General features: G+C 68.3%; 31 protein-coding genes. 10 read left to right on the top strand and 21 right to left on the bottom strand.

The window, feature by feature from the left end:
• Positions 1-301 precede the first annotated feature (301 nt).
• Complete coding sequence (locus ACFV15_RS10650) at positions 302-1,483, top strand: MFS transporter (RefSeq protein WP_378349969.1); 1,182 nt, start codon at positions 302-304, stop codon at positions 1,481-1,483.
• A gap of 240 nt (positions 1,484-1,723) precedes the next feature.
• Positions 1,724-3,034, top strand: a complete 1,311-nt coding sequence (locus ACFV15_RS10645) for a diguanylate cyclase (RefSeq protein ID WP_378349968.1) — start codon at positions 1,724-1,726, stop codon at positions 3,032-3,034.
• An 11-nt stretch (positions 3,035-3,045) separates the two neighbouring features.
• Here ACFV15_RS10645 and ACFV15_RS10640 read toward each other — a convergent pair whose 3' ends face one another.
• The 4 genes from ACFV15_RS10640 to ACFV15_RS10625 all read right to left on the bottom strand — a co-directional run bounded on the left by ACFV15_RS10640 (position 3,046) and on the right by ACFV15_RS10625 (position 7,676).
• Positions 3,046-3,906 carry a hypothetical protein gene (locus ACFV15_RS10640; RefSeq protein WP_378349967.1) on the bottom strand — a complete coding sequence of 287 codons (861 nt, stop codon included), beginning with the start codon at positions 3,904-3,906 and terminating at the stop codon, positions 3,046-3,048.
• Positions 3,907-3,985: 79 nt separating this feature from the next.
• Positions 3,986-5,257 (bottom strand): ThuA domain-containing protein, encoded by a 1,272-nt coding sequence (locus ACFV15_RS10635; RefSeq protein ID WP_378349966.1) that lies wholly within the window; start codon positions 5,255-5,257, stop codon positions 3,986-3,988.
• 17 nt (positions 5,258-5,274) lie between these two features.
• The gene (locus ACFV15_RS10630) at positions 5,275-7,098 is read right to left on the bottom strand and encodes a glycoside hydrolase family 3 protein (RefSeq protein ID WP_378349965.1); all 1,824 of its coding nucleotides are present in this window, start codon (positions 7,096-7,098) and stop codon (positions 5,275-5,277) included.
• A gap of 134 nt (positions 7,099-7,232) precedes the next feature.
• Complete coding sequence (locus ACFV15_RS10625) at positions 7,233-7,676, bottom strand: DUF2599 domain-containing protein (protein ID WP_378349964.1); 444 nt, start codon at positions 7,674-7,676, stop codon at positions 7,233-7,235.
• A 162-nt stretch (positions 7,677-7,838) separates the two neighbouring features.
• On the opposite strand from ACFV15_RS10625, the gene ACFV15_RS10620 reads away from it, so the two are divergent.
• Positions 7,839-9,896 carry a type IIA DNA topoisomerase subunit B gene (locus tag ACFV15_RS10620; RefSeq protein ID WP_378349963.1) on the top strand — a complete coding sequence of 686 codons (2,058 nt, stop codon included), beginning with the start codon at positions 7,839-7,841 and terminating at the stop codon, positions 9,894-9,896.
• 29 nt (positions 9,897-9,925) lie between these two features.
• On the top strand, positions 9,926-12,412 hold the full coding sequence (locus tag ACFV15_RS10615; RefSeq protein ID WP_378349962.1) for a DNA topoisomerase (ATP-hydrolyzing) subunit A: 2,487 nt from the start codon (positions 9,926-9,928) through the stop codon (positions 12,410-12,412).
• 65 nt (positions 12,413-12,477) lie between these two features.
• On the opposite strand, the gene ACFV15_RS10610 is transcribed toward ACFV15_RS10615, so the two are convergent.
• Complete coding sequence (locus ACFV15_RS10610) at positions 12,478-13,647, bottom strand: YncE family protein (RefSeq protein ID WP_378349961.1); 1,170 nt, start codon at positions 13,645-13,647, stop codon at positions 12,478-12,480.
• A gap of 119 nt (positions 13,648-13,766) precedes the next feature.
• Here ACFV15_RS10610 and ACFV15_RS10605 point away from each other — a divergent pair, with 119 nt between their 5' ends.
• Positions 13,767-16,553: a BTAD domain-containing putative transcriptional regulator gene (locus ACFV15_RS10605; protein ID WP_378349960.1), complete on the top strand. Its 2,787-nt coding sequence runs from the start codon at positions 13,767-13,769 to the stop codon at positions 16,551-16,553.
• On the opposite strand, the gene ACFV15_RS10600 is transcribed toward ACFV15_RS10605, so the two are convergent.
• From ACFV15_RS10600 to ACFV15_RS10575, 6 genes are all read right to left on the bottom strand, one after another.
• Positions 16,531-17,679, bottom strand: a complete 1,149-nt coding sequence (locus tag ACFV15_RS10600; protein ID WP_378349959.1) for an FAD-dependent monooxygenase — start codon at positions 17,677-17,679, stop codon at positions 16,531-16,533. The genes ACFV15_RS10605 and ACFV15_RS10600 overlap by 23 nt on opposite strands.
• Positions 17,680-17,761: 82 nt before the next feature.
• Positions 17,762-18,142, bottom strand: coding sequence for a nuclear transport factor 2 family protein (locus tag ACFV15_RS10595; protein WP_378349958.1), 381 nt, complete (start codon positions 18,140-18,142; stop codon positions 17,762-17,764).
• Positions 18,139-19,710, bottom strand: coding sequence for a beta-ketoacyl synthase N-terminal-like domain-containing protein (locus ACFV15_RS10590; protein WP_378349957.1), 1,572 nt, complete (start codon positions 19,708-19,710; stop codon positions 18,139-18,141). Before ACFV15_RS10590 ends, ACFV15_RS10595 begins: the two co-directional genes overlap by 4 nt.
• Entirely contained in the window at positions 19,707-20,732 is a 1,026-nt protein-coding gene (locus ACFV15_RS10585; protein WP_378349956.1) for an AMP-binding protein, read from the bottom strand. The genes ACFV15_RS10590 and ACFV15_RS10585 overlap by 4 nt, the downstream gene beginning before the upstream one ends.
• On the bottom strand, positions 20,729-20,983 hold the full coding sequence (locus ACFV15_RS10580) for a hypothetical protein (protein ID WP_378349955.1): 255 nt from the start codon (positions 20,981-20,983) through the stop codon (positions 20,729-20,731). The genes ACFV15_RS10585 and ACFV15_RS10580 overlap by 4 nt, the downstream gene beginning before the upstream one ends.
• Positions 20,976-22,547 (bottom strand): aromatic amino acid lyase, encoded by a 1,572-nt coding sequence (locus ACFV15_RS10575; RefSeq protein ID WP_378349954.1) that lies wholly within the window; start codon positions 22,545-22,547, stop codon positions 20,976-20,978. Before ACFV15_RS10575 ends, ACFV15_RS10580 begins: the two co-directional genes overlap by 8 nt.
• Before the next feature lie 230 nt (positions 22,548-22,777).
• On the opposite strand from ACFV15_RS10575, the gene ACFV15_RS10570 reads away from it, so the two are divergent.
• Positions 22,778-22,942, top strand: coding sequence for a hypothetical protein (locus ACFV15_RS10570; RefSeq protein ID WP_378349953.1), 165 nt, complete (start codon positions 22,778-22,780; stop codon positions 22,940-22,942).
• A gap of 27 nt (positions 22,943-22,969) precedes the next feature.
• Here ACFV15_RS10570 and ACFV15_RS10565 read toward each other — a convergent pair whose 3' ends face one another.
• From ACFV15_RS10565 to ACFV15_RS10540, 6 genes are all read right to left on the bottom strand, one after another.
• Positions 22,970-24,124, bottom strand: a complete 1,155-nt coding sequence (locus tag ACFV15_RS10565; RefSeq protein ID WP_378349952.1) for an MAB_1171c family putative transporter — start codon at positions 24,122-24,124, stop codon at positions 22,970-22,972.
• The gene (locus ACFV15_RS10560) at positions 24,121-24,630 is read right to left on the bottom strand and encodes a hypothetical protein (protein WP_378349951.1); all 510 of its coding nucleotides are present in this window, start codon (positions 24,628-24,630) and stop codon (positions 24,121-24,123) included. Before ACFV15_RS10560 ends, ACFV15_RS10565 begins: the two co-directional genes overlap by 4 nt.
• On the bottom strand, positions 24,627-25,067 hold the full coding sequence (locus ACFV15_RS10555; protein WP_378349950.1) for a hypothetical protein: 441 nt from the start codon (positions 25,065-25,067) through the stop codon (positions 24,627-24,629). The genes ACFV15_RS10560 and ACFV15_RS10555 overlap by 4 nt, the downstream gene beginning before the upstream one ends.
• Positions 25,068-25,206: 139 nt before the next feature.
• Positions 25,207-25,965 carry a S1 family peptidase gene (locus ACFV15_RS10550; protein ID WP_378349949.1) on the bottom strand — a complete coding sequence of 253 codons (759 nt, stop codon included), beginning with the start codon at positions 25,963-25,965 and terminating at the stop codon, positions 25,207-25,209.
• 155 nt (positions 25,966-26,120) lie between these two features.
• On the bottom strand, positions 26,121-26,885 hold the full coding sequence (locus ACFV15_RS10545) for a CHAP domain-containing protein (protein WP_378349948.1): 765 nt from the start codon (positions 26,883-26,885) through the stop codon (positions 26,121-26,123).
• 4 nt (positions 26,886-26,889) lie between these two features.
• Positions 26,890-27,672, bottom strand: coding sequence for a hypothetical protein (locus tag ACFV15_RS10540; protein WP_378349947.1), 783 nt, complete (start codon positions 27,670-27,672; stop codon positions 26,890-26,892).
• 47 nt (positions 27,673-27,719) lie between these two features.
• On the opposite strand from ACFV15_RS10540, the gene ACFV15_RS10535 reads away from it, so the two are divergent.
• The 4 genes from ACFV15_RS10535 to ACFV15_RS10520 all read left to right on the top strand — a co-directional run bounded on the left by ACFV15_RS10535 (position 27,720) and on the right by ACFV15_RS10520 (position 36,145).
• Positions 27,720-30,488 (top strand): BTAD domain-containing putative transcriptional regulator, encoded by a 2,769-nt coding sequence (locus ACFV15_RS10535; RefSeq protein WP_378349946.1) that lies wholly within the window; start codon positions 27,720-27,722, stop codon positions 30,486-30,488.
• Between the two features lie 148 nt (positions 30,489-30,636).
• Positions 30,637-33,915: a S8 family serine peptidase gene (locus tag ACFV15_RS10530; RefSeq protein WP_378349945.1), complete on the top strand. Its 3,279-nt coding sequence runs from the start codon at positions 30,637-30,639 to the stop codon at positions 33,913-33,915.
• Positions 33,916-33,967: 52 nt separating this feature from the next.
• Positions 33,968-35,368, top strand: a complete 1,401-nt coding sequence (locus ACFV15_RS10525; protein ID WP_378349944.1) for a M20/M25/M40 family metallo-hydrolase — start codon at positions 33,968-33,970, stop codon at positions 35,366-35,368.
• 24 nt (positions 35,369-35,392) lie between these two features.
• Positions 35,393-36,145 carry a maleylpyruvate isomerase family mycothiol-dependent enzyme gene (locus ACFV15_RS10520; RefSeq protein ID WP_378349943.1) on the top strand — a complete coding sequence of 251 codons (753 nt, stop codon included), beginning with the start codon at positions 35,393-35,395 and terminating at the stop codon, positions 36,143-36,145.
• On the opposite strand, the gene ACFV15_RS10515 is transcribed toward ACFV15_RS10520, so the two are convergent.
• From ACFV15_RS10515 to ACFV15_RS10500, 4 genes are all read right to left on the bottom strand, one after another.
• The gene (locus ACFV15_RS10515; RefSeq protein ID WP_378349942.1) at positions 36,142-36,966 is read right to left on the bottom strand and encodes an alpha/beta fold hydrolase; all 825 of its coding nucleotides are present in this window, start codon (positions 36,964-36,966) and stop codon (positions 36,142-36,144) included. The genes ACFV15_RS10520 and ACFV15_RS10515 overlap by 4 nt on opposite strands.
• A 19-nt stretch (positions 36,967-36,985) precedes the next feature.
• Positions 36,986-39,250, bottom strand: coding sequence for a glycoside hydrolase family 95-like protein (locus ACFV15_RS10510; protein ID WP_378349941.1), 2,265 nt, complete (start codon positions 39,248-39,250; stop codon positions 36,986-36,988).
• Entirely contained in the window at positions 39,240-41,291 is a 2,052-nt protein-coding gene (locus ACFV15_RS10505) for a glycoside hydrolase family 3 C-terminal domain-containing protein (protein ID WP_378349940.1), read from the bottom strand. Before ACFV15_RS10505 ends, ACFV15_RS10510 begins: the two co-directional genes overlap by 11 nt.
• Positions 41,292-41,362: 71 nt before the next feature.
• On the bottom strand, positions 41,363-42,541 hold the full coding sequence (locus ACFV15_RS10500; protein WP_378349939.1) for an MFS transporter: 1,179 nt from the start codon (positions 42,539-42,541) through the stop codon (positions 41,363-41,365).
• Positions 42,542-42,697: the final 156 nt, after the last annotated feature.

Here is a 42,697-nt window from a genome sequence, read left to right as displayed (position 1 = left end):
GCAGCAAGCTCGTCATACGACGGACGCTCACTCCCGGTCACGCGGTGATCATCGCAGAACGACGACCACCACGCGACAGAGACCTGACTAGTTACACGGCCGGTTCTAACCGGTCTAAACACTCACGACCCCGAAAGGCTCGGCTCGGACTCCCGCGCGTCCGGCGGCGGGAACACGAGTGGCCCAGTCGTGGTGTCAGCACGTGACGGGGATCGGGGCGTGCGCACCCTGGATGGCTGATTGCGGGCGGGGATTTCCCTTGTGTTACTGGTGGAAAGCCCCTCGACGGTCCGGAGCGGCGATGGTTCCCGATGGCGGCGCGCGGTTCCGGGAGGTGTTCGCCGTCGCCGAATTCCGTGCGTTGTTCGCCGCGCAGCTCGTTTCCGTCGCGGGTGACCAGCTGGCGCGGGTGGCGCTTTCGGTGCTCGTGTTCGACCGGACCGCGTCGGCGGGCTGGGCGGCTGCCGCATATGCGATCACGTTGCTGCCCGACCTGCTCGGCGGGCCGCTGCTGTCCGGGCTGGCCGATCGCTATCCGCGCCGATCGGTGATGGTGACCGCGGATCTGCTGCGGATGACACTCGTCGCGTTCATGGCCGTGCCGGGCACGCCACTGCCGCTCGTCGGCGCGCTGCTGCTGGTCGTGCAGCTGGCTAACACGCCGTGGGCCGCGGCGCGCGCGGCGGTGCTGCCTCAGGTGTTGCCGGGTGCGCGGTTCGTCGCCGGTACCGCGGTCTTTTCGATGACCACCCAGGCCGCGCAGGTGCTCGGCTTCGCGACCGGCGGTGTGCTGGTCGCGTGGCTCGGCCCCGGCGGCGCGCTGGTGGTCGACGCGGGCACGTTCGCCGCGTCGGCGGTGCTGATCGGCGGGGGACTGCGGCATCGGCCGGCGTCGTCGGGGCTGCGGTGGCGTGGACGGATCGTCGGCGGCCTGGCGCTGGTGTGGCGTGATCGCCGGCTGCGTGCGCTGGTCGCGCTGGCGTGCGTTTCGGGTTTCTACATCGCGGGTGAGGCCGTCGCGGCGCCGTACGCGGCCGAACTCGGCGGCGGGGCGGTCGCGGTCGGGCTGCTGCTGGCGTCCTACGCGGTCGGGAATGTGGTGGGGATGGCGCTGCTGGCCCGGCTGCCCGAGGTGGTGCGGGTGCGATGGATGGTGCCGATGGCGATCGCGTCGTGCGCGCCGCTGCTGGGGTGCGCCTTCGACCCGGGGCTCGGCGCCGTGCTCGTGCTGTGGTGCTGTTCCGGCGCCGCGAGCGCGTACAACCTGACCGCGTCGACGTTGTTCGTCACCGCGGTGCCGGATCACGTGCGCGGTCAGGCCTTCGGGCTCGCCGTGACCGCGTTGAGAGTCGCTCAGGGAATGGGTGTCGTGCTGGCGGGCGTCGCCGCCGACGGTTACGCACCGCATCAGGTGGTCGCCGCGGCGGGGTTGCTGGGAGTAGCCGCCGCCGCGGGTGCCGGGCTGGCATGGAAAGGCTCGTGAATGACCTATCGGGTGGAATCACTCACGAGCCTTCCAAACCACTCAGAAGCGCGACCAATCCGTGGGGCGAGCCCAGTCGGTCGGACGGCCGGTGCGAGGCGAAGACGAGGACTTGATCATGGCTGCCTCCACGGCATAGAAACGTAGGCGGCCGAGAGAGGCCGCCCACCTGGACTAATGACACTGCGCTTACACGCGATTACCATTGCGGGTTCCCCCGGGGGAGAAAGGGGTGCCCGCATGGGATTTTCCCGTGCTCGGGCCGCCTTGCCCAGCAAGGTCAGGCCGCCGAGTGGTCTCGATCCGCGCCGCTGGCCGTTGTGGTCGCTGACGCGGCCGGTGCTCTGCTACCTCTTCGTAGTCGAAATCGCCGCGGTGGCCACCCTCGGGGTAACGGCGACCCTGACGCCGATCACTCCCCGTGCACTCGCGTGGTGTGGTCTCCTGCTCGTCGCGGAACTCGCGCATCTGGAAGCCGCACGCGGCATCGAGCGCATCCGCGAACTCGGCGCGGACGGCAGCCCGCATATGCACCTGCAGTCCATCTGGATCTTCGCCGCGCTGTTGCTGCTGCCGCCGCCACTGGTCGCGGTCGTCATCGCGGTGAGCTACGCGCATTCGTGGGTGCGGGTGTACCGCCGCCGGTCCGTGCTGCACCGCAAGGTCTTCTCCGCCGCCACGGTGGTACTGGCGTGCGCCGCCGCGGGCGGCGTCCTCTACTCGGGCACGTCCGGCCACTTCGCGCCTTATCCGCCGTTGATCGACGGCTTCGGCGGCATGATCACGCTGCTGCTGGCCGGGATCGTCTACTTCGCGGTGAACTACGCGATGGTCGTGCTCATGATCATCGCGACCAATCCGGCCAATCCCGGCCGCAGGGCGCTCGGCAACCTCTCCGACGTGCTGGTGATCGGCGGCGCCGTCGGCCTCGGCTGCGGGATCGCGCTGGTGATGACCGTCCGGCCGTGGCTGCTCCCGGTGATGATGCTGACCCCGCTCGCGTTGCAGCTGGGCCTGTTGCTGCCGCAGCTGCAGGCGGCCTCGCGCACCGACTCGAAGACCGGGCTCGTCGACGTCTCGTTCTGGCACGAGGTCGGGCAGCGTGAGCTGGTGCGCGCGCGGCGGCTCACCTCGACCGTCGGCGTGCTGATCGTCGACCTCGACCACTTCAAGCGCATCAACGACCGCTACGGCCATCTCGCGGGAGACGAGGTGCTGCGCGCGACGGCCACCGCGATCAGGGACCAGGTCCGCAGTCACGACTTCGTCGGCCGCTACGGCGGCGAGGAGTTCGCGGTGCTGCTGCCCGGCGCGGGCGGCAAGGAGACCTTGGCGGTGGCCGAGCGGATCCGGGCTGGCATCGCGGCGGTGACGGTGGAGGTGCCGGACATCGGCGCTGCGTCGATGTCGACGGTGAGCGGGCTCAGCGCGTCGATCGGGGCGGCGGTCTACCCGGACAACGCCGAGGAGCTGACCGATCTGCTCATGGCGGCCGACACCGGCCTCTACGCGGCCAAGAACTCCGGCCGGGACAGGGTCGTGCTGGGCTGAGCCTGCCGCGCCTAGGCGACGTCGGCGCTCGACGCGGCCCAGGTGTTGCAGGCGGAAGCGTCCTTGGCGGCGAAACCGGCGTTGAGCCACTTCCCCACGTTCTTCTTGGTCGCGCCGTCGGGGTCCCCGATCGCGTTCTGCCAGCCGGTGATGATCTTGCGGGCTTCGGCGTCGGTGAGGGAACCGCCGCTGGTCAGCGCTGCGAGCGACATGCCGGAGAGGCAGTCGGTCAGCAGGATGGCACGCCGCAGGTTTTCTTGCTTCGCGGCTTCGGTCGTCGCGGCCTGCGGCAGGTTCGCCCTGGCGTCGTTGATGCCCACGAGGTCCATGAGGTGATTGCCGTAGCGCTGGCTGAGCAGGCCGATCAGGAACGCCCGTTCGAAGCCTTCCTCGGCGATCTTGGCGGGGGACACATAAAACTTGTTGTCCCGAGCGCAGTAGTGCGGGCCACGTTCCGCGGGATCGAACCGGCACAGGGTCGGATCCAGTGCGATCTCGGTGCTCTCGAACGGCGCGCCCGCGCGTTCCAGCACCGGTCGCCAGGCGTCGTCCAGGCATTTCAGTTCGGCGCGCAGGAACGGCTCGATGTCGGCGCGTACGGTGGCCTTCGGTAGCGCGCAGCTCACCTTGTCCGGCGTGACCCCGGCGACGAACAGCTGGTTTCCGTCGAGTTTGTCATGCTCGGTCCGCGGCGGCGGGCTCGTCGCCGAACTGGTGGGCGGTGCCGCCTGCACCGCCTCCACCGGCGCCGCCGTCGACGGGGCGGGCTCGCCGCTCTCCCCGGTCGACCGGATCACCACCACGACGGCCACCGCCGCCAGCACGAGCACGCCGGCGAGCAGCGCGATCTTCGTCCGGATCCTCAGCATCATGATGGCCCCCCAGGCGCAAGTGCCCGAAGCATACGAAACGCCCCGCTCGAAGACCAGAGCGGGGCGTTCGCTCGTGCCGCTACTGCTGGGTGAGCTTGAACGACTGCGCGGCCCCGCCGTTGCAGGTCAGCTGCACCAGCTGGACGCTGTCCGCGGTCGACCCGTTCGGCACCGTGAGGCACTTCGGGGTGTTCCGGCTGACGAAGTGGAAGTACCCGCCGCCCTCCGGAACCGCCTGCCACTGCTGGTTGTCACCGCCGCCGTAAGCCCACAGGTGCAGCAGCGCGTTGTCCGATGTGGACACCCCGGACACGTCGATCACCTGCGCCGGGTTGTTCCGGTTGTTGACGCGCGTGAAGCCACCGCTCGTCGGCTGGAACTGGTACTGCTGCGCGAAACTCGCGTTGCAGGTGTACTGCTGGATCGCCGTGCCGTTGGCCGTGCCCGCCGCCTTGGCGTCGACGCACTTGCCGTTGCCCTTGTTCACCACGGAATACCAGGCCGAAGGCGACGGCTGGTCGGGGTCGGCAGGCGGGGTGGTGCCGCCGCCGAGCCAGAGCAGGCCGTCGAGGAGGAACTTGTTCTGCGTCTCGCTCTCGAAGGTCGACGAGAGCGGGGTGTTCGTCTGGTAGTTCATCGCGTTGTGGCCGAAGTTGGCGTAGAGCATCTTGTAGTTCTTGTTCGTCCACATGATCGGGTAGTACCCGCTGTACCAGCTCTGGTCGGGGTCGGTGCCGAGCGGGAAGCTCGACGGGTCGACCGAAGCCAGGATCTTGATGTCCGGGTTGGTGCGCAGGTCGTTGTTCCAGCTGTACCACTCGCTCACCGCCGAGGTGAACTTCGCGCCGAGGCGCGTGGTCGACGGGTGAGTCTGGTCCTCGACCTTCAGCACGGCCTTGGTCGGGCCCCAGGTGTTGTTGCGGAACCTGCCGGTCGCCAGGAACTGGCTGTGGTACCAGGCCCAGCTGTTCGGGTCCTCGTTGTACGCCGAAACGTGGAAGCCGAACCAGCCGCCGCCGCTGCGCATGTATCGCTCGAACCCGGCGCGCTGCGACGCCGTGTGCGGCAGGTCGTCGAGGAACATGACCACCTGATACTGCGAGGCGGTGATGGTGTTCAGCTGGTTCCAGTCGGTGGTGGCGGTGTAGCTGAAGTTGTTCTGGTTGCCCAGGTTCGTGAACCAGGGGTTGGCCTCCTTGTAGAAGGAGACGTGCGCCTGGTCGTCGACGTAGTTGTAGAACGCGAGCACTTTGAACGCGGGCGCTTCGGGACGCGCGAACGCCGGGGTGGTGGCCAAGGCTAGGCAAGCGACGAAGAACGCCAGTATTTTCGTGAGCTTTCTTTTGAACAAGGTGGGGACCTTCCTGCTCAGAAGTGCTTGCGGTAGCGGAGCCCATAGCCGAACGGGAACAGCGGGGTCTGGCCGTCGCCGACGTTGATCGGCTGCTGGTCCGCGCTCTTCATCCAGGTGACCGGCAGCTTCCCGGTCGGGTTGTACGCGCCGAAGAGCACGTCGGACACGCCGTCGCCCTCGGTGCCGGGCAGCCAGGAGGCGACCAGGCCGTCCCAGTCGGGGAGCTGTGCGGCGATGTCCAGCGGACGTCCGGAGACCAGCACCACGACCGTCGGCACGCCGCTGTCCTTCAGCTTCTTGAGCGTGTCGAGATCGGTCTGGTCGAGGCCCATGCCCTGCGGCCGGTCGCCCTTGCCCTCGGCGTACGGCGTCTCGCCCACCACAGCGACCGCGACGTCGTAGCTCTTGTCGATGCCCGTGCCGTCCTTGCTGAACGTCACGTTCTTCGACGCCTTCTGCATTCCTTGCAGGATCGTGGTTCCCGGGGTCACCGGTCCGCTCGTGCCCTGCCAGCCGACGGTCCAGCCGCCTGCCTGGTTGCCGATATCGTTCGCGTTCTTACCCGCGACGAAGACCTTCTCGTGCTTGTTAAGCGGGAGGACGCCGTGCTCGTTCTTAAGCAGCACCTGGGACTCGCGCACGGCCTGGCGGGCGAGCGCGCGGTGTTCCTTGCTGCCGATGGTCGAGGTGAGCCTGCGGTCGGTCAGCGGCTTCTCGAACAGGCCGAGCTCGAACTTCTTGGTCAGGATGCGGCGGTTCGCGTCGTCGATCCTGGCCATCGTGACGTGCCCGGCCTGCACCTCGCCACGCAGCGTGTCGATGAACTTCTTGAACTCGAACGGCACCATCACCATGTCGATGCCCGCGTTGATGGACGCGGTGACCTCGGCGGGGGTGAAGCCCTTCTGGCCGTCGATCTGGTCGATCCCGTTGTAGTCGGAGATCACGAAGCCCTTGAAGCCCAGCTCGCCCTTGAGCACGTTGTTGATCAGGTACGACTGGCCGTGCATCTTGACGCCGTTCCAGCTGCTGTACGAGATCATCACCGTGCCGACCCCGCGGTCGACGGCCGCCTTGAACGGCGGCAGGTGGATCTTGCGGAGCTCGGACTCCGGCAGCGTGGTCTCGCCCTGGTCCTTGCCGCCGGTGGTCCCGCCGTCACCGATGAAGTGCTTGGCGGTGGCGACCACGGACGACGGGCTGCTGAGCGACCAGCCCTGCATGCCGGTGATGATCGAGCTCATCGACACGGCCAGCTCCGGCACCTCGCCGAAGGACTCGTAGGTGCGGCCCCAGCGGTCGTTGCGCGCCACGCAGAGGCAGGGCGAGAAGTTCCAGTCGATGCCGGTGCCCGCGACCTCTTCGGCCGTGGCGTGCCCGATCCGCTCCGCGAGGTGCGGGTTCCGCGTGGCGCCGAGGCCGATGTTGTGCGGGAACACGGTCGCGCCGTAGACGCCGTTGTGGCCGTGCACGGCGTCGACGCCGTAGATCAGCGGGATGCTCAGCGGGGTGGTGAGCGCCGTCTTCTGGAAGCCGTCGTACATATCGGCCCAGGACGCCGGGGTGTTCGGGGTGGGCTGCGAGCTGCCACCGGAGAGCAGCGAGCCGATCCGGTACTTGGCCACGTCGGCAGGGTCGGTGATGCCGAGACGCTCCGGCTGCGTCATCTGGCCGAGCTTGTCGTCGAGCGTCATCCGGGAGAGCAGGTCGTTCACCCTGACCCGCACCGGCAGCCACGCGTTCTGGTACGCGGGCCCGGCGGCGAGCGCCGGGGTGTGCGACCCCAGTAGCAACGCGCCTGCCAAAAGGCTGAGGGTGAGCTTGCTTCTTACGCGCATGCCGGGGGCCTCCTAGACGACGCCGTCTCTAAAATTCACGTATTAAATTAACTGACGAGATAACGTTGGTCCAGACCTTTGGGCAGCAAGAAGGCCGCGTTCACGTGCATGAACGCGGCCTTCGGTGAGTGGGACTAGCTAGGGTTGCACTGAGCGAGAACGGTCGCGAGGTAGCCGACGTCCGGACGCCACTGCTCGAGGTTCCAGCTCGGCTTGTCCGGCGCGGTGGCCCGCGCGAAGTCGTAGTGACAGCGGAACTGGTCCTTCATGTTCTGCTGGTTCGCGCTCGGCGCCAGCGCGACGACCTCGTTCCACGCCGAGGCCCATGCCGACGCGGGCGCGCTCGTGCGGCCGTATTCGGTCGGGAACACCGCGAGCCGGGGACCCTTCGGATCTGTCAGCCACGCGGTGTGGTCGATGATGGCCTGCTTCAGGTCCGGCGCGGCCTGCAGGCGGGCGACGGCGGCCCGGTCGACGCGCGCGGTCCGGATGTCATCATCGCTGGTAGCCGCGTACGCGGGCGCCGCTAGCACCATGGCCGACACTGTGACGGTGAGTACGGTCAGAGATCTGATCATGTCCCGAACGTAGAATGACCGACCGGGTGCCGGCCACCGTCCGCGCGAACCCGCTGGTCACGCTCCAATGCGCGGAACTGTCGGGCTCCGGGGATACCCTCTGTTGCGGTGGGATGCCGGTTCGGCGCCGCTGCTTGTCCGCTATCTGGGAGAAACGACCCTGTGACTGCTTCTGCTGAGACCCTCTACGGGGCCGACGACCTGACCCATCTCGAGGGTCTGGAAGCGGTTCGGAAGCGGCCCGGTATGTACATCGGGTCGACCGACAGCCGCGGCATCAACCATCTGTTCAGCGAGATCGTCGACAACTCGACCGACGAGGGCGTCGCGGGCCACGCGTCGAAGATCGTGGTCACGCTGCACGCCGACGGCAGCGTCCAGGTCGACGACGACGGCCGCGGCATCCCGACCGGGGTGCACGCCAAGTCCGGCCTGTCCGGGGTCGAGCTGGTGCTGACCAGGCTCCACGCCGGCGGCAAGTTCGGCGGCTCCGGCTACAAGACCTCGGGTGGCCTGCACGGTGTCGGCGCGTCGGCGGTCAACGCGCTGTCACTGCGCTTCGACGTCACGGTCAAGCTCGACGGCAAGATCCACCAGATGTCCTTCGCGCAGGGCGTGCCAGGGGTGTTCGACGGGCCGGGCCCGAAGGCCAAGTTCACCAAGCAGTCCGGTCTCCAGATCACCGGCAAGATGAAGCGCGGCGAGCGCACCGGCACCTCCATCCGTTACTGGTACGACGCGCGCTACTTCGAGAACGGCGCCACGCTGGACGTCGAGGCCGTCCGGTCGAAGCTGCGCAACACGGCGTTCCTGGTGCCGGGCGTCACATACGTGCTGCGGCACGCGGTCACCGGCGAGATCGGCGAGGAGACCTTCCACTACCCGCACGGCCTGGCCGACATGGTCGAGTTCCTCGCGCCGGACGGGGAAAAGCCGGTCTCGGGAACCCTCCTGATCAACGGCGAGGGCACCTACCGCGAGAACGCCGCCGACGAGAACGGCGTCATGCAGTCGAAGGTGGAGCGCCGCGCCGAGGTCGAGGTCGCGCTGCGCTGGGGCACCGGCTACGAGCGCACGATCGAGTGCTTCACCAACACGATCCGCAACCTCCACGGCGGCACGCACCGCCGCGGTTTCGACCGCGCGGCCGCGAAAGCCATCCAGGAAGCCATTTCCAAGACCCGCGGCCTGCTCAAGCCGAAGGAAGACCCGCCGACGATCGAGGACGTGCTCGAGGGCATGACCGCGGTCATCCACGTGCGCCTCCCGGAGCCGCAGTTCACCTCGCAGACCAAGGACGAGCTGTCCACGGCGGGCATCACACGGGTCATCCAGGGCATCGTCGACCAGCACATCAAGGCGTGGACGGAAGACAAGCGGACCAAGTCCGAGGCCAAGGTCGTCCTGCAGAAGGTCGTCGACGCGGCCCGCGTGCGCCTGACCCAGAAGCACCAGAAGGACGCGGCCCGGCGCAAGACGGCGCTGGAGGGCGCCGCGATGCCGCCGAAGCTGGTCGACTGCCGCACCACGGGCATCTCGCGCAGTGAGCTGTTCCTGGTCGAGGGTGACAGCGCGCTCGGCTCGGCGCGCATGGCGCGCGTCTCCGAGTACCAGGCGCTGCTTCCCTTGCGTGGCAAGATCTTGAACGTCCAGAAGGCCAGCCTCGGCGACACGCTGAAGAACGCCGAGATCGCGTCCATCGTCCAGGTGCTGGGCGCGGGCAGCGGGCGGACGTTCGACATGTCGACCATGCGCTACGGCCGCGTCATCCTGATGGCCGACGCCGACGTCGACGGCTCGCACATCCGGACGCTGCTGATCACGCTGTTCGCCAAGTACCTGCGGCCGGTGATCGAGGACGGCAGGCTGTTCGCCGCGATGCCGCCGCTGCACAAGGTGGTCGCCAAGGGCCGCAACGCGGAGACCAGGTTCACCTACACCCAGCGCGAGATGGAGACCACGGTCGCCGCGCTGGAGAAGGCCGGCAAGCAGATCGTCAAGCCGGTGCAGCGGTTCAAGGGCCTCGGCGAGATGGACGCCGACGAGCTGTGGGACACCACGATGAACCCGGCCACCCGGTCGGTCCGCCGGATCACCTGGGACGACGCCGAGGCCGCGGAGTCCGCGCTCGAACTGCTGATGGGCGAGAAGGTCGAGCCGCGCCGCAACTGGCTGGTCGAGTCGTCGGACCGGGTCGACCAAGACGCGATCGACGCCTGAGTTTTCGTTAGCTACCAAGGAGTTTCGCAGTGGCACGCCGTAAGGGCACCAGCACCAAGGTGGACTCGTCCGCGTTCGACCAAGCGGGGGCGAACGTCTTCGAGAACCCGCTGAAGACGGAGATCGAGGACTCCTACCTGGAGTACGCGTACTCGGTCATCCACTCGCGCGCGCTCCCGGACGCGCGCGACGGGCTCAAGCCGGTGCACCGCCGCATCCTGTTCTCGATGAACGAGCAGGGTTACCGGCCCACGCACGCGTATGTGAAGTCGTCGCGCGTCGTGGGCGACGTGATGGGCAAGTACCACCCGCACGGTGACTCGGCCATCTACGACTCCATGGTCCGCATGGCGCAGGACTTTTCGCTGAACGTGCCGCTCGTCGACGGGCACGGCAACTTCGGGTCCCCCGACGATGGTCCCGCTGCTTCCCGGTACACCGAGGCCCGGCTTTCGGCCGAGGCGGTGGCGCTGGTCGGGGAGCTCGGCGAGGACACCGTCGACTTCCGGCCGACCTACGACGGCTCGCTGATGGAGCCGACCGTGCTGCCGGCGGCGTTCCCGAACCTGCTCGTCAACGGCACGTCCGGGATCGCGGTCGGCATGGCCACCAACATGATCCCGCACAACCTCGGCGAGACGGTCGCGGCCGCGCGGTGGCTGATCCACCACCCGACGGCGACGCTCGACAAGCTGATGGAGTTCGTGCCGGGTCCCGACCTGCCGACCGGCGGGATGCTGCTCGGGCTCGACGAGGTGCGCAAGGCGTACGAGACCGGCCGCGGCGTGGTCCGCATGCGCGCCAAGTGCGACACCGGGCCGCTGGAAGGCAGCCGGGGACGCCAGGCGATCACGGTCACCGAGCTGCCGTACGGCGTCGGGCCGGAAAAGATCATCGAGAAGATCACCGACGAGGTCAACAAGTCCAAGCGGCTCACCGGGATCGCGGACGTCAAGGACCTCACGGACCGCGAGAACGGCACGCGGCTGGTCATCGAATGCAAGGTCGGCGTCAACCCGCAGGCGCTGCTCGCGGACCTGTACCGGCTGACGCCGCTGGAGCAGTCGTTCGGCATCAACAACCTGGTGCTGGTCGACGGGCAGCCGCAGACGCTCGGGCTCAAGGCGCTGCTGGAGGTCTTCCTCGCGCACCGGTACGAGGTCGTCACCCGGCGCACGCGGTTCCAGAAGCGCAAGCGTGAGGACCGTTTGCACCTGGTCGAGGGCCTGCTGCGGGCGCTGCTCGACATCGACAAGGTCATCCGCCTGATCCGCAACAGCGACAACGCGCAGGCCGCGAAGGACGGCTTGATGAAGTCGTTCAAGCTGTCGGAGATCCAGGCGACGTACATCCTGGACACGCCGCTGCGGCGCCTCACCAAGTACGACAAGATCGAGCTCGAGGCCGAGCAGGACAAGCTGCGCGACGAGATCGCCGAGCTGTCGAAGATCCTCGACGACGAGTCCGTGCTGAAGAAGGTCGTCTCGGCCGAGCTCGCCAAGGTGGCCAAGGACTTCACCACCGAGCGCCGCACCGCGCTGATCGACGGTGACCTCAAGGAGGTGCTGGCCGCTTCGAAGCCATCCGGCCCGCTGGAGGTCGAGGACGACCCGTGCCAGGTCATTCTTTCGGCCACCGGCCTGGTCGCGCGTACCGCGGCCGAGTCGGAGGAGTCTTCGGAAGCGCGACGGCGCAACGGCCGCGTGAAGCATGACGCCGTCCAGGCGGTGGTGCACTCGACGGCACGCGGACAGGTGCTGCTGGTGACCAACCGCGGCCGCGCGTTCAAGACCGACGTGCTGCCGCTGCCGGTGCTGCCCGAGCAGGTCGGCACGGTTTCGCTGCGCGGCGGTATGGCGGCGCGCGAGCTGGTCCCGCTGGAAAAGGGCGAGAAGGTGGTCGGCATCGCGCCACTCGGTGAGCAGGGCGCTGGTTCGCCCGGTCTCGCGGTCGGCACGAAGCTGGGCGTGGTCAAGGTGTGCGCGCCCGAATGGCCCGTTCGCTCCGACGAGTTCGAGATCATCAGTCTCAAGGACGGCGACGAGATCATCGGGGCCACTTGGCTCACCGACGGTTCCGAAACGCTCGCTTTCGTGTCCTCGGAGGCCTCGCTGCTGCGGTACGCGGCGTCGCTGGTCCGGCCGCAGGGTCTCAAGGGGGGCGGCATGGCGGGTATCAACCTCAGCGGTGACGCGACCGCGGTCTTCTTCGGCGCCATCCGCACGGACGACGAAGAGCACGGCGAGCCGATGGTGGTCACGTCGACCGGCATGAGCGTGAAGGTGACGCCGTTCAGCGAGTACCCGGCGAAGGGCCGCGCGACCGGCGGTGTCCGCGCGCAGCGCTTCCTCAAGGGTGAAGGTGGTTTGCGGGTGGCTTGGATCGGCCAGCGTCCCGCGGGCGCCGGTGCGAACGGCGATCCGGTGGAACTGCCCGAGGTGGACATGCGGCGCGACGGCTCGGGGCACGCGCACCCGGGGCCGGACGTGGTGGGTCACCTCATCGAGCGGGACTAAGGGCTCGTGAGCGTTGCGGGCGGTGTCAACCCGGTTCTAGCCGCCCGCAACGCTCACGAGTCGTTCTACCGCAGGACGCTCGGGTCGACCTTGGCCGCGCGCTCACGCTGAGGGAAGACGCCGACCTGGACCCTGGCTTTTTCTTGGCCAGTCGCGTAATCGACCACCGAGACCTCGTTGCGGTTGCTCAGCGAGACGAAGCAGTAGCGGCCGTCGGCCGTCGTGGTGCCCCAGTACGGCAGGCTGCCGACGGGGTAGTTGACCGTCGCCGCCGTGCTCAGGTCCGAGGTGGACACCAAAGCGACATAGTCGTCGATCGTGCCGACGTCGCACAGCCGCGAGCCGTCACCGGACAGCGCGAGTCCATGGTGCGCCGAGTTCTTCGGGTAGTCGTCAGGCTTCAGCGCCGCGCCCGCGGGTGAGAACGGCATGTTCACCGTGTTGACGATCTGCGACGAGTTCAGGTCGTACTTCACGAATCCGTTCAGGTAGGACAGCTGCGCGTAGAAGGTGTGGCCGTCCGGTGCGACCAGGTTCGGCCGGATGCCGTGCGGGAAGCGCCAGGTCTTGACCACCTGCAGCGTCGCGGCGTCGACCTTGGTCAGGAGGAAGTCGCCTTTGGCCCATTCCATCCACTTGGGCAGCGAAACGGTGCCGATGCTGGAGTTGTAGATGTAGCGGCCGTCCGCGGAGAAGTCGTTCTGGTGCGGGTACGTGCCGGTCTGGAACGAGCCGGTGATCTGGCCGGTCGCGGTGTCGAGCACCTGGGCCTTGCCCGCGGTGGTCGCCGAGACGACGAAGCGGGTGCCGTCGGGGGACAGCGCCGCGTGGTCGGCGTGGAAGCCTTCGAGCCGGGTGTGCCAGAGCTCGGCGCCGGAGCCGAGGTCGAAGGCGGCGACGTCGTCGAGGTTGCCGCGTGACACGTACAGCTTGCGGCCGTCGGGGGACAGTGCCAGGTCGTCGACGAACCGGTCGCCGCCTTCGACGGCTTTGACCGTCTCGTAGCCGGCGCGCTCGACGGGGTTCATCGCGTTGAGGCGCTCTTGCAGGTCGGGGATGACGTTGACGTAGCCGAGGTTGGCGAAGGTGGTCGAATCCAGGAAGCTCACGGTGCCTGACTGCGCGTTGCCCACGAGCACGACGTCCTTGAGCGCGGCCGCCTGCGAGACCGCGGGGACGAGCGTGGTGCTCAGCAAGGTGATGGCCAGTGCGCTGACGATGCGGTTCGGCGGCATCGATTCTCCTCTTCGAGAATCCCCCTCAGAGACAGGACGCGAATATTATTCGCATTAAACCAAGGCTCGCGCTACCGCCAGCTGAGGTACGCCGGCCCACTTAGGACAGAATCGAGGTCGTGAGGTTCGGGATTCTGGGGGCGCTCGAGGCGCCGGTGCCGGTGGGTGGTCCGCGTCCGCGGTCGTTGCTCGCGGCGCTGCTGCTCGACGCCGGTCAGATCGTCAGCGCCGAGCGGCTCATCGACGCGCTCTACGGCGAGGAGCCTCCGGCCGGCGCCGCGAACGCGCTGCAGTCCCAGGTCTCGCGACTACGGGGCAAGCTCGGCGACGCGAGCCTGATCGAACTGCACCCCGCCGGCTACCGGCTCGCCGTCGACCGCGACGACGTCGACGTCCACGTCTTCACCAGGCTCGCCGCCGAAGGCAAACGGGCGCTCGCGGCCGGTGACCGAAAAGAAGCCACCGCCCTGCTCGGCGACGCGCTCGCGTTGTGGCGGGGTCCGGCGCTGGCCGATATCGACGCACCCTTCGCCGAGGGACAGGCGACGCGGCTGGAGGAACTCCGGATCGTCGCCGTCGAAGACTGCGCCGAGGCGCACCTCGACCCGAGCGAGCTGATCGCCGGGCTCAGGGCCGAGATCGTCAAATACCCGCTCCGCGAACGTTTGCGCGGCCTGCTCATGCGCGCGCTCTACGCCGCGGGACGGCAGGCCGAGGCACTGGCCGAATTTGAAGACATCCGCAGCTTGCTGGCCGAAGAACTGGGCGCCGATCCGTCGGCGGAGCTGGCCGCGGCGCACGTCGCGCTGCTGCGCGGGGACCAGCGCCAGGCGCCCGCGTTGCCCGCGCAGTTCACCAGCTTCGTCGGCCGCGAAGACGACCTTCAGGCCGTGAACGAGCGTCTCCGTGACTCCCGGCTGGTGACCTTGCTCGGACCGGGTGGCGCCGGAAAGACCAGGCTCGCGATCGAGGCCGCTCGGGGTTACGAAGCCTGCTTCGTCGACTTGGCCCCGTTGACCGGTGGCGTCGCGCAGGCCGTCATGGCCGCGCTGGGCTTGCGTGAATCCGGCCTGCTCGCCGCGCCGGGTCCGGCCGACGTGGAGGGCCGGTTGCTCGCCGCGCTCGCCGGGCGTGAGCTACTGCTCGTGCTCGACAACTGCGAACACGTGGTCGCCGACGCCGCCCGGCTCGTGCACCTCATGCTGGGCGGATGCCCGGGTGTCAAAATCTTGGCCACCAGCCGCGAGGCGCTCGGGATCACCGGTGAGGTGCTGTCCCCGGTGCCGCCGTTGTCACCGGAACCCGCTGTCCGGCTGTTCACCGATCGCGCGCGAGCGGTGTCTCCCGGGTTCGTCGCCGACGAGACCGTCGCGCGCGTCTGCCAGGCGCTCGACGGCCTGCCGCTCGCGATCGAACTGGCGGCCGCGCGGCTGCGTTCGCTGACTGTCCAAGAATTGGCCACCCGGCTCGACGACCGGTTCCAGCTGCTCACGCGGGGCAGCCGGACCGCGGCGCCCCGGCATCAGACGTTGCGTGCGGTCGTCGAGTGGAGCTGGGAACTGCTCGAACCGGACGAGCGGGCACTGGCCGCGAAACTGTCCGTCTTCGCGGGCGGCGCGACACTCGAAGCGGCCGAGCGGGTCTGCGGCGGCACGGTCGACGATCTCGCGAGCCTGGTCGACAAGTCGTTCGTCGAAGCCTCCGGCGGCCGGTATCGGATGCTCGACACGATCCGGGTGTTCTGTGCCGAGGGGCGGACGGAAAACGTCCACCGCGCGTTCGCCGAGTACTTCCTCGAACTGGCCCGTACCGCCGATCCGCATCTGCGCCGGGCCGAGCAGCTCGACTGGATGGACAGGCTCAAAGCCGAGCATGGCAACTTCTTGGCCACCTTGCGCTGGGCCGTCGAGCACGACGTCGAGTTGGCATTGTCGCTGGTCAGTGCGCTGTCCTGGTACTGGTATCTCAGCGGTACGCGTACTGAGATCGTCCCGCTGACCGCGCGGCTGATCGAGCTCGTCGAGCCGGCGGACTGCGAAGAGGAGTACGTCCTCTGCGTGTTGCACACGGCCGCGGGCGGGCAGGGTGGTCTCGAAAAGCACATCGCCCGCGCCCGCGAAATCATGAGCCGGATCGGTGCGCTGCGGCAGCCGTACGTCGTCGTCGCGTGGGCGCTGTTCGAGGGGCCGCCGGTCGAGGGTGAGCCGATCTCGCCGATGCGGAAGGCGTTCGCCGAGAACCCCGATCCGTGGTTCCAGGCGATGCTCAAGTTCAGCACCGGCTACGTCGCCTGGTTCACCGGCGGTGAGCTGGACGCCGCGGATCAGCTGGTCGAAGAGGGGCTGGCCGTTTTCCGGCACCTCGGTGAACGCTGGGGTCTCGCGCAGTGCCTCGACGCGCTGGCCGCGTTCGCCGACGCGTCCGGCGACCACACCCGCGCGCTGGCGATGACCGCCGAGGCGCTCGACGTCATGCGCGAGCTCAACGCCATCGAGGAGCTCGCCGACCTCACCTCACGGGCCGCCGCGCGGTTGCTCCGTGCCGGGCGGCCGGAGGAAGCGGAAGCTTCGTTCGAACAGTCCGCCGAGTACGGCGAGCGAGCGGGCGTGCCCGCGACGGTGGCGGTCGCGTGGTCCGGTCTCGGCGAGTTGGCCCGGCTGCGGGGTGACCTGAAAAAGGCACGCGAACTCCAGGAGCGGGCGCTCGCGCTGTGCACCGAAGACTGGGTGAACGCGAACGCGCGCACCCAGATCTTCCTCGAGTTCGGCCGCGTCGCCGCGCTCGAAGGCGCCACCGCCGAGGCGGTCGCGCACTTCGAGCGTGCGGTGTCGCTCGCGCACGCGAGCAGGCTCCAGACCGTCGAGGACGAGGCCGTCGCGGAGCTCACGCGTATTTCTTCAGCTTGACGATGTCCGAAGACCGCATGGTCATCTTGTTGAACCAGGCCCCGATCGGCCCGGCGAACATGACCTTGCACATCAGGTTGCGCCGCCAGATCCCCGAGCGTGACCCCGGCGCCAGGAAGCTGCCGGCCCGCTTCGCCTGCCCGTGCCCGATCTTCGCCGACGGCCGCAGCTGCCGCTCGAACTCGGCGAACGCCTCGCGGTGGTCGTCGTGCGTGGCGAGCTCACCGGCGAGCACGTACGCGCCGAGCATCGCCGTGCCCGTCCCTGACCCGCCGGGGCCCGCCGACCACGCCGCGTCGCCGACGAGCGCGACCCGGCCGTGGTGCCATCGGTCCAGATGGATCTGGCCGATGGCCGCGAAGTACAGGTCGTCGGCGTCGTACAGGTCTTCGAGCAGCTCGGGCGTCCGCCAGCCGACGTCGACGAACCGCTCGTGCACGATCTTCTTCTGCTGCTCGACATCCTGCCGGTCGTAGTCCAGCACGTCCGAGGTGAACGCGAAGCCGACGCCGTACGAGGTGACCATCACGCCGCGGCCCGGCTCGTTGTACCAAACGCCGGTGCGGTCGAGGCCGAGCCGGTTGCGGCCGCTGTAACCGGCCAGATAGCAGCCACCGTGCGTGGCGAACCGCTCTTCCGGCCCGAAGAGCAGCGCGCGGACGCCGGAGTGCGCGCCATCGGCGCCGATCACGAAGTCGAACGTGCGGGCTTCGCCGTGCGCGAAGGTGACGTCGACGCCGCCGGCGGTTTCGGTGAGCCCGGTGATCCAGTCGCCGAAGAGGTACTCGGTGTTCTCGCGGGTCGCGTTGTAGAGCACGCGGGCCAGGTCGCCGCGCATGATCTCGACCTCGCCGCTCATGAACTCGCCCGGCATCTTGAGCAGCGGCTGACCGTCGCGGTCGACGACCGTGACCTCGCCCATCCCGGTCTCGTGCGCCCGTATCTCGTCGAGCACGCCCATCTGGCGCAGGATTTCGACCTGCGCGCCGCGGAAGTCGACGGCCGAGCCACCCGGCCGCAGCGCGGGCGCCCGCTCGACGACCGTGGTCTCGAAGCCGTACCGGTGCAGCCAGTAGGCGACGGACGGTCCTGCGACGCTGGCCCCGGAGATCAAAACGCGCTTCATGGTGTTCTCCCTGTTCGTGGTGACAGGGAGAACTCTCGGGCGCGGACCCTACCGCCGTCCTACCGTCCGCTGACCGCCGCGCTCAGGCCTCGAAGGTGACGGTCAGCCGCGCGATGCGGCCGTCGGGAGCGATGTCGTAGACCGCGAGCATCGGCACCTCGAAGTTGTCGCCCGCCCGGCCTGCCGGGCCCTTCGGCGACATCGGGGTGTCCGCCAGCAGGATGAAGTGGACGTCGAGGTCGACGACGAGCGTGCGGCCGTCCGTGCGGAACGTCCGCACGATCAGCGTCTCGAAGATCGACTCGTGCGCCTTCTCGAACCACGTCAGCGAGTCGGCCGCGTTGTCGAAGCGGGCCACCGGGAAGTCGATGACCACGTCGGGTGTGTAGAACTCGGTGTGCACCCGCTTCCAGTCCTGGCTGTTGAAGGCCGCGACGTAGGTCAGGTAGCTCTCGAAGTTCACAACGGTTCTCCTCTGAGCACTCGGGCGCCGGCGCCGGGACCGCGCTCGTCGGCGGTGACCACGAGCATGACGTCGGCCCGGCCGGTCGTCAGCAGGTTCGTCGCGTGGTCGAGTGCGACCTCTTCCGAGGCTGGCCCGGACGTCACGGCCGAAAGCGGGCCCTTCAGTCCGAGCGTCAGCGAAACGTAGCCCGCGGTCACGCTCGCGACGATGTTCGGCGCGGTCACGGGGCTGATCAGGTGCAGCTCGTCGCGTTCCTGCGCGGCGTGCAGTTCCTCGATGGTGGCCAGCGGGCCGCCCGCGGTGGCGAGCACCAGCCCCACGCGATCGGGATCGGGCCGGTTCTCCGCGGTGTAACCCGCGTCCGACCAGGCGAGGTGGGCCGCGGCCAGCGACAGCGCGCCGAGTTCGTCGACGCGTGACGCGTACGCGCGCGGGAAGTTCCCCCGCGCCGCTTCGGCGTCCGGCACCGACGAGCTGCCCACAGTGGACACTTCGCGGACACCGAAGCCGGGATCGTGCGCGGCGGGCTCCCTGCCGAGCACGAGCACGCAGTTCGCGCCGCCGAACGCGATCGAGTTGGTGACGGCGACGTCGATCTTCGCGGGGCGCGCGGTGCCGGGCACGACGTCCCAGCCCGGCATCCGCTCGGGGTCGAGGTTGATGGTCGGCGGCAGCTTCGAGTCGCGGATGGCGAACGCGGTGATCGCGGCCTCGACCACGCCCGCGGCACCGAGCGTGTGCCCGAGCTGCGGTTTCGAGCTGCTGAGCGGCGGGCCGTCCTGGCCGAAAAGCGACCTCAGCGCGGTCAGTTCCGCCCGGTCGTTGGCAGGCGTTCCGGTGCCGTGGCCGTTGACGTAGTCGACCTGGGCCGGTGAGACGCCCGCGTCACGCAGTGCCTGGCGCATCGCGCGGAAGAGGCCTTCGCCGCTGGGTGGCGGCGCGGTGATGTGGAAGGCGTCGGCGGTCATGCCGTAGCCGTTGACGTAGGCGATGACCTCCTTGTCGCCGGGGTCGGCCTCCAGCAGCAGGAACGCCGCGCCTTCGCCGAGGTTGACGCCACTGCTGCGCGAATACGGGCCCGACGGCTCGGTGTCGAGCGCCTTCCAGCTGCTGAACGTGGCCATCGTGGTGACGTTCAGCAGGTCGATCCCGCCGACCAGCATCGCGGGCGCGCGCCCGGCACGCAGCAGGTCGACGGCGTGGCAGAGCGCGTTGGCGCTCGCAACGCAGCCGGTGCCGAAGATGGCCTGCGGTCCGTCGAGCCCGAGCTTCGCGACGATCGGATCCAGTGCCGTGTAAGGGAAACCCGTGTGCCACGCGGCTTCAGGCGCGCCGTTGGTTCCCAGCGTGATCCCGGTGCCCTTCGGCAGGTCGTCGACGGGCAGCCGTTGCGCGAGCGCCCAGAGCGTGTCCTGCTCGGTGAGTTCCGCGACGTACGCGCCGCCGAACCGGCCCGCCGCGTGCACGGCGGTTTCGCCGCGCGCGACCCGGTGCCAGGTGTCCTCGGCGCTCAGGCCGAACCCGGTCGCGAGCGCTACGCCGGTGATCGCGATCCCGTGTGTCATGCGCGTAGTTTCCCTGTCTCGCTGCGATCGATCCGGTCGACCAGTTCCACCGATTGCGGGTTCAGCCCGAGTTCCTTCGCCGCGGCGCGCACGGCATGCGGCAGCCCTGGCTCGGAACCGACCACCCGCACGAGGAAACTCTCGCCGCGCAGCGTGTCGCGCACGGGGAAACACGCCAGGTCCGCGCAGGGCACGCGCTCGGCCAGTTCCCGCTGCACGGTGTCGAGGTTGACCCGCAGGCCGTTGATCTTGCACAGTCGCGCGCGCCTGCCCAGGAACCGGAACCGCCGCGCGTCGACGACCTCGACGAAATCGTCGGTGCGCCATTCGGTCAGCTCCCCGGCGAGCCGGGGACCCGCCACCACCAGCGGCACCTCGCCGCTGTCGTCGCCGAGCAGTTTGACGTCGTCGAACAGCGTCCACGGCTGGGTTTCGCCGGTGCGATGGGCGATGCCGCCGGTTTCCGTCGAACCGAAGATCTCGGTGATCCGCACGTCACCCGGCGCGGGCAGGTCGTGTGCCTCCGGCGGCAGCGTCGCGGTGCTGTGCAGTATCGACAATTCGTCCACAGTGGACAGAAAGTCCGGGTACCTGGCCAGTATCCGGAAAGTCCAGGGAATCGCGCCGACGCCGAGGCCGCGCGGGCTGATATCGGGCATCTCGACGTCGAAGCTCGGCTGGTACCACACCGGGACACCCAGCAGCGCGGGCACGAGCACGGTGGTCAGCATGCCGTAGAGGTGTGCGGGCGGCGCGAACGCGAGCACCGCGTCGATCCGGCGCTCCGACCACAGCCCGGCCAGCATCCGCGCCTCGGAGACGAGCTGCTCGCGGGTACGCCGCCACGCCGTCGCCGCGCCGGTCGAGCCCGAGGTCTTGATGTCGAGATAGGGCGCGCTGTGCGCGATGAGGTGCTCGCGTTCCGCCGCGCTCAGCAGGTCCCAGCGCGCGAACCAGGGACACTCGCCCGGCGCGCCGCCGGTGAGCGCGACGCGGGGATCGAGTTCGGCGTGGGGCCTCACGTCCGGCCCGCGACCCAGCTGGTGATGCTCGCGATGGTGCCGAACTCAGTGGCCGCGTCGTCCATCGCGAGCGGCCCGGTGGCGAGCGCGCGCTCGATCAGGCCGACGGTCTCCAGCTTCGCGAGGCTGTCGAACAGCCCGTCGGGTACCTCACTGAGCGGACGGTCCACCGGCCAGTCGTCGACCGTGGTCCGCAACGCCTTGCCGACCGCTTCACGGACGACACACTCGATCTCGTCTACCTCAGGCATCGTCTTCCTCTGGTGGGGTGAAGGCACCCGACGCGATCAGCTCGGCGACCGTCGCCAGGTCGCCGTCGAGCCTGCGGTCGTGGTGCAGGAACGGCACGTGCTCGCGCAGCAGCCGGTGCGCGGCGCGGGTGCCGTCGCCGAGCAGCTCGCGGCCGCGCAGGTCGGCCGCCTGGCACCCGGCCAGCAGGGTGATCGCGGTGATCTCGGTGACCAGCTCGACCACCGTGCGCGCGCCGCGGGCGGCGATGGTGCCCATGCTGACCTTGTCCTGATTGTGTGACTCGGTCGAGCGGGAGAACGAGGTCGCCGGGCCGGTGAGGCTCAGCGCTTCGGCGGTCAGCGCGGAGCACGCCAGCTGCATGCCCTTGAAGCCGTGGTGCAGGCCCGTCTCGGACAGCGGGGTCAGATTGGGCGGCAGGCCCGCGTTGAACTTGTCGTCGACCAGCAGCGCCAGCTGGCGGTCCAGCAGGTCGCCGACGCTCGCGACGGCGACCTTCAGCGAGTCCATCGCCTGACCGATGTGCCCGCCGTAGAAGTTGCCGCCGTTGTAGACCTCACCGGTCTCCGCGTCGAAGAGCGGATTGTCGTTCGTGGAGTTGATCTCGACCTCGATCCACTCGGTCACCCAGCCGAGTGTGTCACGAAGCACACCGATCACGTGGGGCGCGCAGCGCAGCGAATACCGGTCCTGGATGGACCGGTTCAGCGTCAGCATCTCGCGCTTGTCCACATCGGCATGCGCTTCGAGTACCGGGTTGTCGTCCGTGCAGAGGTACGAACCCGCCAGCATGCCGTGAATCCGTTGCGCCGAAAGGACTTGTCCCCGATGCGGCTTCTGGCGGTGGATGACGGGGTGGTAATGCCCCCGATTGCCGAGCAGCGCTTCGGCGGACATCGCGGTGCACAGCTCGGCCACGCGCGCGAGCTCGGCGGCGTCGTGCGCGGCGAGCGCGGCGAACCCCGACATGAACGAGGTGCCGTTGATCAGCGCCAGGCCCTCTTTCGCCTCGTACGTGGCGGGTTTCAGCCCGCATGCGCGCAACGCGTCCGCCGCGTGCCATTTGGCCTGCTTGAAGGTCACTTCGCCGTCACCGGTGAGCATGTCGGCGAGATAGCACAGCGGGACGAGATCACCGCTCGCGCCGACCGATCCGCGTTCCGGGATCAGCGGCAGTATGTCGTGGCGCAGGCAGTCGACCAGCAGGTCGACCACCTCGCGGCGAATGCCGGAATAACCGCGTGCCAGGCAGTTCGCCCTGATCAGCATGGTCGCGCGCACCACGTCCGGCGCGGCGTGCGTGCCGGTGCCGTTGAGGTGGTAGCGGATGAGGTTGCGCTGGAGTTCGGCGGTACGGCGCGGGTTGAGCTGGAACCTGGCACTGTCCCCGAAGCCGGTCGTCACCCCGTAAAGGGGCCGTTTGGTGGCAATGAGTTCGTCGCGAAGCGCGACGGAATCGTCCATACGGGCGGCGGCCTCGGCCGAGAGGCCGAGCTGGGGGTCGTTCCTGGCCGCGGACGCAACGCTGGAGACGGTCAGCGTGTCGTCGCCCAGAGTGAGGCGCATGAACGGATCGTAGCGCCGGGAAGTCCCGCGCGGAACATACCCAAGGGTTTTATCGATCATGTACCGGCCAGCGAATTTGTTGCTGTTCCGTGGAAAGAGCGAGTCGCGTCGGCACCGCACGCAGCAGTTTTGGCGCGGTAACAACGTTTCCTATTTTGTAAAACGTCTTTACTTATGTCGGACGGTAGGGCGCGCAGGCGGTCGAGTCAAGGCCTGCGACTGTGATGTGATTGACCATCGATACCGAAGCGGGGGAATCGGCCGGTGCGCTCGACCGGTTTTCCGGCGATGTTTCGATTCGGCATCCGCCACTTGCGGATATGTTTCAAAAAAATAATCAATGTGGAGGATTTCGTGTACTCGGTTCTCGGCGGGCTGGTATCGCCATCGGGTGAGTGCCCCGTGTTCAGTCCGACCTCAGGTCAGGTATGGGCGGGCACCGGCTCGGAGGCGGTGAACTCACGGACCGTCGCGGAGCCGTAGGCGCGCGAAACCTCGCATAGCCACTCGATTTCCGCCGCCCGGTCCGGGAGTTCGTCGCCGTCGAACAGGTCTGTCGCCGGGTCGGCGCACGGCCCGGCGCCCCGTACCTTCAATCGGCACGCCACGGCGACACTGCACGCGGTCGCCTCCGCGCTCCGGCCGCCCGCGTAGGCGCGCGCCCGGTCCAGCACCGAAGCGGGAAGATAGTCCCGCAGCGTGATGAGGCCGTCCCGAATTTCGATCACTCGCCTGTACAGCCGCAGGTTCAGCGAACCGAAGGCCAGTTCCCGCACCCGCCCGCGCGGCCTGATCAGCGCGATGTGCGGCACGGCCTCGTACACCGCGCGCCACAACGGGTAGAGCGTCCACAATGCACGGTAGCTCCGCGCGGTCTGCGCGTAGTCGGGATAAGCCGACAGGATGCTGCCCGCCACGAAGGCCAGCAGGCCCGTGTACATGATCAGCCGCATCGCCTCGACGATCGGCGTCTCCGGGTGGAACAGCAGTACCGTCCGCAGCACGGCGTACGCGATGCCCGCCACGAAGCAGACGGTGATCAGTTTCAGGCTGATCCGCAGCAGCCGCGAGCCCGCGCGCAGGTTGTACCGCCAGAACACCCACATCGCGATCGCGCTGATCGCGCAGACGTAGGACAGGTACACCAGCCAGTACGAGATCAGCGGCGAGAAGCTCACCGTCTTCGGCAGGAAGTACATGCCCGCCGAAGACGTCGCGAAGCCGAAGAGGATGGTCATCGCCGTCACCGTCACGAGCGCGCTGATCAGCACCCGCCTGCGGTTGAGGCGAGAGTCCCTGCCGACCACTACGAGCATGATGTGCAGGATGGCCGCGTCGAACAACGCGGTCAGGCCGTGTTTGAGCAGGCTTTCCACGTTGGGGATGCCGGTGAAGGCGTTGACCCAGCGGCCGATCGCGGGTTGCGCGAACGTCATCGAAAGCGCTTCGAGGAACAGGGTGGCCGCCCACAGCCTGGCGCGCCTTGACCGGATCGCCGAGGGGACGCGGATCAGGCCCGCCGTCCACAGCCCGACGACCGTGGCGACTTCCAGCGTGGTGAGCAGCCCGGCGATCATGTGTCGCTGGGACGGGTGCCCAGCACCTGTTCCAGCCTGGCCAGGTCCGGTGTCGAGGTGACCGCGCTGCGGGTGGCGTGGTCGAGGATGAGGCTGGCCACCATCTCGGCCTCCTCTTCCTGGCGGTTCGTGTAGCTCGTGCGGGCGAGCAGCCGCTGGACCAGCGCCGGGTCGAGGTCGGGCAGTATCGCGCTGAACGAAGACGGTTCCGCCAGGCCGGGTGATTCGTGGTCACACAGCATGTGCGCGATTTCGTGCACGATGATGTGTTCCTGGTGCAGTTTGGTGGTGTTTTCTTCGTAAAATATGTAATCACTTTCCGCGGTGGCGATCCACAGCCCGCAGGGACTGCCCGCGGTCGGCAGCACCGGGAACGGCAGCAAATACAGCGGACGCCCGCGCTGGGTGCTCAGCTTGCGGCACAGGCGTGCGACCGAGAACGGCTGCGGCATCCCGACCCCGCGCACGATGTCCCGGCAGTGCTTCTTCAACCGCCGTGAGGTCATTCCACATCCTCGACCGGACTGAGCTTCTGGACTTTCCTGGCTTCGGTCACCATGGCCAGAATCGAGTCCAGAGTCTGGGGCGCGAGACCGTCCGCCCGCAAGGCTATGTCACGCACCTTCGCGTTGCGCAATGCCGAGGCCAGTTTGATCTGGGCGTTCACCCGGTCGGCCACCTCGTCATTGAGGAAATATTCGGCGGGTACCCCGAAGTAGGTCGCGAGCACGGCGACCTGGTCGACCGTCGGATTGCGCTTGCGCCCGGTGGCGAGTTCCCACAGATAGGTGCCGGACAGCCGGGCGCCGGTGGACTCCCTGATCTCCTCGGCCAGCCGGGTGTAGCCGGGCCGTTTGCGGGTGTCGGGGTGGAGTACGGCGATCAAATGATTGATCTTGCCGGCCAGCTGGCCCTCGTCTCCAGGGCCCTCGGCGGGGTGCATGGATCGACGTTACCAGGCAGCACGGACATCAACAGCTATAGTTGACGGACGGCCCGAGCGTTTACCGGGGGGTGGCTCTCGGGCCACGGACTCGTGCGCGTTCCGGGCGGTTAGAACCGCCCGCAACGCGCACGAGCCCTTAAACCTGATGAAGCTCGGCCGCGAACAAGCTCAGCTTCGTGTACGCCCCGGGGCTTCCCTCGCGCGCGCACCCGCGCCCGAAGGTGATGACCCCCGCGAGCCGCCCGTCGACCACGATCGGCCCGCCCGAGTCACCCTGGCAGGAGTCGATACCGCCCTCGGCGTACCCAGCACAGAACACGGTCGTGATGTACGGCTCCGCGTACGCCGACGCGCAGTCCTCGTCCGACATCAGCGGCACCTCGGCCTGCTGCAGTGTCTCGGCGAGGTCGCCGTCTTCGGCCGTGTCGCCCCAGCCGAGGATCGTGCCGACATTGCCTGCCTGGTAAGGCTGCGTCTCGCCGTCCTCGACGATGTCGATCCACGGGTACGGGACGGGTTCCGGCAGCATCAGCATCGCGATGTCGTTGCGGTAGTACTCGGGGTCGTAGTCCGGCTGCATCCAGTACGACTCGACCGGGTAGACGTCGCCGCCGTCGCCGGTGCGCGCGTCGCGGCCCGCCACGACCTCGATGCGCGTCGGGTCGTCCAGCCAGGCCAGGCAGTGCGCGGTGGTCAGCACCTGCTGGTTGCTGATGAACGTGCCGCCGCAGAAATGCTGGCCGTTGATCCGGAGCGAGACCACCCAGGGGTAGTCCTGCGTGCTCGCGTCACCACCGCCGACGATGTCCGGTTTCGGACCGGCCTGCGCGGCGCCTGCCAGGCTGGCCAGCAGCAGCGCGACGAGACCGAGAATGACGGCGGTGCGGCGTCTCATGCGGACGTTCCTCCCCAGGATTGCGATAACCAGAGCGGGAGAAGCTAACCCCGACCTTGCCTGTGAGACAAGGGCTTTACCTCAAGAAGGCACCTCACGGAAAAGCCCACCAGTGCGAATGTTTCGCACTGGTGGGCTTTGTCACCGCGCCTGGATCAGGTGCCTGCCGCGAAGTGGATCACGTTGCTGATCGAGTTCGCCGGGATCTGCCGGGTGGTGTACCGGTAGGCGCTCCAGTTGTACTCCTCGATCGTCACGGTCGAGCCGTTCACCGCGGAGATGTAGGCGACGTGACCGGCTGACGAAGCACCGCTGACACCGGGCTCGAACTGGGCGATGGCGCCCGCCCTCGGGGTGTGGTCGACCGGGTAGCCGAGCTTGATCGCGTTGTCGTTCCACTCGTAGGCGTTGCCCCAGTGGCCCGCGATCCCGTTACGCCACATGTTGTTGTGGAAGTAGCCGTTGACCTGCTCCATCCGCCACGCGACGAACGAGGTGCACTGGCGGATGTACATCGCCCAGCGGTCGGCCAGGTTGACGTCACCGCTGCGGTACGGGTAGTCGTCGCCGACCGGGCGCCTGCCGGTGGCCGGGCATTCCGGCTCGACCGCGCCGGAGACCCCGGTGTAGACGAACGCGTCCGCCACCCATGATCCGTTGGACAGCTTGTCCCAGATGGTCGACGAGCCCCATTTCCCGCTCACCGGTTCGGACTTGGTGGTGCAGACGATGGTGACCCAGCTGCCGCTGTTCGCGCTGCCGGTGATGCCGTACTGCGTGCCGGGGCCGCCGCGCAGGTTGACGGCCGAGCCGCCTGGCGCGTCGATCTTGGCGCTGGTCGCGGCCTGTGCGGGCGTCGCGGAGAGCACGCCTGCGGCCAGCAGGCCGGTCAGCGCGGTGAGCATGGTCTTGAAACGCATCGGTTTATCTCCCGTTCCAGTGCGAGGTCTTCTTCACGGCGCCAGCCCAGTTCTGGGAGATGTGCACGTGGTCGTTGTGCTTGCAGGTCTTGCCGGAGTTGCCGCAATTCCCGATCTCGTCGTATTCCTGCCAGCCGAGATTGGGCTGGCTCGAGAGCCAGACCTTGTCGTTCCAGATGACGGTCTGGACGCCGTAGCTGCCGGCGTTGGCACGCATGAAGTTCGCGAGGTTCCAGCCGACCTGGTACTCGCTGGGCTTGTCGGCGTCCATCCAGAAGTCGAGTGCGCGGCCTTCGCCGTGTTCACCCGGCTTGTTTTCGTAAATACCGGCGAAATGGGCGTCGCCACCGCGGACGTTGTAGGCCGGGTTGGCCTTGAGCTCGTTGTAGAGCAACCGGGTTCCGGGCTGCTCCACGTGCAGGTTCAATTCGGACGGATCCCAGTGCAACGCCGATCCGCCGCACTCGGGGCCGACCGCGCCCGACTGTCCGGTGTAGACATACGCGTCCGAGACGTAGCCCTCGAGGTGGATGTAGTCCCACACATCGGTGGTGCCGTACGGGCCGGTGACGCTCTGGCCGCGGACCGTGCACGCGATGGCCACCCGCTGGCCGCCGGTGACGGTGCCCTTCGGCGCGTACCCGGTGCCGGGGCCGGTCCGGTAGTTGACCGTGTAGCCATTGATCACGCTGACCGTGTGCGCCGAGGCCGGGGTGAGTCCCAGCCCGACGGTCAGCGCCGCCGAGGCGAGGAGCACCGTGGCGATCCTCAGTGGTTTCAGACGCAATTTCTTCCCCTCTCGCGTCGGTGTGGTGCTCACCGTCGGGGGTCGAAATGACCGAAATCTTGTGGGAACCTTGCGGCGTGCTAGCGCTGCGCCTGCTCGGCCCGGTCGAGGCCGTGATCGACGGCGAACCGGCCGACCTCGGGCATCCCCGGCAGCGGTGCGTGCTGGCGGTGCTACTCGCCAACGCGAACACGCTGGTCACGGTGGACGCGCTGATCGACAGGGTGTGGGGCCAGGACCCGCCCGCGTCGGTCCGCAACACGCTCTACGCGCACATCGCGCGCCTGCGCCGCGCGCTCGCGGGCACGGACGAGATCCGCATCGGCAAACGCTCAGGCGGCTATCTCGCCGAGGTCGACCCCGGTGCCGTCGACATCCTGCGCTTTCGCAAGCTGGTCGCGTCGGCACGCGGTCTCGACGACGAAGAAGCGTCGAAGGTCCTTTCCGAAGCTCTTTCACTGTGGCGCGGAACGCCGCTCGCGGACGTCGCCGGGCCCTGGGTGGCCGAAACCCGGCCAGCGCTCGACGCCGAATGGTCGGCCGCGGTCCTCGACCGGAACGCCGCCGAACTGCGCCTCGGCAGGCACGCCGATGTGCTCGCCGAGGTGCGCGCGCTGCTGGTCAAGCGTCCGCTCGACGAACGGCTGGCCGCGCAGCTGATGCTCGCCGCGTATCGAACCGGCTCACCGGCGGACGCGCTGGAGTGCTTCAACGACATCCGCCTGCGCCTCGCCGAGGAGCTGGGCGTCGATCCCAGCGCTGAGCTGCGGGAACTGCACGGCAAGATGCTGCGCAACGACCCCGCGCTCGACGCGCCGGCCGCCGCGGTGCCGGTCCGGGTGCCCGCCGAGTTGCCGCCGGACGTCGCCGATTTCACCGACCGGCAGGCCGAGGTCGAGCGGCTGTGCGAGCTGCTCGCCCCTGGCAAGGCGCCGGTCGCGATCAACGGGCCGGGTGGCGTCGGCAAGTCCGCGCTGGCCGTGCACGTCGCGCATCGGCTGGCGGACCGCTTCCCCGACGGCCAGCTCTACGTCGATCTGCAGGGCGCGACGGCCGGGCTCGAGCCGCTCGCGCCAGCCGAAGTGCTCGACCGCTGGTTGCACACGCTCGGCGGCGACCCGACGCGCGTGCCGCTCGACACCGGCGAGGCCGCGACGCGGTTCCGCTCGCTCGTCGCGGGCCGCCGCCTGCTGATCGTGCTGGACAACGCGGCGACCGCGGCGCAGGTCAAGCCCTTGTTGCCCGCCGGATGCGCGGTGCTGATCACCAGCCGGGTGGTACTCGCGACACTGGCCGGGGTCACGCATCTCGACCTCGACGTGCTCAGCCCCGACGGAGCGGTCGCGTTGCTCGGCAGGCTGGCCGGTGCGGACCGGATCGCCGCCGACCCGGCGCAGGCGGCGGCCGTCGCGCGGCTGTGCGGGTACCTGCCGCTGGCGGTGCGCATCGCGGGCGCGCGACTGGCGGCACGGCGAAACTGGACGATGTCGGTGCTGGCGGACCGGCTGGCGGGCCAGCACCGCAGGCTGGACGAACTGCAGGTCGCGGATCTGGCGGTGCGGGCCAGTTTCACCGTGGGGTATCAGGACTTGCGCGCCGACGCGGCGCGGCTGTTCCGGCTGCTGGGACTGCTCGACGGACCGGACGTGAGCGTGCGGATCGCGGCGGCGCTGGCGGATTGCGCGGTGGAGGACGCCGAGTCCGTGCTGGATCGCTTGTGCGACGCGCAGTTGCTCGCATCGCCGGTGCCCGGCCGGTATCGGATGCACGACCTGATCCGCCTCTACGCGCGCGAGCTCGACGACGGCGAGCGCGACGCCGCGCTGGCGAGGGCTTTCCGCTGCCATCTGGCCGATGCGCGGCAAACGAGCCTGCTGCTGCACCCGACCAGCACGCGCAGGCTGCCAGGCTGCCCCGGCTTGGTGTCTACTGTGGACACCAAGGAGCAGGCGATCGACTGGGTCGACGCCGAACGCGCCAACCTGGTCGCGGCGGTGTCCCAGCTCAGCACCGGCCCGGACGCGAAACTGGCGATACATTTGACGGCGGCGTTGTTCCGCCCGTTCGACATACGCGGCCATTGGCAGGAGCTGAGCGTCACCCACGACGTCGCGATGGCGACCGCGCGTCGCATCGGCGACCGCGCCGGTGAAGCGCAGACCAAGGAAGACCTCGGGTATGTGCACGGCCACAGTGGACGGTTCGACGAAGCGATTTCCCTTACCCGTGAAGCGATCGCGATCTGGCGTGAGATCGGCGACGAGACCGGCGAGGCGAGCTGCCTCGACATACTCGGGCACAGCTACGCGCAGCTGGAGCGGTTCGACGAGGCCGTCGAATGCCTGCTGGGCGCGTTGGAAATCAGCCGGTCGTCCGGCCATCGGCGCGGTGAGGCGCGGGTGCTCAACACACTCGGGCTGGTGTACCAGCGGCTGGGTAAACTGGCCGAAGCCATCGAGTGTCACACGGAAAGCCTTGAGCTGGACCGGGAATTGGGCAACCGCTACGGGGAAGGAGTCGCGTTCGCGAACCTCGGCTGGGCGCATTCACGGGGCGGGCGCTACTCGGAGGCCATTGATTTCCACCATCGGAGCCTGGACATCGCCCGAGCCGTCGGTGACCGGTACGTCGAAGCCGAGCAGCTGTGGGGACTCGGGCAGGCCAGCCACGCGCTCGGTGATCCTGCGGCGGCCGGGTTCTGGCGGCAGGCCATCGTTATCCTGCGCGATATCGGTGCGCTGAGTACGGCTGAGGCTGCTGTGCTCAGTGAGGAGGAAGTGCCGGGTACTCCTGAAATCATTCGCAGGTTCACGTAGGGGTCGTGAGCGGTACGGCCGGTTCTAACCGGTCTAAACACTCACGAGTCCTTTGGCGGGTTGACGCCCAGGTCGCCTTCGCGCTTTGCTGGAATGGTCCATACCAGCTCCCGCCGTCGCTGGTGGTACCCGCGGTGAAGGGCGGCCCATGACGGCTCGGACGGCGTTGCCGGTCATACTCACGCTGGCGGCAGGTTTTCTCACCGGTGGCACCGCCGCGGCCGCGCCACCGCCACCGGCCGGACCGGATGGCCAAAGACACGCCGTGACCCTGCTGACCGGCGACAAGGTCATCGTCACCGATGCTCCCGGTGGACGGCACAGCGTCCGCATCGAACCGGGGCCCGGCCGCAAGAACCAGGTGTTCTTCAAGCAGGCCAAGGGAGACAGCCTCGTCGTGCTCCCCGGCGACGTCGCGAAGCGGGTCAAGTCCGGCGTGCTGGACCGCGCGCTGTTCGACGTCACCGGCCTGATCAAGCAGGGCTACGACGACGCGAAGCGCAATGACCTGCCGGTCATCATCGACAGGGCGCCACTAGGCGCTTCCATCGCGCGGTCACTGCCCAGTATCGGCGCGGTAGCGGCGAATCTGCCCAAGGGTGGTGTCTGGACCACGGCCGGTCAGCGTATCCGGCTCGACCGCAAGGTCAAGGTCAGTCTCGATCAGAGCGTCCCGCAGATCGGTGCGCCTCAGGCTTGGCAGGCGGGCTACACCGGCAAGGGCGTCAAGGTCGCGGTGATCGACACCGGCTACGACCACAACCATCCCGACCTCAAGAACGTTGTGGTGGACGAAAAAGACTTCACCGGCGAGGGCGTGCAGGACGGCCAAGGTCACGGCACGCACGTCGCGTCGACCGTCGCTGGCTCCGGAGCGGCCTCCGGTGGACGTTACAAGGGCGCCGCGCCGGACGCGAAGCTGTTGATCGGCAAGGCGCTCGACAATGAGGGCTCCGGTAGCTTCTCGGCGATCATCGAAGCGATGCAGTGGGCCGCGGATTCCGGTGCCAAGGTGGTGAGCATGAGCCTCGGCTCGGCCACGCCCAGCGATGGCACGGATCCGCTCTCCGAGGCCGTCGACTCGATCAGCCGGGACAAGGGCACGCTGTTCGTCGTCGCGGCGGGTAACGAAGGCCGTGACAAGTCGATCGGCTCGCCCGGCGCCGCGAATGCCGCGCTGACGGTCGGCAGTGTGTCCAAACAGGATGTTCAGAGCGCTTTCTCCAGCCGTGGTCCCAGAATCGGTGACCTCGCGGTGAAGCCGGACATCACCGGACCTGGTGAGGCGATCGTGGCCGCGCGTGTCAAGGGCACCGAATCGGGAGACCACGACCCGGTCGACGACTTCTACGCGAGGCTGTCCGGCACGTCGATGGCCACGCCGCACGTCGCCGGCGCGGCGGCCATCCTCGCGCAGGAACATCCACAGTGGACAGGGGAGCAGCTCAAGAACGCGTTGACCTCCTCGGCGAAGGTCAACGCCGGTTCCGTCTACGCACAGGGCGCTGGACGTGTCGACGTCGCCCGCGCGTCGCAGCAGACCGTCACGGCGAGCGCGAACGTCAGCTTCGGCCTGGTGTACTGGCCGCATGACCAGGGTAAGCCGCAGACGAAGGACGTCACCTACACCAACGATGGCGACCAGCCCGTCGAACTGGCCCTCTCGCTGACCTCCGACGCGCCGGCGGGTGTGCTTTCGGCCGCGCAGAACAAGCTCGTCGTTCCCGCGCACGGCAGCGCGAAGGCACAGCTCAGCAGCCAGCCGAAGGCGCTCGGCGCCGCGGTGGGCTCGTTCGGGGGCAGGCTGACCGCCGTCGCGGGTACGACCGTGCTGCAGACCGCGGTCGGGATCACCGGCGAGCGCGAGAGCTACGACCTGACCGTCAAGCTGGTCGACCGCAAGGGCAAGCCGCAGAGTGACGACCTCGACTCCAGCCTCGCCATCATGGGTGACGAGCTCGGCCCCGACGACGGCGGCTACCTGCCCACGACCGGCGGCCAGGTGACCGTTCGCGTGCCCAAGGGGACCTACAGCCTCTCTTCGCTGATCACCACGGCAGGCGCGGACGGCACGATCGCCGACCTCACCCTCGCCGGCGCACCCGCGCTCAAGGTCACCAGGAACCAGACACTCACCCTCGACGCGCGCCCTGGCCGGAAGGTGGCCGTCAAGGTGCCACGCAAGAGCGCGGTGAACCTGTTCCGCGACTTCGGCGCGATCGTCGGCAGCAAGAGTGGCACGGTGAACAACACCGCGTACGTCGAACCCGAGAACGTCGGGCTGTACGCCGTCCCGGTCACCGGCGGCACGCCGGACACGTTCGTCACCGCGTACACCGCGCAGGTCACCGACCCGCTCGACCCGGACCTGGTCACGCACGCGCCGATGTACAACCTGAACTACGGCTGGCCAGGCCAGGTGCCCGATCGCATCGACTTCACCGTGCGGGAGAAGGACATGGCGCGGGTGCATGCCAGGTTCGGCAGCAAGAACGGCAAGCCGGACCTGGTCGTCCGCGCGCTGAACGGCTACCTGCCGATCCAGACGTTCACCGCGGCCGCCACCACCCGGGTCCGGCTGCCGGGGGAGCGGGTCGAGTTCTACACCGCCGGAGACATCTTCTGGATCAACCAGCTTTACCGCGAACCCGGCGTGGTCGGCGGCAACCCGCCGTCACCGTTCGGCGCGGTGTGGGCGACGGTGACCAAATATCGGCCAGGCTCGTTCGAAGAACCGTGGAACTTCGGTGTCGAAGGCCCCGGCCTGCCCGGCGCCGCGGACGGCAAGGGCGTCCCCGGCGATCCGATCTGGGGTGGCCGCTGGGGTGACGCGCTGGGCGTGCGCGCGCCGCTGTTCGCCGACAGCGGGCCTTACCAGCACACCTGGCTCGATCCGCAGCACATCAAGGGCGGCTGGTCGGTCTACCGCGACGGGAAACTGATCGGTACCAGCAACCAGTACAGCTCGGCCAGCGCGACCGTTCCGCCCGAGGAGGCGACCTACCGGTTCGCCGGGTTCGCCGACCGGGACGTCACCTGGTCGGAGTTGTCCACACATGTGGAAGCCGCGTGGACGTTCCGGTCGGCGCACGTGGCCGGGGAGGATGCCGGTCGGCTGCCGCTGATCGCGGTCAAGTTCAAGCCGCCGGTCGACCCGTTCAACCGGGTGGCCGCGACGCCGGTCACGACGATCCCGCTGCGCGTGGAGCGCCAGCAAGGCGCCACCGCGCATCCGCTCAACACACTCAAGGCGGAGGTGTCCTTCGACGACGGCAAGACCTGGGCGTCCGCGCCGGTCATGGGACTGTGCGCGTTCGTCGCGAACCCGGCGGGCGCGAAGGGGTTCGTGTCGCTGCGGGTCAGCGCCTCGGACACGGCGGGCAGCGCGTTCGAGTCGACGGTGGTCCGCGCCTATCGGCTGGGCTGATCCCGACGGACGGCGGTAGACGCGGGCAGGCGGCCGGGCGTAGGACTGGACCATGGCGCAGCAGAGGTCCAGACGAGCTTTCCTGTCCGCGTCGGCAGCGGTGTCGGCGGTCGCGCTCACCGGGATCCCCGCGGGGGCCGAAGAACTCGGCGACCGCGGGCCCGGCAGGCCGGTCACCCCGCAACGCCCGGACGCCGAGCTGCGCGCGATCCTGCGTGAGATCGACGAGCGCCGCATCGAGGCGACCGTGCGGAGGCTGGCCGCGTTCGGCACCCGGCACACGTTGTCCTCGCAGACCGACCCGAACCGCGGCATCGGCGCGGCCCGTGACTGGATCTTCGCGGAACTGCAGAAGGCCGCGGCGACGTCGGGCGGCCGGATGACCGTCGAACTGCAGTCGTACGTGCAGCCGCCCGCGCCGCCGCGGATCCCGGTGGCGACGACGATCACCAACGTCATCGCCACACTCAAGGGATCCGCCGCGCCACAACGGGTTTACGTCGTGTCCGGGCACTACGACTCACGGTGCGGCGACGTCATGGACGCGACCGGTGACGCGCCGGGCGCCGACGACGACGCGTCCGGCGTCGCCGTCTCGATGGAGCTGGCGCGCGTGCTCGCGAAGCGCGATCCGGCCGCGACGATCGTGTTCGCCGCCGTCGCGGGCGAGGAGCAGGGGTTGTTCGGCGCGCGGCACATGGCCCAGCGGTTCAAGGCGGCGGGTGTGGACCTGCAGGCGATGTTCACCAACGACATCGTCGGCGCCAGCCGCGCCGACGACGGCACCCGCGACCCTCGGACGATCCGCCTGTTCGCGGAGGGGGTCCCGACCGCCGAAACGCCGGAGCAGGCCACCCTCCGGCGCTCGATCGGCGGTGAAAACGATTCGGTTTCCCGGCAGCTGGCGCGGTTCGTGCGCTCGGTCGCGGTGAACGACGCGACCGGCATGGACGTCCGCGTCATCTACCGGCGCGACCGCTATCTGCGTGGTGGCGACCACATCCCGTTCCTCGAACTCGGCTACCCGGCCGCGCGGTTCACCGAGCCGAACGAGGACTTCGCGCACCAGCATCAGAACGTGCGGGTGGAGAACGGGAAACAGTTCGGTGACCTGCCGGAGTTCTGCGACTTCCCGTACATCGCACGGGTCGCCCGCGTCAACGCCGCGACACTGTGGTCGCTCGCGACCACGCCCGGCACGCCGAAGGGGGCCGGGGTCCGCACGGCCGACCTGACGAACGACACCGACCTTCTGTGGGACGCCGATCCCGCCGCGGCCGGGTACGAGGTCGTCTGGCGCGAGACGACCGCGCCGGACTGGACGCATGCGATCGAGGTCGGGGCGGTGTCGTCGGCGAAGATCGATCTGTCCAAGGACAACGTGTTCTTCGGCGTCCGTGCCGTCGGGCGGGACGGCAAACGCGGCCCGGTCGCGTTCCCGACGCCGAAATGAGCACCGGGGCACTAGATTGAGGGCATGACGGTTCACCCGCTGCCCTTCGCCACGTACGTCGACGCCATCGAGAGCGAGACCGCCCTGTTCGCCGAAGCGGTCGACGGCGCCGACCTCGAGGCGAAGGTGCCGTCCTGCCCGGACTGGAACCTGGCGCACCTGACCGAGCACGTCGGCATGGTGCAACGCTGGTTCACCAAGCTGCTCGCCGAGGACACCCAGGAACGCCCGGCCAGCCGCGACGTCGAGACCGGCCTCCCGCTCGCACCGGGCCAGCACCCGGCATGGCTGCTCACCGGCGCCGCGAAGGCACGCGCTGTGCTGGACGGCCTCGACTCGAACCGTCCGATGTGGACTTGGGGAGTGGACGGCCGCGCCCAGTTCTGGGCCCGCCGCATGCTGTTCGAGACGCTGGTGCACCGCTGGGACGCCGAGCTCACCGTCGGCAAGGAGTCCGTAGTGGACACCACGCTGGCCGCGGACGGCGTCGACGAGTACCTGGTCAACATGCCGCATTCGTGGATCTTCGCGCCCAAGACGGCGAATCTGCGGGGCAACGGCGAGGTCATCGCGTTCCACAGCACCGATACCGGCGAGGAATGGCACGTCCAGCTCCGGGAGGACTCGTTCGGCCTGATCCCCGGTGGCCTCCCGGACGCCACGGTCAAGGGGACCGCGGTGGAGTTGCTGCTGTTCCTGGTCCGCCGTACGACCGATCTGCCTTATGCGGGCTCGCGTGAGCTGTACGAGCTGTGGACGGCCAACTCGGAGTTCTAGTGTGCCTTGGCCGCGTTGCGCAGGATCGCGGCGATGATCACCGGCCAGGTCTGCTTCGGCAGGTCATGGCCCATGTCCGGCATGGGCAGCCACTCCGCGCCGGGGATCGCCGCCGCGGTCGCCCGCCCGCCGCTGGGGTCGATCAGCGGATCCGCCTCGCCGTGGATCACCAGCGTCGGCACGCGGACGCCGCGCAGCCCCTCGGTGCGGTCCGGCGCGGTGGCCATCGCCATCAGCTGCCGCTTCCGGCCCTCCGGGCAGTAGGACCGGTCGTAGCTCGCGGCGACGAGCGCGCGCACGTTGTCCTCCTCGCCGCAGAACCCGGGTGATCCGACGACTTTCCAAATCTGCAGGCCTTGTTCGATCACCTCGTCGCGATTCTTCGGCGGTGGCTGGCCGAACGCGCGCAGCGCGGTCTTGGTCGAGCGGCCGACCAGCGGATCACCGGTGGTCGAGATCATCGAGCAGAGTGAGCGGACCCGTTCGGGGTAATGAATGGTCAGTTCTTGCGCGATCATCGCACCCATCGACGCACCGACCAGATGCGCTTTGTCAATACCCAGCGCGTCCATTAGGCAGATTGTGTCACCGGCCATGTCAAGTAGGCTGTAGTGCCGTCCTTCGCATTTCGTCGACAGGCCCGCGTCGCGATTGTCGTAACGCACCACGAAGTAACCGGCTTCGACCAGCGGGAAACAGAAAAGGTCGGAGCATTCGATCAGTTGCGCGCCGAGGCCGACGGTCAGAATGATCGCCGGGTCACGAGGATCGCCCAGCGTTTCGTATTCGATCTGGATTCCGTTGACCTCGGCGCGCGACATGTCCGAGATTGTTTCATCTTTACGGCAGTCCCCAATAGGGCTTGGCCGGGTTCGTCGTCGGAGCGATGCTCAAGTCCGGGGTGGAACCTTGCGTGGTGATGACCACTTCGGCGTCGCGGGCGAGTGCGAGCTGCAGCGTTCCGTCCGGGTTCTGGGTGAAAGGAACTGTTCCACCGTCGGGGAGCGAACGGATTTCGTACGGCCCGGTGAGACCGCCGGGCAGGATTCGGCACGGCTCGCCTGCCAGGCTCTTGACCCGGATGAACTGCGTCTTGCCAGCCTTGCGCACCGCGCTGACCAAGAACGCGCCTTCGGTCCGGAAGTTGTGTACGCAGGTATCGGCCCAAGCCGCCGGTATCGCGGGAAATACCCGGATCGTGCCGCCCCAGCTTTGCACGAGCATGTCGTGCATGGTCTGTGCCCCGGACAGCGGCGTTTCTATCACCGGACCGGATTCCTTGTACATGGTGTTCGGCTGAATGTATTTGTCCAGCAGCGCGTTCAGCTGGGTACGTGCTTTGTCGCCGTTGCCGAGTGCCGCGTACATCGAACCGGATCCGGTGAACGTGTAACCCTGCTGCGCGCCGGTGAACCCGAGCCAGCGGTCGAGCGACTTCGTCAGCGCGGTGCGGTTCGCGCTGCTCGTGGTCACGTCGAGCCGGTACAGCGGGTAGAACCACAGCAGGTGCGAATAATGGCGATGCGAAGACGTCAGCTGTTTGTCCGCGCCGATCCAGAACCCGTTCGTCGCGTCCTGCGGCGGTTTCACCAGGTGATCGAGCACGTCCTGCCACTTGGCGGCGAGCGGGTCGTTCAGCCCGAGCCGCTTGTTCGCGGCCAGCAAGGTGCCGCAGCCCCAGTGGATGAGCGCCAGGTCGTAGTTACAGTCCTTTGTGGACGCGTACTCCGGCGAGAACGTCTTCGGCAGGTGATAGACCCCGCCGGAGTCCTTCGCGAGGAAGTGCAGATAGTAGTTGATCGCCTTGCGCAGCAACGGGAAGACCAGATCACGCAGCATGGAGTCTTCCATGCTGTGCCGATAGGACAGCCACGCGTTGTGCAGCGCCCACGTGAGGTTGCCGACCTCCGGGTCGCCATCGCCGCCCGGCTGCGCCGCCGTGCCGGACTTCAGGTCCTCCTGGGTGGTCCGAGCGATCGCCATCGAGTCCGACCGGTACTGCGAGGCCACATTCTCGACGAGCGCGGCACGCGAACGGTCGAGCGACTCCGAGAGCGAGTCGAGTTCGGGATGGCTCGTCGCGTTGAGCAGCCAGTATTCCAGCTGGACGTTCAAGTTCCACCAGGTGCCGGGCCACGGCGTCGGCTCCAGCCACGGCCCGCAGGTGCCCAGCACCGGCCGGTCGCGTCGCGTCGCGCTCGCGAGCTTGTACAGCTGGATCCAGTAGAAACCCTCCAGCCTCGCATCCGGAATGGACACAAAACTCTTGGGGTAGAAGGCGTTCCACCAAGCCTGGTGTTCGGCCGCGAGCTGAGACTCGCTCAACGCTTCCGCGGCGTCGAGGGTCTGGTTCGTCACCGTGCCCGCGGTCTTGCCGGGGAACGTGTGCGCGACCGTGGCCAGCAGCGTCTTGGTCTTGCCGTCCGGTTCGGTGCGCAGCCGCCACTGGGTCACGGTCTGCCCGCCAGCGGCGAGGTTCTGCGTGCAGGTCGTACCGCTGACCGTCGCGGCCGGGTTGGTCTTGAGCCCGGACGGCGCCGGTTTGAAGTCCAGCCGGGGGCTTTTCGCGACGGCGGCGGCGAACGTCCAGGTGACCGTCTCGGATCCGGAGCGCACGCTCGCCGAGACGACCAGCACGTCCCGCTTCGCGTGTACGTACGCGCGGATGCCGAGCACGCCCTTCGTGGTCGTGACGGTGCCGGTGACCTCGGCGTTCCACAGCGAAAGCCGCAGGTCGACGGCCGTCACGTCGCCGGTGGTCTTGAGCGTGAGCGTGCCGATGGGCAGGCGCGCGTTGCCGAAGTTGGTGCCTCCGGTGCCCTGGTGATCGCGCACCCGGCTGTCGCCGAGTTTGAACGAAAGCCGTTTGCCGCTGGCCTGGTAGAGCGCCGCGCCGAGGCCGCCGTTGCCGAGGAACGGCCCTTGGTAGAACGTCGTCGGCACGGACTTCCACACCGGGTCGAGCGCGCCGAGGTAGCGCGCCCAGTCGACCTTGTCGGTGATGACCAGCGCGTTCGCCGACGCCATCGGCGGCAGGAAGGCGGTGCCCGCCAGTGCGGCGGCGCCGCCGAGCAGGACACGCCTGGTGAAGGGGCTACCGGTCATGGGGCACGCTCCCAGGGGCGAGGAAGGTGGTGGACTGCAGGCGGAGGTCGCGGGAGCCGCCGCCGACGGAGATCTGGTATGCGCCACCGGCGAGCCGCCACCAGTGCGTAGCGGTGTCCCAGTAAGCGAAAGCGCGCTGCTGCAAGGTGAACCGGATGTGCTGGGTCTGGCCGGGGGAGAGCGAAACCTTCTGGAAGCCCTGCAGTTCCCGTGGTGCTTCCGGAGCGTGCATTGTGGACGGTGAGCCGACATAGAGCTGCGCGATCTCGGCGCCGCCGCGGGTTCCGGTGTTGGTGACGTCGGCGTCGACGGTCACGACGCCATGCGGATCCTTGGTGAGCTTGAGGTTCGCGTAGTCGAACTTCGTGTACGAAAGCCCGTAGCCGAACGGGAAGAGCGGGGCGATCTTCTTGGCGTCGTAGTGCCGGTATCCGACGAAGACTCCCTCGGAGTAGTGCGCGGTGCCATTCGTGCCGGGGTACTGCGCGGGCGTGCTCGCGGGCTGGTCGGCCTCGAAGGCGGGGAAGGTGACGGGCAGCTTGGCGGACGGATTGACGTCGCCGAACAGCACGTCGGCGACGGCGTTCCCGTCCTCCTCGCCGGGGTACCAGGCCTGCAGCAGCGCGGGCACCTGCCGCAGCCACGGCATCAGCACCGGGCCGCCGGTCTTGGCGACCACCACCGTGTTCGGGTTGGCTTTGGCGACCGCGTCGACGAGCGCGTCCTGGTCTCCGCTGAGCGCGAGGTTCGGCCGGTCCTTGCCCTCGGTCTCGGTGTCCTCGACCATGACGATCGCGACATCGGCGCTCTTGGCCGTTGCCGCGGCCCGGTCGGCCGACGTGCCGTCGTCCGTGATCACCTTGGCGCCCTTGGCTTTGAGGCCGGCGCTGGGCTTGACGGTGTAGAGCGGTTTGACGCGCGAGCTGCCGCCACCGCCGGTCTTCGCTTCGTCCTTGCCGATGAGTGCGATGGTCTTGTTCTTGTCCAGCGGAAGCAGCGCTCGCTCGTTCTTGAGCAGGACCATGCCGTCGGCGGCGAGCTCGCGGGCGACCTTGCCGTGTTCGGCTGCGGGGATCGGGGTGATCGCGGGCGTGCGGTCGAACAGGCCGAACTCGATCATCTTGGTGTAGCGGCGGACGAGTTTCTCGTGCAGCGTGGCGAGCTTGATCGTCCCGTCGGCGAGCGCGGCCTTGATCGCCTTGGGGTTGAAGTACTTGTCGGTCGGCGTCTCGAGGTCGAGCCCGCCGTTGACCGACGGCGCCGTGCTGTGCACCGCGCCGAAGTCGGAGAAGACGAAGCCGTCGAAACCCCACTCCTGCTTGAGGATCTGGTTCAGCACCAGCGGGTTCTCGCAGTTGAACGTCCCGTTGATCTTCGGGTAGGCGCACATCACCGAGCCGACGGCCGCGTCCTTGACCGACGCCTCGAACGCGGGCAGGTAGATCTCGCGCATGGTGCGCTCGTCGATGTCGTTGTTGATATTGAAGCGGCTGGCTTCCTGGTTGTTGCCGAAGAAATGCTTGACGTTGGCGATCACCTGGCGCGCTTGGATGCCCTTGATGTTGTGCACCGCGAACTGGCTCGCCAGATACGGATCCTCGCCGTACGCCTCGAAGTTGCGCCCGTTGACCGGCACGCGCGCGATGTTGACCGTTGGCCCTTCGAGCACGTTCCGGCCGACCGAAAGCGTTTCGGCGCCTTCGATGTCGCCGTACCTACGCGCCTGCTCGACGTCCCAGGACGCGGCGAGCGCGAGCGGCGCGGGCAGCGCGGTCGCCTCCGGCTGGACGATCCCGCCGGTGCTGACCCCGGCCGGACCATTGGTGAGCAGCAGTTTCGGGATGCCGAGCCGTTCGACCGCGGGCACTGTGCGGTATTCGGTGTCGGTCTTGATGCCCGCGAGCTGGTTGATCTTCTCGTCCAGCGTCAGCTGGGCGACCAGTTCGGTCGCGCGCTGCCGGGGCGTCGCGGTGGCGTTGGCGGAGGTCATCAGCGTGGTCGTGAGCAACAGGGCGGCGGCGAGGGGGAACGCTTTCCGCATCAAGGACTCCTCGGGGTTCAGACATCCGAGGTTTAGTCCGTCAATTAGGTTGTGTCAACGGAATGCTTCGCTCATTGGGATAATACGTCTGATGAATGTCTCGTTAATGCCCACACTGTCAGCGCTGTCGCCACGAGCCCGCCCGCGCCGGCGATGATGAGCGTGGCACTGGCGTTGGTCAGGTCCAGCAGCAGCCCGCCCGCGAGATAGGAGAACGCGGCCGCGGCCCCGATCGCGCCGTGGAAGTTCCCGAACACCCGCCCCAGCAGTTCGGCGGGCACCTTCCGCTGGATGAGCGTGTTCGCGCCGACGTCCATCGCGGCGATCCCGAATCCCCGCACGGTCTGCAGCACGAAAGCGGCGCCCACCGCCCACGCGAGCCCGCTGAGCAAGTTGCCGACGCTGCTCACGGCCAACCCCATGATCAGCCAGATGACCATCTGCAGCTTCGGCGAAACCTTGCTGAGCAGCGCGTAGCCGGCCAGCAGCCCGATACCGACCCCGGCGAGCAGCAGCCCGGCGGCCCTCTGCCCGCCACCCAGATCCTTGGCGAGGAACACCAGCGCGACGTCGTCGACCCCGTTGAACGCGACCACCGCGCAGAACCCGACGACGATCGCCCTGATGGCGGGCGCCTTGGCGAGATACCTCAAGCCCACCTTGGCGTCGCCGAGGAACGTCTCCTGGTTTTCTCTGGCTTTCATGCGCGGCAGAAAGATCAGCAGCGCGGCCGAAATCGCGAAGGTCGCCGCGTCGACGAGCAAGACCCCGCGAATCCCCAGCAGGGGAAACAGCAGCCCGGCGACGAGCGGCCCCACCGCTTCGGCGCCATTCGTCCCGAAGCCGAGCCGCGAGTTCGCCCGCTCCAGGTCCTTGTCGTCGACGAGCGCGGGCATCGCCGCCCGTGACGCCGGTTGGAAGATCTGACCGGCCACCGCCCTGAGCCCGACCAGCACGAGCAGCAAGGGCAACGACGGCAACGCGAACGCGATCACCGCGACCAGCGCCCCTTGCGCCAGTTCGCACGCGACCATCACCCGCTTGAGATCGAACCGGTCACTGATCGTCCCGGTCAGCGGGCTGAGCAACGCGGGCGCGAAGTCGCCGACCAGCAGCAGCAAAGCCACGGCGAGCGCCTCACCGGTCGTGGCGGCCACGTGCAGCATCAACGCGACCAGGCTGAGCGAGTCACCCAAGAACGACACGGTCCGCGCACCCAGCAGTGCCCTGAACGGCCCGTTCCCCAGCATCCGGCCGACCCTAGCGGCCCAGTCCCGCCGGCGCCCCCCGATTAAGTCGTGAGTGGTACGGCCGGTTCTAACCGGCCGGGAAACACACCACCACCAATTTGAAGGCGGGGCGGGGGGCCAGGGGGCCGGGGGGTGGTTTTGGGGGGCGGCGGCGGA

This window comes from Amycolatopsis sp. NPDC059657 (assembly GCF_042734395.1).
Taxonomy (GTDB): domain Bacteria; phylum Actinomycetota; class Actinomycetes; order Mycobacteriales; family Pseudonocardiaceae; genus Amycolatopsis.
Note: the sequence above shows the minus strand (reverse complement) of the source record. Positions and strands in the feature narration are given on the sequence as shown.

Bases quoted from the DNA above. Each gene is read 5' to 3' on its own strand.
- ACFV15_RS10525 (WP_378349944.1), top strand. From the start codon at position 33,968: ATGGCGCAGCAGAGGTCCAGACGAGCTTTCCTGTCCGCGTCGGCAGCG.
- ACFV15_RS10530 (WP_378349945.1), top strand. From the start codon at position 30,637: ATGACGGCTCGGACGGCGTTGCCGGTCATACTCACGCTGGCGGCAGGT.
- ACFV15_RS10600 (WP_378349959.1), bottom strand. From the start codon at position 17,679: ATGAAGCGCGTTTTGATCTCCGGGGCCAGCGTCGCAGGACCGTCCGTC.
- ACFV15_RS10545 (WP_378349948.1), bottom strand. From the start codon at position 26,885: ATGCGTTTCAAGACCATGCTCACCGCGCTGACCGGCCTGCTGGCCGCA.
- ACFV15_RS10650 (WP_378349969.1), top strand. From the start codon at position 302: ATGGTTCCCGATGGCGGCGCGCGGTTCCGGGAGGTGTTCGCCGTCGCC.
- ACFV15_RS10510 (WP_378349941.1), bottom strand. From the start codon at position 39,250: ATGACCGGTAGCCCCTTCACCAGGCGTGTCCTGCTCGGCGGCGCCGCC.
- ACFV15_RS10610 (WP_378349961.1), bottom strand. From the start codon at position 13,647: ATGCCGCCGAACCGCATCGTCAGCGCACTGGCCATCACCTTGCTGAGC.
- ACFV15_RS10555 (WP_378349950.1), bottom strand. From the start codon at position 25,067: ATGCACCCCGCCGAGGGCCCTGGAGACGAGGGCCAGCTGGCCGGCAAG.
- ACFV15_RS10515 (WP_378349942.1), bottom strand. From the start codon at position 36,966: ATGTCGCGCGCCGAGGTCAACGGAATCCAGATCGAATACGAAACGCTG.
- ACFV15_RS10590 (WP_378349957.1), bottom strand. From the start codon at position 19,710: ATGACACACGGGATCGCGATCACCGGCGTAGCGCTCGCGACCGGGTTC.
- ACFV15_RS10535 (WP_378349946.1), top strand. From the start codon at position 27,720: ATGACCGAAATCTTGTGGGAACCTTGCGGCGTGCTAGCGCTGCGCCTG.
- ACFV15_RS10640 (WP_378349967.1), bottom strand. From the start codon at position 3,906: ATGATGCTGAGGATCCGGACGAAGATCGCGCTGCTCGCCGGCGTGCTC.
- ACFV15_RS10645 (WP_378349968.1), top strand. From the start codon at position 1,724: ATGGGATTTTCCCGTGCTCGGGCCGCCTTGCCCAGCAAGGTCAGGCCG.
- ACFV15_RS10500 (WP_378349939.1), bottom strand. From the start codon at position 42,541: ATGCTGGGGAACGGGCCGTTCAGGGCACTGCTGGGTGCGCGGACCGTG.
- ACFV15_RS10520 (WP_378349943.1), top strand. From the start codon at position 35,393: ATGACGGTTCACCCGCTGCCCTTCGCCACGTACGTCGACGCCATCGAG.
- ACFV15_RS10575 (WP_378349954.1), bottom strand. From the start codon at position 22,547: ATGCGCCTCACTCTGGGCGACGACACGCTGACCGTCTCCAGCGTTGCG.
- ACFV15_RS10560 (WP_378349951.1), bottom strand. From the start codon at position 24,630: ATGACCTCACGGCGGTTGAAGAAGCACTGCCGGGACATCGTGCGCGGG.
- ACFV15_RS10550 (WP_378349949.1), bottom strand. From the start codon at position 25,965: ATGAGACGCCGCACCGCCGTCATTCTCGGTCTCGTCGCGCTGCTGCTG.
- ACFV15_RS10580 (WP_378349955.1), bottom strand. From the start codon at position 20,983: ATGCCTGAGGTAGACGAGATCGAGTGTGTCGTCCGTGAAGCGGTCGGC.
- ACFV15_RS10565 (WP_378349952.1), bottom strand. From the start codon at position 24,124: ATGATCGCCGGGCTGCTCACCACGCTGGAAGTCGCCACGGTCGTCGGG.
- ACFV15_RS10625 (WP_378349964.1), bottom strand. From the start codon at position 7,676: ATGATCAGATCTCTGACCGTACTCACCGTCACAGTGTCGGCCATGGTG.
- ACFV15_RS10630 (WP_378349965.1), bottom strand. From the start codon at position 7,098: ATGCGCGTAAGAAGCAAGCTCACCCTCAGCCTTTTGGCAGGCGCGTTG.
- ACFV15_RS10505 (WP_378349940.1), bottom strand. From the start codon at position 41,291: ATGCGGAAAGCGTTCCCCCTCGCCGCCGCCCTGTTGCTCACGACCACG.